Origin of the sequence: Pedobacter sp. GR22-6 (assembly GCF_037402555.1) — a bacterium.
In the GTDB taxonomy this organism is placed as follows: Bacteria; Bacteroidota; Bacteroidia; order Sphingobacteriales; family Sphingobacteriaceae; genus Pedobacter.
On record NZ_JBBEUC010000003.1, the window covers coordinates 922741 to 980411 of the forward strand.

Below are 57671 nucleotides of genomic sequence, written 5' to 3' on the forward strand. Positions count from 1 at the left end.
TTTTAATTTAACTAAGGATGAAACCACATATTTTAAAACTGCTTGTACTTGGCATATTCATTTCTTTAAATGCCTGCAAGAAAGCAGAACAAAGCTTAGTCCCTTCTGATACCTCTGATACGTACACTGTACCCCAGGGGAGCAATGCATTTGATCAGACTATTGTCGATTACTATCAAAAATACAATACCTATTTGCTATACAAATTCAGCGATAAGGATGTGTACTGGACACCTACGGGATGGAGAAAACCGGTTCAGGCAACATCCGGTGGTTCATGGAGCACCGGGGCAGAAGTTGAGGCATCAGATGAGGCATTTATTCCTGCACAACTGGCGCTGATCCAGAGCAAATGGTTTGGGTTTTATTCAGAAAAGTTCCTGAAGAAATTCCTCCCGACGAAAGTGATGCTGTGCAAAAAAGTTGATTCTGTGGGGAACAGCTTTGTCTTCACACCGGTATTTGCTACGGTTAAATCAACCAAGAAAGTGGCCGCCTTCTACAATTACGACAATATACAGATCAATTATGGTGATGCTACGGTGAACAGCATGACGGCAGCAGAGCTCAGAGGTTTTATCTACAAGGTCAACCTCATCTTTATCCAAAGTATCATCGCCAGAGGTCTAAGCACACCAACACCTGAATTCAACAGCAGTGCCGACTATATCACCGCGATGACTACTTCAGCGCAGTCTTATGGAAAAGGAATCATCGTGGCTTATAATGCAGCTTCTGCTCAGGCAGACTGGACTGCCTATATTACTGCTATGGTCAGTTATTCTACTGTACAATTGAACACCTCTACAGCGATAACGGACACTACGCCGATGGGGATTCTCCATGCGACCAAAGACACCAGTGGACAAATCAAAAAGCGCTATAACCTGGTCAGGAACTATTTCATCAATGAATATGGGGTGGATTTGCAACTCATAGGCAATGCCACAAGAGCTATTTAAATGTAACAACAGCTAATTATAAATGAGATCTATTAAAACAGTGTTCCTCGGCCTCGGGCTGATGGTTACAGGAATCTTATGCGCCAGGGCGCAGACAGCTATGAAAGTGCCGGCCATCGGCACTTTCATCAAACCTGCTTCCAAAACTTACAAAGGCATGTTCAATGTCTATGTACAGGAGGATAAATATTACCTCGAAATTCCGGATCGGCTCCTTGGACGGGACATCCTCACCAGCATCAGCATCATCCGCGGATCTGCACAGCGCAATAGAAATCCTGCTATGCGCTTCGGTTTTGCCGGAGATGCGGTAAATGACCGTGTGATCCGCTTTAATAAGGGCGACAATGGGAAGTTGAACCTTGTCGTTCCGGAATTTGCGCAAGCTGCAGATAGCCTGGGTATGTATTTCAATGTAGTGAAATCCAGACTGGTGCCTAGCCTCATTGCATTCGATATCTTAGCTTTTGGAGATTCCAGCTCACTGATCGACATTACCAGCCTGTTTGCGGGTGACAGTGATTTCTTTTCTTTGAAAGGTGCGGCTATAGAGCTGAAACTGGGGGCATTTGAACCTCAAAAATCAAAGATACTTGGCCTGAGTGCTTTCGAAAACAATATTGTCTTCCGTTCCATTAAGAGTTATGCCGAAGCTCCCGCAGCATCGGGGCCGCCAGCTGCGCCGGGAGCTGCACCTGCCAAAAAGCAGGAAACAAATCCGACGATGTGGGAAGTTGGGGCTTCCTGGTTTTTATTGCCCGAGAAACCTCTGGCACACCGCTACGGGGACAAGAGAATTGGGTATTTTTTAACGGGCTTAAGAAATTATGATTTCAATCCCGAAGGAAATGAATACATTACCCTGGCCAACAGGTGGCGGATTGAACCTAAACCAGAGGAACTTCAAAAATTTAAAAATGGGGAGCTGGTGGAGCCCGCCAAACCCATTGTATTTTACATTGACCGCAATACCCCTGCCTATCTGGTTCCTTACTTTATAGAGGGTGTGAATGCCTGGCGCAAGAGTTTTGAAAAAATTGGCTTCAAAAATGCCATCACGGGTAAGCTGGCACCAACTGCTGCAGAAGATCCGGATTACAGTATGGAGGACGCCAGGTATTCCTGCATCTCCTATAAGCCATCTGAAATGGCCAATGCATATGGACCTCAGGTGGTAGATCCGCGTTCGGGTGAGATATTGAGTTCCCATGTGGCCGTATTTCATAACATACAAGAATTATTGCAGCGCTGGTATTTCTCCATGTGCGCTGCTACAGACCCAGCTGCACGTAAAATACCTATGAATAGAGAACTGATGGGCACCCTGATGAAAAATGTGATCACCCATGAAGTTGGACATACGCTGGGCCTGAGACACAATTTTGCAGGCAGCTCTTCCTACCCGGTCGATAGCATCCGCAACAGGGATTACATCAGGCGACACGGTTTTGGTCCTTCTGTAATGGATTATATGCGCTTCAACTATGCTGCGCAGCCTGAAGATCAAATGAGTCCTGCCGAATTACTTCCGGTAATCGGTGCATACGATGATTACGCCATAGAGTGGGGCTATAAGTATATGCCAGAGAAAAGTCCGGCCGAAGCGGCAGCATACCTCAGCTCCTGGGTGTCGGAAAAAAGGAAAGATCCGCGTTTTTTTTACTTTGAGGAAGGTGACTTTTTTGATCCAAGGGTTCAAAGTGAAGATATCGGCGATAACAATATGAAAGCCAATGCTCTTGGTGTAGAGAATTTGAAAAAGATCATGGCCAGGCTCACTAAATGGGGAGCAGGTGACAATAATGATTATCAGACCCTGAGGTCCATGTACCGGGCCGTTCAGGGCAGATACTACCAATACCTGCAGCATGTGGTAAAAAATATTGCCGGTGTGCATCTGGATAATTCCCTCCGCGCGGAGCAAAAAAGCAATTTCGAACCTGTAAGTCGCGCCCGGCAAAAGGAAGCGATGGACTACCTGAGCACCTATATGCTTACAGAGCCCAAATGGTTATATCCTGAAGACATCATGTCCAAAACTAACTTCAATTTCGATACCGATGTAGAAGCTACTTACAGTGACTTGCTGGGAAGACTACTCTCAAAATATTCTGCATTCATGAGGGTCGAAAACATAGCCGGTGATGCGGACTATAAGGCAACAGAGTTTTTATCTGATTTACAGCAGTTCATCTTCAAAGATATGGAGCTCAATAAGCCGATATCACGTTATGACCGAATGCTGCAGCGTGCATTTCTGAATACCATGCTGAGGCACATAGACAACCCTGGAACTTTCGCGAATAATGTGGATTTCAAAATGAAATCCCTGATGGAGCTGATCCAAAAGCAGGCCAGTGCTGCTGCTGTGTTACAAACAGATTTTATATCCAAAAGCCACCTCACGGCAGTCTCCAACATGATCAAGGTATGGAGCACCGGGCAGAATGATGCTTACTTAAACCCAAAAACTACAAAATAAGATGAAATACCTATATCGTCTAATATTGATTATGATGCTATCAATCCCTGCGTTTGATGTCCATGCACAGGAAAAATCAAAAGCAGTTGCAGCAGCGGATGTGCCATCAGGAATGCTGATGTCTTTCGAGAAGTTTTTTAAGAATACGATGAAAGTTAGTCAAGGTGATTTTACGGTCTACCAGGACGGCTCGAAGTATTTTCTGGAATTTCCCGCCAGCGCCCTGAATACCGATCTTTTAGTGATCGGTGATGTCGCCCGGGGCTATGTCAATAACATTGCCCAATCCTCAGGTGTAATCCGACTGAGTAAGGGAACCGGCAACAACCTGAATGTTACTAAAGAAGTATATAAAGAAGCAACCTCACCCGACTATAACCAGGGGATAGAAGCCTTGGTGCAACAATCTAACATGATTCCCGTTAGCTTTGTAATACCGATAGAGGCTTCCGGAAAAGCCAAAGGAAGTTTTATTGTGAATATTACCCGCCATCTAATGGAAGGAGGCGAGCTGTTCTCCTTTAAAGATGTGAGTAGTCTGAATAATTCTGATGCGGCCCGCTCTGGTGTTCAGCAGGTGAAGGCAGCCCCGGGCGCTGTAGTTTTCAGGGTTTTGAGAACCCAAACTACCCCTGGCCAAAGTTACAATGGTAGCAAGGCGATTGATAAGGCTGTGGCTCATGTGGTTGATCTGTTGATCCAGCGATTGCCAGCCAGTCAAATGAAAGTTCGGGAAGCGGATGTGAGGCTGGGTTTTGGTACAGTCAATTACAATGATTTCGGGAAAAGCCCTTATGGCGTGAAAAATGTAAAGGTGATGACCAAATGGAACCTTGCTGTAAAGCCGGCCGATTGGAAGAGGTATCTGTCCGGGGAACTTGTAGAGCCCGAAAAGGCGATCAGGGTATTCATTGACGTAGCAACTCCCGCTCTTTTTGTGCCTTACATTAAAAAAGCTGTCCAGCAATGGAACGTGGCTTTCCAGGAAGCAGGATTCAAAAATGCATTACGTGTGGTTACTGATGAACAGGACAACTGGTTATCATCAGGTAAACTTCTGATCAAATGGGGTAATGCTTCAAAGGCATTTGTGACCAATACGGTCATCGACCCCCGTACGGGTGAGATCATTGCCGCAAAAATGAATATTGATGTAAATGTCATCGACGATTTGTTGCCTTCGTATTTTGCCAAATGTGGCTTTAAAGATTCAAGGATCATGCAAGACTTATACCATCCGGAGGTCAGGGCGGAAATGATGGAATGGAAAGTGGCCCAGGCACTGGGAGAGATGTTGGGTATGACGCCCAACCTTCATGGCAGCGCGGCATACAGTACGGCGCAGCTCAGGTCCGGTGCATGGCTTAGGACACATAGTTTTTCCTCATCGGTAACAGACGACACCCAGTTCAATTTTGTCGTACAGCCAGAGGACCAGGTGGCGGTGGCAGACCTGATGCCTCGAGTGGCCGCCTATGACAAGATGGCGATTGGATGGGCATACCGTATTTTTACCAATGCGGCTGCGGAGAAGGCCGCACTGGCTGCTCTTAAGATTTCTGATGCTGAGCTATTGTTTTTAGAAGAGAACAAAAGCGATCCTTTTACCCGCAGAGGTGACCTGTCTTCCGATCAGCTTAAGGCAGCTGAACTTGGGATGAAAAATGTGCAACGCTATTATCCGCAGTTGGAAAAACTGACAGCGGTAATGAAAGATCAGGACGAAGACTGGTCTAAGTTCAAGCTGTTGTCTAAGGCTTTTCAAATCAGCTACCAATTGTATACAGACAATGTAGTCAGTTATATCGGGGGTGTTTCTTTACGTCCGGTGCTCAAAAATTACAATGATGTAGCTGTGGTATATACTTCAAAAAAGGATCAGCAAAAAGCCATGTCTTTACTAAATGAATGGTTCTTCAAGGGTGCGCCGTCCTGGATGCAGAGCAAACGGCTGAACTTGTTGAACTCAGAGTCTGAATCATTGAAAATGGGCAATAGCACTCAGGATGCCCTGAGGAAATTCATCAGTTCAGATGTGCTGAATAACCTGATCAAAGCGGAATACGCATTAGGAAAGGAGGCCTATACCGTAAGTGACCTGTTTACAGCTATAGACCATTATGTATTTAATGATTTTAATACCACAGCACCAATAGACCCATACCGGATGCTGATGCAGCTGAATTTTGTGAATGATCTTACAGCTACAGTTGCTAAGAATAACATTACAGGAGGCTTAACGGATGCCAATGAGGTGTTGCACCTTTATTTTCTACGCATTATAGCACATCTGGAAGAACTAAGTGTAAAACATGAAGATGCTGCAATGCGTGAGCGCTATCGTTTAATGAGAGAGAAGATCGGAAGAGATATGAACCAAAAACCAAGTTAAAGAAATGAAAAGAATATTAGTAATAGCTGTACTCTTAGTGAGTACTGTTGCCTGTGCACAAAACAGGGCAATCAATTTTACCACAGCCTCCTTAAAAGAAGCTTTTAAATTGGCTAAAGAACAGCATAAGATGATTTTTACTGATTGCTATACGGAATGGTGCGGACCATGTAAGGGGATGGATAAACTGGTATTTACACAGGACAGTGTGGCCGACTTCTTCAACAGCAATTTCATCAATGTGAAAATGGATATGGAAAAGGGAGAAGGACCGGAAGCCATTAAAGCCTATAGTGTGGGCGCATTTCCTACGTATCTATTGTTTGACCAGGATGGAAAGCAGATTTATAAGTTCGTAGGCGGCATGACTGCAGCGGAGTTTATGGCGAAGATCAGGAATGGGATGAATCCTAAAAACGAAATTGCCAGCAGAGAAGCGCGTTACGCTGCGGGCGACCGCGACCATGCTTTGATGACTGAGCTGATCAAGCAAAAATTCAAACAGAAAGAAGCAGTTGCGGGAACGGCTATCGCCAATGAATACTTTAAAATGCTTACTGCGGCAGATAAGTTGAAACCTGAGAACTGGTTCTTGTTTGCAGAGGGTTATGATTCCCGGTACATGTCAGATATCGGAAGTGTAAATTTCAACTACCTGATGGCAAATTACAAAGATTTTGTCGCCTCGAATGGAAAAGAAATGGTCGATGACAAAATTAACTCGGTCTATAAAAAGCTTGCGGGAAACTGTATGGTAGGGTATTATTTTAAGGGACATCCCTATGTGAAAGCAGAATTTGAAGGCTATAAAAAACTAATTAAGTCCAGTCAGTATCCAGACAAAAAACAATTGCTGGCTCTGGTCGACATTGCCATGGCAGCCGGGGAAAAGAATGTGCCTGCCGCAGGTAAGCTGCTTGCAGAAAATGTGGCCCGGTTCACCCAGAAAAACAAAGATGTGGTCTTTGATTACACCAATTTCTGCGCTACGACAGACCGTACCTATCCCTATATTAAAGAGATTACGGAACAAGTAGCCAAGACCTCAAAAAATCCTTATCTGATCAACCACTGCGAGGGCTATGTAAAAAGACTTGCAAAGGAGAAAACTGGTAAAAATGATTAGGTTAGTACTGTCTATGGGCTTGCTGCTGCCCATTTCGCTATCAGCCCAAAGTCCAAATTTTGCCGCTGCAGAACGCTTTGATGCACCAAATTTGCAAAAGCAATTGGGCAGCCAGCAAATTGTACCCTTCTTTATGAAAAGGAGCAATAAGTTTTGGTTTGTGGCAAATAAACCAGGAGAAGCTGGCAATACACATTACCTGGTGGATCCTGATCAAAAACAAAAAACCATTTTGTTTGATAAAGAGCTGATCGTTAGTTGTCTGGCTAAATTGACGCAAAGTAGTCCGGATGAAACCGCTATCAGCTACCGGCCACAATTTTCCAAAGACGAGCAAAGTGTGGAGGTAGGTTACAAGGGACAGAATTACGATTACAATTACATCCGGAAAACACTGGCTAAACGAACGGGACAGGAGCTGAAGTCTTACCCCATTTATCATACAGGGACAATGTCCGCAGATGGGAAATGGTTGCTGTACGCCCGTCAACATAACCTATATCTGAAGCACATGGCAGATTCTGTCGAGCGCGCCTTATCCAGCGATGGGGCAGAGCACTTTTCATTTTCCATCAACGATGAAGATGCTTATGCAAAAGTCAATTCTCCAACGGATGCAATCTGGACACCTGATTCAAAGTCGTTTTATGTGCTGCGCAAGGATAACAGAAAAGTAAAGACGATGACGGTGATTAATTCCATCAGTAGTTTTAGCAGGCCCTATGTGAAAAGTTACAAGTACGAACTCCCGGGCGATAAAGAAGTCGTTCAGTATGATTTTTATGTGGGGAGCCCTGAGGCGGGAAGTCTGGTAAAGGTGAATCTCGATCGCTGGCCGGACCAGGAAGTAGAGCTGCTGCGCAATCAGCGCAGCAATGAAGAAGTTTTTCTATTGCGCAGCAAAAGAAGCCGGGACGAAATGGAACTCTGTGCCGTAAATGTGCATACCGGTATTTTGCGGGTGGTGATCCATGAAATAAGTAAGCCATTCATCAACAAGGATCTTTTTCAGGTATCCATTGTCAATGGAGGGAAGGACATTCTATGGTGGAGCGACCGCAGTGGTTGGGGTCAGTATTACCATTACGACCGAAATGGACGTCTCCTCAATCCAATTGCCGATGGCAGCTGGACGGCGGGTAAAATCGCTGCAATTGATACTGCCAAACGTATTTTCTATTTCTATGGATATGGAAAAGAAAAAGAACGTAATCCCAATTACGCATTTTTATACCGAGCTGGATTTGATGGGGGAAAACTACAATTGCTCACTCCCGAAGATGCCAATCATGCGGTGTTCATTTCCCCCTCTAAACAGTATTTTCTGGATCAGTACTCCAGGATCGACCTGGAGCCACGGAGCGTGTTGAGGACTACAGGTGGAAAGTTCGTTCAGGAAGTATACCGGCCCGATTTTAGTAAATTGTATGCTTACGGTTGGAAACGGCCGGAAATGTTTACCGTCAAGGCAAAAGATGGAACGACCGATCTCTATGGACTCATGTGGAAGCCATTTGATTTTGATCCGAATAAAAAATACCCCGTCATCTCCCAGGTGTACCCAGGCCCTTTCACTGAAACGGTATGGAATGACTTTACAGTAATAGACCGCTACAACAATACATCACTGGCACAAGCAGGATTCATTGTTGTGGTGATGGGACACCGCGGCGGTTCGCCCTACCGTAATGCCGCTTACTACAAGTACGGTCATGGAAATTTGCGTGATTACGCCCTGGAAGATGATAAATTTGGCTTGGAACAACTAGGGGCGAAATATCCTTTCATGGATATGGATGAGATCGGTATTTTCGGTCATTCGGGCGGAGGTATGATGGCCCTGGCGGCATTAGGCACCTATCCTGATTTTTATAAAGCGGCCGTTTCTTCCTCGGGTAATCATGACAATACCATCTATAACCGTACCTGGGGGGAAAGCTACCAGGGTTTTGAAAAACCTTATGCTTTGAACCAAAGTTTAGCGAAGAACATTAAGGGACCGTTGTTGCTGGTTGCAGGGGAGTCGGACGAAAATGTGAATCCGGCAGCGACAATGCGAATGGTCAATGCGTTGATTCTGGCAGATAAAGATTTCGAACTGCTGCTGCTCCCTGGTCAGCACCATACCTACGAAGGACCTTACAAGACTTATTACGAAAAGCGTAAGCGTGAGTTTTTTGCTAAATATTTAATGCGCCATTGATTCGCGGGAATAGCAGCTGTTACATCAGCGCATAAAAGGCAGGTAGGCCAGTAACAGCCCATAAGAAATGCCTGAATTTTTGAAATGATGGCGCAGGTTTTTGAGGGCCTCGACCAGGTGATTGTTGACTGTGCTTTTGGAGAGATTGAGCTTTTCCGCAATCTCTTCATGGCTCAGGCCTTCGTAGCGGCTGAGCTTAAATACAAGCTGTTGCTGCTTGGGTAGTTTGGCAACCGCCTGTTCTGCAAATTCCATGAGGTCTGCGAGCAGGATGGCTTCTTCTGTTTCATTGTGTGCTTCCTGCAGGTCTTTCCAGAGTTTTTCACGGGCTGAACCAGCAGTGGCTGCATTGCGGAGCGCATTTAAGGTGAGCCTCCTGGCTATGGTGTATAAATATGGTCCAAGTGGATAGTTGAGGTCGAGCTGATGACGGTTGGTCCAGAGGTTGATCAGGGTTTCCTGCACAATTTCTTCACAAAGTTCCCTGTTTTTCAGGAAACGCCAGCTAAAACTGTACAGTTTTCCTTTATAAGTATGGAAAACGCGTTCGAATGCCTGCGCCTCGTCGTTACGGAGCCCCGTAATCAGTTCAGTTTCGCTATGATTTGAATTAATTTTCAATTTTACTAGTTATACTTTCCCTCTGCCGTGTATTACCTCATATATCCCAGTGTAAATATATGACTAATAAAACAATGGATACGGCATACCTCAACAATTTATTCCTTGCATATGCCACGAACAGCATCAGTAAAACCGATTTTTCGGAGCTGATGGGGCTGATTGCTGAGGCGAAAGAGGATGCTGAACTTGCCGCCTTTATGGAAAAGGTCTGGAACAGTCATGAGCTTTCGCAGTCTTTTACTGAACTGCAATCGGCATTACTCTACGAGCGGATCATTAACGACAGACGTTTTGGACCTTCTGCTCCAAAAATACCTGCACTGCAAGTGGCGGAGCCAAAAAGAAAAGTCATCTTTTTCAATGGCTGGTACCTACAAGCCATTGCAGCCAGTGTGATCATCCTGCTTTCGGCAGGATTGCTGTTTTACATCCTCGACCAGGGTGAGCAGAGCGTGGACGAGATTGCCTACACAAAGGATGACATTGTAGCCGGTGGTGATAAAGCGGTACTGATCATGGCCAATGGCCAGAAAGTACAGTTGAATGATGCGATATACCAGGTAGCGGAGCAAAAAGAAAAGATCAATGGAGCGCCGGTTTATAACTCGATAGTGACGCCACCGGGAGGGCAATACCAGGTTCTATTGCCCGATGGCACCAGGGTTTGGTTGAATGCGGCCTCCTCTCTTCAGTTCCCCCTTTCCTTCTCGGAAAAGACCAGGACAGTGAAATTGGAAGGAGAGGCGTATTTCGAGGTGGCCCACAATAAAGAACAACCTTTCCTGGTAGAGGCAGCAGATCAGCAATTGAAGGTGTTGGGGACTCATTTTAATGTGGAAGCTTATACCAATGAACCGGCAGTGAAGACTACCCTGCTTGAGGGTTCGGTGCTGATCAGAAATACCAGGGCAGTTCAGTTGGGGACCGCGAGTTTGGAGCCCGGGCAGCAAGCTACACTGGACGGCAAGAAAATTAGTGTATATGAGGCCGATCTGGAGACTGCGATGGCCTGGAAAAATGGCTATTTCATCTTTAAGGATGAGGATATGCCTTCAATCATGAGAAAAATAGAACGCTGGTATAATGTAGAAGTGGTATACCCGGAGGAATTGAAGCACGTACATTTCGAGGGAACCATTTCCCGTTTTAGAAATGTATCTGAGCTATTGAGAAAGTTTGAATTAACAGGACGTGTTCACTTTAAAATAGAAGGAAGGAGAATCACCGCTATGCCATAATGTTACACCAGCCAACAGGGTAACAAAAAAATGCCGGCAGTGATTGGACCCACTCCCGGCGTTGTAAGGGTTACCCTTTAAAATTGCAATCACACAACCGTATCAACTAACCCAAACAAATCAAATGTATGAAAATTTACATTCAATTGAGGCGTAAGCTATTTGCTTGCGCATTTGTCAGACTTGCTTTCTCCAAACAGACCCTTATGCGAGTTAACTTCACCTGTATTCTATTATTACTGACATTGCTCCAGGTAAGTGCGGCAGGTTTTGCCCAAAAAATAAGCTTATCGAAGAAGAACATCAGCCTTCAACAACTATTCAAAGAAATTAAATCTCAGAGCGGTTATGATTTCCTTTATGAACCACAGGAAATCAAAAATGCGAAACGAATAACCATTAACGTAAATAATGCAGACCTGAAAGCGGTGCTGGATCAGGTATTTGCGGTGCAGACCCTGGATTACACGATAGATCAGAAGACGATTGTGGTGCGCAGTAGACCTACTTCCATTTTTGAAAGTATAGACCGGTTTTTTAACCTTATTGACATCAGGGGGAAGGTACTCGATGAAAAAGGAAATCCACTGCCCGGTGCTACAGTACAAGTGAAAGGAGAGGTTCGGGGAACGATCACCAATACCGAAGGGGAGTTCCGGCTTGGAAATGTGGACAAAGGAACTGTACTTGTAGTCTCTTTCGTTGGGTACAAGAGTAAAGAAGTTGTAGTGACTAATGAAAACCTGCTTTCGGTGACGCTTGAGATCAATTCCGCGGAGCTGCAATCGGTAAGCGTAGTAAGCACGGGTTACCAGACGCTCAGCAAAGAGCGCGCTACGGGGGCTTTCAATGTGATCACTGGTGATCAGTTGGATAGGCCAACGACCAATATTGCACAGCGCCTGATCGGGACTACCGCAGGTATGCAGGCTACGCTGGATGCGGATGGGAATCCAAGATTTGAAGTGCGCGGACAAACTACCCTGAATGTTTATAACGCTAATGGCTCACGGAATCAGAATGGAGCTCCTTTAGTGGTCGTCGATGGTTTTGCTATCCAGGGTGAGTTCAATACCATTAATCCTAATGATGTAGAGAGCATCACTATACTAAAAGACGCTGCTGCTGCATCAATTTGGGGAGCAAGGTCTGCCAATGGAGTAATCGTGATAGTCACTAAAAAAGGACTAAAGGGCGTTCCGTTGAAGATAGATTTTTCTGCATTTACCAGGATTTCAAATAAGCTGGACCTGGATTATGTGAACCCGCTGGCTTCCTCCGCAGAAACTATTGACTACGAAATGAAATCGTTCGGGAACTGGAGTGCGCAGCTAAATTCGGGGATTTTGGCAACGGACTACGGGAAGGCTTGGTCTTTAGGTACGGTTGCCATGAGTGAACATGCGCTGGGGTACCTGAGTTTGACTGAGCGCGATGCGTTGCTGGCTACATATAAAACTTTAGACAACAAAGAGCAAATCCGCAAAGAACTGTTAACAAACCCCTTGGTTCAGCAATATAACCTCGACATCTCTGGTGCTTCAGACAAGCTGCGCAACCATTTGTCGCTATTATTTGAAGAATCAAAGTCGAACTTTAAGGGCACAGATAATAAGAAGTATACGGCCAATTATCGAGCTGATGCTAATGTTTTTAAATGGTTGGAGTTCAATTTCTCCGGCATGGTCAACTATAACAAGGTGAATAATAATGGTGTAACACTTGGTGATATTCAGAACTTATCGCCTTATGAGATGCTGAGGAATGAGGATGGTTCCCTAACCAATGTGGCAAAGTACTATACACCTATCATCGACCGCTTTGTACCTAAGGCGTTGTTTCCTTATGCCGATTGGAGCTATAACCCGATCCAGGAGATTGCCAACCGTGAAGTCGTTTCTGAACAGCTAAATACGAGATTGCAGGCTGGGTTGAAGCTGAAGGTGCTGAAGGGTTTGTCTTTTGATTCCAAGATTCAATACGAATTGTTTAGTACAAATAACAAACGCTTCCGTAATGAACAAACTTTCTCCGTGAGGGATTCTGTAAACCGTTTTGCCAGTTGGGACCAGGCGACAAACAAAGTAACACTGAATGTCCCTAAAGGAGGGATGCTGGATCAAAGCAGGCGAAGGACGGAAGCTTACACGTTGCGTAATCAATTGAATTTTGACCGTAAGTTTGCTGAGGACCATGAACTGAGCTTTGTTGGTGGTTCTGAGATCAATAACATTGTAACAGAAACTTTCGGATATGCTACCACTTATGGTTTTAATAAAGAGACCCTAAGTGTTGGAACTTTTCCGAATGGTCCGGGTGGAACTTTTTTCCCGATCAGGAATTGGCTTGGAAGTAATCAAACTATTGGTTATTCAAATAGTTTTACGTCATTGACTGATCGCTACTTTTCCTTATTTGGTAACGCTGCCTACACTTTTAAAAGTAAATATACCCTTTCTGGAAGTGTAAGGACTGATGCATCTAACCTGATTACTGATGATCCTTCGTATCGCTATGCCCCTTTCTGGTCCATTGGTTCCAGTTGGCAAGTAAGCGAAGAAAGCTTTCTTAAGCGTGTTTCCTGGATAGATCGCCTCAGCCTCAGAGCTACCTATGGTTATAATGGCAATGTGGACAGGACCACATCGTTCAGACCTTTAATTGCGATGGGTGCGATACCCAATGTATATACTGGAGATGTAACTGCTACGGTATCCAGTTTTGGAAATCCGACTTTGAGATGGGAAAAAACAGGTACATGGAACGTGGGGGTAGATTATACCTTGTTTAAAGGCCAGATTTATGGTAAAGTAGATATGTATCATAAATCCGGAAAGGATCTGATTGCAACTTTGTCCATTCCGGCAGCAAACGGAACGACCAGTCAGCGACTGAATAATGCAGAAATGACCAATAAGGGAATCGAACTCGAACTGGGAACCATGCAGAAAATCAGCGGTAATGACATCGTGTGGCGCGGAAACCTGAATTTTTCTTATAATAAGAACGAGATCACCAAATTGTTTGTGGCAAATTATGCAGCATCTACCCTGGTAGGGGGAGGATCTGGTGCTTATGTGGAAGGAGAAGATGCCAATGCATTATGGAGGTTTAAGTATGCAGGTATGCAAAATACACAGCCTATGGTTTATGGTGCGAATGGAGCCTTGTACGATTTCGGTGCTTTTACACCCGGAGATGGTAGGGATTACCTGCTGAATACGGGAACTGCAGTGGCGCCCTACACGCTGGGTTTCATCAACTCATTCCAGGTCTATGATTTTAACCTCTCCTTCATTGTGACCGGTAAATTTGGGCATAAATTTCAGAGAAAAGGATTCAACTATCCGCCGACCTGGACCGGCAGGGTGCTGCCGAACAGCAAACTCTCTGAGGTACTGAACGGCGATCCGAGCCAGATTGTGCCGCTTCCGCAAAACCTGATAGAGCCAAGGTATTATTTCTGGGACCGTTTCCATCAGAGCCTGAGCTACCTGATCGAAAGTGCTTCGCACATCAGAATGCAGGAAGTAAACCTGAACTACAATGTTCCATCGAAACTGACATCGAAAATCGGCATGCGCAGGGTACAGGCCTTTGCTCAGGGGAATGACCTCTTTACGCTGGTGGCCAATGATGCAGGGGAGGATCCTGAATATCCCCTGGGCACCTTGAAGCCTCAGCCGAGAATCTCTTTGGGCATTAAATGTGAATTTTAAAAGCTACGATTATGAATATAAGATATAGTAAGATTTCGGGCACAATTTCTTTGATGGCCCTTAGTACTTTGTTTTTTTCCTGCGAAAAGTTTCTGGAAGAAGCACCTTCTAAAACCACTTCACTGGTAGTGAAAACCACGGCTCAGATTGATGCCCTGATGAATAATACGGCAACTTTTTATGTAGAAGAAAATCGCACGCAAACCTATGGTACCGACGATTGCGGGCTTACAGTTGATGTATATAATGGTGGCAGGGGTGTTTTTTCGGTAATGGCTGCCTTTCAGTTTGCCACCTGGGATACCCAATACCTGCCAGATGATACCCGCGAAAACGTCTGGAGCAATGAATTTAAAAAGATCTTTACAGCGAACCTGGCACTGAACAATGTGGATAAGGTAACGGGTACGGATGCAGAAAAAGCGGTCATCAAAGCAGATGCGCATTTTGCACGTGCCTATAGTTACTGGATTTTGGCCAATACCTATTGCCTGCCTTATACAGAGCAAAATAAAAACGAACCCGGATTGCCGATCAAGACCAGTACCAGCTTTGAGGAACCACTGCAGCGCCAGCCACTCGAGAAGGTCTATGCCCTGATTGAAGCCGACCTGGCAGAGGCTTTGAAAACGCCTGTATCACTGACACAAAGTGGTCGCCCCCGTCACTGGCGGGCGAGCAAAGCGGGTGTGAATGCTTTTGCTGCACGCTATTACCTGAACCGGAACAACAATGTCAAAGCCCTGGAACATGCCAATGCAGCCCTGGCGGATTACAGCACACTGGTGAACTATAACACAGAGATGCGCTATGGCCGTGACGGCTCTGTAGTGATCAATTCCGGCACGCCGCAGGCCCAGACAGTCGTTTTGAAATATCCATACACGCATGATAACCAAACCGATCTGACCGATATGGTGGGCTGGAAAGAATTCCTGTATTTCAGGATGCTGAACCATGGCTCATGGTGGTATATCCCAAGTTCGGAGTTGCTGAACCTTTATGACAAAAGTAATGACCTGAGGTACCAGTACCATATGGTAGAGGGGTATTCCTACGACCGTGGGATGACTAAGCCTTCATTCGATTATCCAGGCTATATCTTTTTCTTCAAAGACCGTATCCCCTCCGGACCAACGGTAGCGGAAGTGTTGCTGACCAAAGCAGAAGCGCAGGCAAGATCTAACGAACCTGTAGCCGCCATGGCCACGCTCAATACCTTAAGGGCAAAACGCATGAAGCCGGGGCCCTGGGTAGACCTGGTCGCAACAGGAAAAGACGATGCGATTAAGAAAGTCATTGAAGAACGCAGAAGAGAAATGCCGTTTGTACAGCGCTGGTATGACCTGCGGAGGTACAACAACAATGACGATCCGAATGATGATGTGGTGCTGACGAGGACATTTTATCCTTACAATGCATCTAATGTATTGTTTAACGAACCGGTGAAAACCTATACCCTGCCTAAAAATTCAAGGCGGTATGCGACCCCGCTTCCAAAAACAGAGATCATATCCAGCAATGGCGTCATTCAGCAAAATACCTATTAATCACCTTTTATACTAGAAATATGTCAACAACCATTAAGTTTACACGCAATGTAGCGATTACCATATTGCTGACTGCCAGCACAGGCCTGGCATTTGCCCAGAGAACCATTAAAAACGACATCACCAGCGATCCTGCTGCACTTGCCAAACTGAAAAAGGCAGTGGAGCTGAGCCCTGACAGTCCGAAAGTACATGAAGCCTATATCAAAGCCATAGGAATGGAAAGTCCGGTTTTGGAAAAACAATATGCTGCATGGATGAAGCAGTTTCCGAAATCTTCTGCTGTCCCTTATGCCCTGGGCAAGGCCTATGAAGATCAGGAAAGTCCTAAAGCCAAGCCTTATCTGTTGAAGGCTGTGGAACTGAATCCGAAATTTACAGAAGCCTGGGGAGGTCTCTGGATAGATGCCGAGCGATGGGGAGATTTTGCCGGGGGGCGTGCATACCTGGCCAAAGCTGTAGCTTCAAATCCTTCCAACCCGAATTATAGTTTCTACTATGCTTCCTCTTTTAGGGAGATTGACAAGCGCAAATATCAGGAATTGAGCCTTGCGGTAGCGCAAAAATTCCCGAACCATGAAAGAGGGGCACAGGCCCTTTACTGGTTGGGAGAACGCTCTTCAGCGGTAGCGGACAAATTGAAATACTTTGAACTGCTGTATAAAAGCTATGATCCGGCAAAGTTCAACTGGTCGTCCAGCGGCATGTCATCTTATTTCAACCTACTGCTCTCCATAGATCCTAAAAAGGCGGTGGTGCTGGCGGAAGAAATGGCCAAGAATGAAAAGAATGCAAAAGAATGGGGCAACCTGAAAATACAGGCCCAATATATAGCAGATGCGAATGCGCTGATGGACCAGAAGAAAAGTGCAGAAGCACAGCAGTTGCTGAGCCAGATTAAGCTGCCCCGTTATTATCGTTTTAATAAAGACATCCCATTGCTTAAAGCAAAGGCCAATGACCTGGCCGGACAGACCTCGGCAGCATATGACAGTTTGGTGCTGGCATTTGCTAAAGCACCGGACTTACGATTAAAAGCAGCTATTTCAAGCTATGGCGCCAAACAAGGCAAGGGAGAGGAGGTGATACTGGCAGATATCTGGAGCCGTCTGAATGCAGCAGCAAAAGTTGCTACGCCCTTTACCCTGAAGCAATACCTTGTAAAAGGCGACCGCGCACTAACCGATTACAAAGGCAAAGTCGTACTGCTAACTTATTGGTTCCCTGGTTGTGGTCCATGCAGGGGAGAGTTCCCGCATTTTGAAAATGTGGTAAAGAAATTTAAAGGACAGGACCTCGCCTACGTAGGTATCAATATTGTTTCAGATCAGAACGATTATGTGATTCCTTTTATGAAAAGCAGTGGTTATAGTTTTACCCCGCTCGAAGATGTAAAAGATAGGGCAAAAGGAAATCTGGATAACCGTGGTGCTGCACCGATGAATTTCCTGATCGATAAGGACGGAAGGCTGATCTTCTCTGATTTCAGAACCGATGGCGACAATGAAGGGGATCTCGAAATGATGATTAATTTATTGTTGGATAGAAAAGCCTCATAAGGGAGCGGCGATTTTATATGCAGGACAGGTGGTTATCAAAATAACTTATCTTTGCATATGGATTTAAAACTGCCAGTGTTTTTATTATTGCTGTTTACCGGCATTTCGGCTCTTGGTCAGGATACCCTCAATTGTGAGCGTGTGCTTGACCAGGAGCCTTATTTTGTACGGCACAAATCGGGAGAAAAGGATTCAGCGCTCAAAAGAGACATTGAGATTCTGAAGCGATGTGGCAATTTCAACAGTGTGGACAGTACGCTTTTGAAAGGGCCGATCCTGGGTGTGCTCATGCTGGAGCAGGTGAATGCGGGTAAACCGGCTACTTACCGCACGATCATCAATTTTTTTAAAGAATTCAGGGATACGCCGAAGTACAGGGATTTCGCCTATGGACTGGAGCTCTATAAGAAGGTAGGCCAAAAAAAGGTAAACCCGGAATCATGGGAAACCGATAAAGAGCTATTCGTAAGAATGGGATTCACTGTAAATGACCTCGACGACTTTAAAATCTTTATGGCTAAGCCCGAGAATGCCGGTCTGACCTATCTTGCTGTACTCTCAAGGTATATGTCTGAGCTTGAAGACATGAGGGTGGATAAATAAAAAGCTGTATCTTTGCCGAAAAGAAGACGAACATTGGGAACTCTACTGGATCAAGGAATAAAAGGATATAACAATTACGGGACGCACCTGAAGGAGAAATACAAGGGGCAACGCGTGTTCAAGGTTATTGTGGACGGAGGCTTTACTTGTCCAAACCGGGATGGCAGCAAAGGCTATGGAGGTTGTACCTATTGTAATGTAGATTCTTTTACCCCTGAACTTTCCCGAAAGCTACCTACTATCCGCGAACAGCTGGAGCAGGGTATGGAGCGTGGAAAAGGCTTCTATAAGGCCGATAAATTCATCGTTTATTTTCAACCCAATACCAATACTTATGCGCCAGTACATTATTTAAAGATGATGTATGATGAGGCTTTATCCATTAATCCACAGGATGTGGTAGGGTTTTCTGTTGGTACGCGCCCTGACTGTATTGATGCAGAAAAGGTGGCGCTGCTGGAGAGTTATGCCGACCGCTATGATGTAGATTTGGAAATGGGGATGGAGTCGATTTACGATGAGACGCTGGATCAGATCAATCGGGGTTGCAGTCATGGGGAATTCGTTGAAGCTGTAAAGTTGCTGGAAAATTCAAAACTAGACTTGTGTGTCCACACCATCTTTGGTTTTCCCTGGGAGACTGAGGAAATGATGCTGGGTTATATTCATGAAATCAACCGTTTTCCGCAGATCAAATTCGTGAAATTTCACCACCTTCATATTGTGGAGGGCTCCATTATGGGTGTGAAATATAAAAAAGCGCCTTTCAAACTTTTCTCTTTGGAAGAATATACGGATTTATTGTGCAAATTGATCCCATTATTGAGGCCAGATATCGTGATCCAACGTTTATTTGGCATTTCCGATTGGGATTTGCTGATCGCACCCAACTGGGGCCTGAATAAGTCGGCGATACAGACCTATATAGATAAGGAGATCGAACGCCGGGGTGTAGTGCAAGGCTCCGCTTATATAGTGGTAGGGGAGTAATTCCCAAATAGCTCAATTACTTTTTCTTTTCTGAATTTAAAGATCTGTTGGAGTTTTGCTGCAACAAACACTTCATTGGCCACTCTTCCGAATATGCCCATGGGCAGCCCATAGGTAAGGATATCTCTCATTTCTGTCCCACCTTCGATTGCTTTGAAGTGATGTTGATGGTGCCAGAACTTGTAGGGGCCAAATCTTTGCTCGTCTATAAAGTAGTTTTCCTGCTCTACCTGGGTGATCTCTGTCATCCAATCCAGTTTTATTCCTAATGCAGGTGATACTTTATAGGTAATGATCATGCCTTTGTACATCTTTTTGATGTGTTCTGGCTTAGAAGTTACCTCAAATGCCATGTCAGTCGGTGTTATTTTGGCTAAATTGAGTGGAGAAGAGAAAAATTCCCAGGAATCTGCTACAGAAAGGGGGAGGTTTTGCCGGAATTCTAATTGATATGATTTCATATTTAGTTTTAAATATACAAAAATAGGGGCAAAATGTTTTTTTATGATTTTTCAAGGCCTCACAGAATTAAATTTTATGATTTTTAATTTTTAGCATGAATTTTAGTGATTTTTACTTTTTTATCAAAAAATAGGTGTTTTTGAATCCTTAATCTTGTAAATATTGAAATATCGGAGTTAAATTTTGTCAATATTTCATGTTTTGGCTAAAAAAATGGCGAGATATACAAGGATTTTGTTGAATTGTTTTGATAAAAATATCTTTTAATCGATTTTTTTACTAGTTTTATCAAAAAAATCAAACAAATCACAATTATAACCAGTAAAAATCTAACATTTATGGCAAAAGTTTTATTCAAACAGTGGGGACCATTTGCAGTTTTAATGATAATTGCAATTCTTGCCCTATTTATTCCCTTGGCACCAAATTTTGACGAGGGTAAATACAGCGGACCAGACATCGCTTTTGTATTAATCGCAGCAGCGCTGGTATTTTTAATGACGCCAGGACTTGCGTTTTTCTACGGAGGTATGGTACACCGCAAGAACGTATTGTCTACGATGATCAAAAGTGTAGTTGCAGCAGGTGTAATCTCTGTGCTTTGGGTAGTCGTAAGTTTCAGTCTAGCTTTCGGTGATTCGATAGGCGGATTCATTGGTAATCCTAAAACATTCTTCTTTTTCCAGGGTGTAAATTCCAGTCCGTCATGGAGTCTGGCAGCAACTATTCCACTTTCTTTGTTCGCGGTATTCCAGTTGATGTTCGCTATCATTACACCAGGATTGGTAGTAGGTGCTGTTGCTGAGCGTATCCGCTTCACCTCTTACATCTTATTTATTGTATTGTTCTCTTTATTGGTATATTCTCCTTTAGCGCACTGGACATGGCATCCTGACGGCCTGCTCTTTAAAATGGGTGTGCTTGACTTTGCTGGTGGTACGGTAGTACACATTTCAGCTGGTATGGCTGCTCTGGCAGGTGCTTTGGTGTTGAAAAGAAGAAAAAGTCACCAGGATCATCAGGAAGTTCCACCTGCAAACATCCCTTACGTATTGATCGGTACAGGATTGCTTTGGTTCGGTTGGTTTGGCTTTAATGCGGGTTCTGCACTTGGTGCAAACAGCCTGGCGGTTTCAGCGTTCATCACTACTAACATTGCGGCCGGTGCAGCTGGATTGTCATGGATGTTCTTTGACGTATCCAGAGGTAAAAAACCTTCCGTATTGGGCTTCTGTATCGGTGCTGTAGTTGGTCTTGTTGCCATCACACCGGGTGCGGGTTTTGTAAGTATCCCTTCTGCGATCTTTATAGGTGCCATTGCCGCGGTAATTTCTAATCTTGCTGTTTCATGGAAACAAAAAACCAGCCTTGATGATACATTGGATGTATTCCCTTGTCATGGTGTAGGTGGTATCGTAGGTATGTTGCTGACAGGTATTTTTGCTACTAAAACTGTAAACAGTGCTGGTGTAGATGGTTTGCTGTATGGCAACCCTGAATTCTTCATTACACAATTGAAAGGTGTAGTGATCACTGTTGTGTTCAGTTTTGTAATGTCATTCATCGTATTCAAACTCATCAACCTGGTACAGCCAATCCGTGTATCTGAAGAAGAAGAGGCTGAAGGATTAGATGCTTCACAACACAATGAAAAATATTTCCAGGGTACCTTGATTGTTGCTTCAACTGGTCAGGAACTGGAGAACGAACCAACTTTGTAGGCACCACGATCAACCAAAACCAAACCAAACCACAACCAACCACAATCAACTAAACCAAAACGTCTAAATTTTGACCTCAAACCTAAACTAGATTATGAAATTAAAATCATTATTGACTCTAGCAACTTTATCAATCGCATCAGCTACTTACGCACAGGAAGCATCACCACTGCAACTTTCGGGATCTGTTGATACATACTTTAAATATGATTTCGCTAAGCAGCCAAACATCAAGACCTATTTTGCAAATGAGCAAAATTCTGTTTCGATCGGTATGATAGACCTGGCATTGAAAAAAACTACCGGAAAAGCATCTTTCGTTGGAGAACTGTCTTTTGGACCACGCGGACAGGCGCAATCCATCGTGCCTAGTGCTGACGGTGAGTCTTTTCATATTCAGAATTTGTATGTAAACTATGCATTTACAGATAAGTTCTCAATGGCTGCAGGTTACATGGGCACATTCGTAGGATATGAAGTGATCTCTCCTGCTGCCAATTTCAACTACTCTACCTCTTACTTGTTTGGTGCAGGACCTTTCCAGAATGCCGGTATCAAGGGAACTTATGCTTTCTCTGATAAAGTGAGCCTGATGGTTGGACTGTTCAATGACTGGAATGCTTATCAGGATCTGAATGGTGTGTCATCAGTAGGCGGCCAGTTGATGGTAGCCCCAGTTGAAGGCTGGACTGCTTATATTAATGTATTGAATGGTTTCCACTCAGGTGGTGGCTACGGTTCAGGAACCATTGTTGACCTGACCACTGCTTACCAGATCACAGAGAAATTCAAACTGGGCTTGAATGCCGCTGATTATTCTGCTTCTGATGATGCAGGTGGTTATACTGGTGCTGCTTTGTATCCTCAATACGCATTTACTCCTTCTGTTGCTTTGGGTCTTAGAGGTGAGTATTTCAACATCAAGGGTGCTTCAGGCGCTGCAGATGCAGCAGTAACTTCGGTGACACTGTCTGGAAACCTGAAAGCTGGTGGCCTGACTTTTATTCCTGAAGTTCGTTTTGACAACGATAAAGATTTATCACAATCATTTATGAAAAGCAGTGGTGCATTTACCAAATCTGCTTCTCAATTCTCATTGGCAGCTGTATACGCCTTTTAGTCTCAATTACGTTAACTTAAGCCGCCGGACAATTTATCCGGCGGCTTTTTTTTATACCTTTAGCTTATGAAGTTTTTATTTGGATTGAGTTTTTTAGTTTTCGCAGTCAACCTTTGCTTTGGGCAGGACCAGCCGCTTGCCTACGACGAAAGGGGTAAGCTGATCCATTATGAGGTAGTGGAAATGGAAGGTATTACAAAAGCCCAGCTGGATGCCAGGGCTGAAAAATTCTTTAAGAAATCGGCTAAAATGCTGAAACTTAAATCTGCTGCCGGAGATTCACTGATGCAGGCAGCTGGCAAGATTGTCATTACTAAAACAGCACTGGTGCTGAGTCATCCTTCTGGCGAAGTGCAATATAATTTCTATGCAGAAGCTAAAGATGCCAAATATCGTTTCTGGCTTACAGATTATGAATTTATTCCTTATCAACGCGACCGGTATGGCAATTTTGTACCCAGCACGGTAATTGGTGTTCCGCTGGAACGTAAACCAGGGAAATTAAATGCGGGAGAATGGGAAGCTTATTTAAAATATGCGACCAGCCAGTCCAGGGTAATTGCAGGCCAATTTAAGGATGCGATGAATGCAAAGCAAGAGCAAGCTCCGAAAACCAAGTCGCCTGAAACAATTTCTACAAAGGAGTGGTAGCTTAATGCACCATTTTATCTGCACAGGTGGAGCTGGCAAATGCTTCAGGTTTTGCTTTGAAAATGAAACCCATGCTTAAGATGTAGCCCATTGCTTCGTTCAGTGCTTTATTTGACTTGAATGAGGGGTTGGTGTTGATGTCGGCATGTACTTCCAGGTCCACATCATAAAGGTCCAGCAGGTCGCAAATAGAATAGGCTGTTTCAATGGATTTTTGAACTTCTACCAGCATCCTTTCCTTGATGCTCATTTTCTGTGGCGTTTTATCCTGATGGATGTACATAAAACCGCCATGGTGTTCTCTTAGGAGCACGATGACAGTTGCAAAATCTGTAAGGGCGCCTTTTACCTGGGAATCTGTTCCGATGCATACCTTGAGGTGGTAACCGAGCGCTGTTTCTCTGATAATGGCATTTTCGATTTCTTCTAAGATGGACGAGTGGATCACTTCGCCGCTAAATTTCTTCCAGGTCATACGTTAATTGGTGTTTGATGAACAACCCGTATTCAGGTTTCCTAAAAATAGCATTATTAAATTAAAAAGGCGTTAAGTTTCTGTGGTTTAATTGCTAACAATCAATGTGTTGTCAACAGAGTTTAAAATATTCAAACCCTTCTTGCAGCCGTTTTGTTGTATTATTGACGGGAGAAGTTCTTTTGAATTTCCAAATAATTGGTTAAATTGTATGAACCGTTTTTTAATTGACTAAACAAAATCATTATGAAAACAGAACTGATCAACGAGTTTTATTTGATGCAGCAAAGCAGGGTTGCCAATAAGTATACTGAAGTGCTGGAAGAGGAAGTGTATGTCCCATTGAAGAATGCAAATCATAAAATGACCACCTGGATCTCTGAAAGAGGGCATATGCTCATGACCCTGGATGTCAAACTTTATAATTCCATGAAGCACTTGCGCAAGAAATACCTGAAGTTCTAATATATCCGCCTATCTTTGGTGCCATGATGGTAGACAAAGTACTGGAGAAGCTAAAGATTACTTCCTTAAATGACATGCAAATCGCTGCAGTGGCCGCGGCCGCTAAAGGCAGTGATGTGGTATTGCTGGCACCTACTGGGTCTGGCAAGACACTTGCATTCTTGCTGCCTGTGCTCAGCAAGTTGAGCACAGAAGCAAAAGGTGTACAGGCGCTTGTACTCGTACCTTCACGTGAACTGGCTTTACAGATCGAGCAGGTTTTCCGACAGATGGGGACAGGTTTTAAGGTGAACTGCTGTTATGGCGGACATCCGGTAAAGACGGAGCGGAATAATTTTGAACAGCCGCCAGCCTTGCTGATCGGGACACCGGGAAGGATCGCTTATCACCTGAGGCATGAGAATTTTGATGAATCGGGTATTACAACGCTCGTACTGGATGAATTTGATAAAGCACTGGAATTTGGGTTTCAGGAAGATATGTCTTACATCATAGGGAAGTTGCTTTCTTTGAATCAAAGAATGCTTACCTCGGCCACCGCAATGGAAGAGATTCCTGATTTTACCGGAATCCAAGGAGCTGCGGAGATCGATTTTCTGAAAGACAGAAAGGTAGCCCCTGACCTCTTACTGAGGAAGGTGGAAACCACTGCGGCAGATAAACTAGATACCCTCTTTCAACTGATCTGCAAGATCGGTAACCAGCGCACACTTATTTTCTGTAACCACCGGGAAACGGTAGATAGGATCAGTGACCTGCTGATAGATAAAGACCTTGCCCATGATATTTTTCACGGAGGGATGGAGCAGGATGAACGGGAACGGGCCTTATTGAAATTCAGGAATGGGAGCATTAAGATTTTAATCACTACGGACCTCGCAGCGCGCGGTCTGGATATTCCCGAGGTGGATGCCATTGTCCACTATCAATTGCCTTATACTGAAGATGCTTTCCTACATCGGAATGGACGTACGGCAAGAATGAATGCTAAAGGTACAGCATATCTCGTGATCGCTGAAGATGAAAAGTACCCCTTTCTGAAAACGGACATTGCTATAGAAAGCCTGAAAGGTAAATTTGAACTACCTAAAGATAGCGAATGGCAAACCCTCTATATCGCCGCAGGTAAGAAAGATAAGGTGAATAAGATTGATATTGTAGGTTTGCTGATCAAAAAGGGCGGACTGCAGAAAGAGGATGTGGGACTCATTGAGGTAAAGGACCAGACCTCATATGTGGCTATCAAACGAAAAATGGTAGGCAAAGTACTGAAGGCACTGGTTAATGAGCGCATCAAGAATAAAAAAGTAAAGATAGAAATCGCAATGTAACATGAGTAATAACGAAATTTTCAAGAAGCTGCGCGTTGCGCTGGAACTGACCAATGATGACATCATCAAGATTATGGCCCTGGTTAATTTTAAGGTGAGCAAGAGTGAGCTGGGTGACATTTTCAGGAAAGACGATCACCCTAATTTTAAAAAGTGCGGAGATCAAATTCTACGTAATTTTTTGAACGGACTGGTGATTTATAAGCGCGGGCCACGCGAACCTAAGCCAGAATCCAAATAATTTTGGCTAAAACACTGCTGTTGGAAAAAAAATACAAATAAAATTTTGCTAAAACGGTTTAAATGACTTTATTTGGTTAATGGAATTTAACATTCTATTCTAGTTTAACCAATACAGACCTCAAAAATGAACATTAAACCAGCTGAACTTCCTTTTATAGGAGTCGATATAGGTGGGTCCCACATCACAGCAGCCCATGTAGATTGCAAATCATATAAAGTTATTGATGATAGCCTCATGCGTGTACGTGTGGCTTCTATGGATACTGCAGAAGTGATATTCGATTCCTGGGTGGATGCTTTATCTTCCCTGATCATGAAGGATGATGACCAGCATATCCGTATTGGCATCGCGATGCCCGGACCATTTGATTACGTGGAAGGAATTTCCCTGATGAAGAACCAGGAAAAATACGATGCCTTATATGGTTTGAATGTACGTGATGTGCTTTCTGAGCGGTTGGAAATTCCCAGAGATCACATCGTATTTATTAACGATGCGGAAGCATTTTTGAGGGGAGAGCTGGCCTCAGGTGCGGCATCTGATTTTGAAAAGGCAATCGGAGTAACCCTGGGAACTGGTTTAGGCTCTACCAGTAGTTGTAAAGGTGAAGTTGTGGATGTCAACCGTGCCTTCGTTCCTTTTCAGGACAGTATTGCTGAAGAATACATCTCTACCCGCTGGTTCCTTCGCAGATACAAAGAACTGACCGGATTGGAAGCTAAAAATGTTGAAGAATTGCTCACCGTGGCGGATCCGGAAATCCGGGATCAGCTTTTCGATGAGTTTTCTACAAATCTGGCTACTTTTCTTAACGATTTCATCGCTGACGAAAAACCTGAAGTATTGGTCATTGGCGGAAACATTGCCAGGACCTGGGATTATTTTATTAACTTGCTGCAAGATAAAATAGAAGATAAATCTGTGGTGATCAGGCAAAGTCAGATGTGGGAAGACGCAGCTTTGGTAGGGGCAGCCTGTACCTGGATCAACAAGTAATCCGCATGAAAAAAAGCTTTTTCTTTATTGGGCTGTTCGCCCTTTTGAGTTCCTATGCAGGTTTTGCAGCTCAGGTAGATACGGTAATTACCTATAGTGCTGCCATGAAAAAGAACATTAAGGCCGTGGTGATCATCCCTCAAGGCTATTCCGAAAGCAAATCCTATCCTTCTGTATACCTTTTGCATGGTGCAGGCGATTCTTATGCCGGCTGGGTTAATAAGGTGCCGTCGCTGAAGAAATATGCTGATGATTTTCAGCAAATCATCGTTTGTCCTGATGGGAATGTCACCAGCTGGTATTTCGATAGTCCTGAAGACCCTAGCTGGAAATATGAAACTTATGTCTCCACTGAACTGGTCACTTTTGTAGATCAAAAATACAAGACTATAAAAGATAGAAAAGGTCGGGCCATTACAGGATTGAGTATGGGTGGACACGGTGCCTTATACCTCGCCTTTAAGCACCAGGATATATTTGGAGCAGCGGGAAGTATGAGTGGTGGTGTAGACATCAAGCCATTTCCTTTGAACTGGAACATCGCTAAAAGGCTTGGCCCTCAGGATAAATACCCCGAAAGATGGAAGGCCAATTCAGTGATTGACCTTCTTTATCTCCTGGTTCCGAACAAGCTGGCCATCAATATCGACTGTGGCCGGGAAGATTTCTTTTATGAGGTAAACATGAAACTCCATGAACAATTGCAATATCAGAACATTCCTCACGATTTTACCATCCGGCCCGGAGCGCACAATTGGGAATACTGGACCAATGCGATAGGTTTTCAATTGCTGTATTTCAATAACTTTTTCAGCAGGAAATAGTTAGACGTTCTAAAACATAGATTTTTATTATCTTAGGTTCGATGAAAACACAGAACCGCAGAGATTTTATTAAAGATATGGGGCTCATGGTAGCCTCGGCAGGCATGGCCTCACTATTGCCATTGGATACACTAGCATCAGGAAAAAAGGAGTTCTTTCGCATTTCACTGGCGCAGTGGTCATTTCATAAAGCCTTGTTTGCTGGAAAGATGACCAATCTGGAATTTCCTGTAAAAGCGAAAAAGGATTTTGGAATTGATATTGTAGAATATGTCAGTCCATTCTTTAATAAGAAAGAAAGCGATCCTGCTTATCTGAAAGAGCTACTGAACATCACGAAAAATGAAGGGATACAGAACCACCTGATTATGATTGATGGAGAGGGCGATTTGGGTAACCTTGATGACAAACAAAGGATCAAAGCGGTGGAGAACCACTATAAATGGGTAGACGCAGCAAAGGTGCTGGGTTGCCAGACGATACGCGTGAATGCTTCAGGACAGGGCTCGGAAAATGAGGTAAAGACTGCTGTCATTGATGGATTGGGACGCCTGACAGAGTATGGAAAGAAAAACAAAATCAATATCATCGTAGAAAACCACGGTGGCTATTCTTCCGATGGCAAATGGTTATCTGACGTGATGAAAGGGGTAAATAGTCCTTACTGTGGCACCTTACCTGATTTTGGCAATTTCAGAATTAGTGATACTAAAAAATACGACATGTATCAGGGGGTAAAAGAGCTAATGCCCTTTGCGAAAGGTATTAGTGCGAAGACATTTAAATTTGATGAACAAGGCAATGAACCTGATATCGATTATACGCGGATGTTCAAGATCATTCACGAGGCAAAATTCAGAGGTATTGTAGGAATTGAATGGGAGGGAGATGGTTTTTCTGAAGAAGAAGGAATCAGAAAGACCAAGGCCTTACTGGAAAAAGTGCTGCAGCAGTATCGATCATAAAAAAGGCGGGAATTAATTCCCGCCTTTTTTATTTAGGCCAATTTTTTATACCGGATGCGGTGTGGTGTTACATCGCCCAGTCTTTTCTTACGGTTTTCTTCATAATCACTATAGTTTCCTTCGAAGAAGTACACTTGTGAATTGCCTTCAAAAGCGAGTATGTGCGTGCAGATGCGGTCTAAGAACCATCGGTCGTGACTGATCACTACCGCACATCCGCCAAAGTTCTCAAGTGCTTCTTCCAGCGCCCTCAGAGTATTTACGTCGATATCATTGGTCGGCTCATCCAGTAAAAGTACATTGGCACCTTTTTTCAGCGTAATGGCCAGGTGTACCCTGTTGCGCTCCCCACCAGACAGTATGCCTACTTTTTTCTGCTGATCACCACCGTTGAAATTAAATTTGGATACATAAGCCCTGCCGTTAACTGCCTTATTACCCAGTTGGATGTTGTCGAGCCCGTCCGTAATGTTTTCATAAACGGTTTTGTCAGCATCCAGGTCATTGTGCATTTGGTCTACATAACCCAGTTCAACAGTTTCGCCAACCCGGAAAGTACCGGTATCCGGAGTTTCCTGTCCTGTAATTAAACGGAAGAGCGTTGTTTTACCAGCACCATTTGGCCCGATAATCCCTACAATACCTGCGGGTGGAAGGGAGAAGCTAAGGTCTTCAAATAAGAGTTTGTCACCATATGCTTTGGTTACATTGTTTGCTTCGATGACCACATTGCCCAATCTTGGTCCTGCCGGTATGAAAAGCTCCAGTTTGTCTTCGCGCTCTTTGGTATCTTCGGAAGCCAGTTTGTCGTAATTTGATAAACGGGCTTTCGATTTGGCATGTCGTGCTTTTGGCGCCATGCGTACCCATTCCAGCTCTCTTTCCAGTGTCTTCTGACGTTTACTTTCGGTTTTTTCTTCCTGTGCCAGGCGTTTAGCTTTTTGATCCAGCCATGAAGAGTAATTTCCTTTCCATGGAATTCCTTCGCCACGGTCGAGTTCCAGAATCCAACCCGCTACATTATCCAGGAAGTACCTGTCATGGGTAACAGCGATAACTGTTCCCTTATAATTCTGCAGGAACTGTTCCAGCCAGTCGATGCTTTCTGCATCAAGGTGATTGGTTGGCTCGTCCAGGAGCAGCACATCTGGTTCCTGAAGCAGTAGGCGGCACATGGCTACACGACGGCGTTCACCACCGGACAGTATGCCGATTTTGGTTTCAGGATCAGGGCAACGCAGGGCATCCATAGCCCGTTCGAGCTTAGTATCCAGTTCCCAGGCATTCACTGCATCGATTTTATCCTGCAACTCGCCCTGGCGTGCCATTAATTTATCCATCTTATCGGCATCAGAGTAGTTCTCCTCCAGTCCGAAAGCTTCATTTACTTCTTCATATTCTTTGAGGATCGCTGTGATTTCTGCCACACCTTCTTCGACGATCTCGCGAACGGTCTTAGTTTCATCGAGGATCGGCTCCTGTGCAAGATAACCTACACTATATCCTGGTGAAAATACCACTTCACCCTGATAAGATTTGTCAAGTCCGGCAATGATTTTTAACAATGATGATTTTCCGGAGCCATTGAGCCCGATGACACCAATTTTAGCACCGTAAAAAAAGGAAAGGTATATGTTCTTTAAAACTTGTTTCTGAGGGGGATAAATCTTATTTACCCCCGCCATAGAAAAGATTATTTTTTCGTCTGACATTTTTATATATGAAAAGTGTTTTTATGATATGCTCAACAAAAATGGGGATAATTTAGCTATTACTAAAATATCCGTTCGACTCATTTCTCACAAGCTCTTCTCAAGCCCTCCTCAAGGGTTGGTCAAGCCTTGCATGGGTCATGCGCTTATGCAAGGCTTTTATACGACACGAGGAAAGCTTACTTGATTTTAATCGTGATCATAGCGGGTGTTAGCCAGGGAGCGCGGCAGCGTACCGTCACTTCATCAGTAACTTTTCCTGTAGCCTGAACATAGATGATCATTTTGCCATGGTAAGCCCGTTGTTTATTGTCTGTGTAGTTTCCGATATCTGAGTTGTCTCCTGCCTCCATTCCAAGTAGTCTTGCATTGCCAGCGATATCGCATGTAATTTCATCATCAGCTAGTAAAACCGGTATGCCATTTTCATCTACGAGCTGGAGTTCAATCTGGGCAATGCCATTTATGGGAACAGTCAGTTGCTCATTATGCAGTACTTTGATCCGCTCAGGGCGGCTACTGGATTGCAGTTGTGCACGGACAATTTCATTTTCCTTTGAATCCATACCAACTACCTCCAACTTACCAACAGCGTAGGGAATATCCCAATAAATAATTCCTGTTTTTTGATCATAGTCTTTGCTTCGGCCAACGACTTGCCCATTCAACTCTAGTCTGGCTTTTGCGGTATTGGTATAGGTGACCACACGGATCAACTGCCCGTCCTGATAGTTCCATATCGGCCAGGCATCCATTGAGGGTGCCCTATTCTCTTGTTGACCTTGTTCTGCTTCAAGTGCAGACCATACATCGGATGCAGCACCACCGCCTCTAAGCGGATAGCTGCCCAAATAGGCCATCGGCTTATCGGACCATAGCGACTGGCGAAAGTATCCTCTTGGCTTGATGAAGCCTGCAAAATCTAAAAGACCGGAATAAAACCCTCGTGAAGGCCATCGGCCGGATTCACCAAGATAATCGATGCCTGTCCATAGGAACTGACCAAAAATGTGCTCGTGGTCTACTACAGCTTTCCAGGCGCTGAAATCATGGCGGTTTTCACTGCCGTAGATCACGCGCTTTGGATATCGTTTATGATCGTCGATGTACCGGCTCTCCGTATAATTGTAGCCAGCAATATCCAATTGTCCCGGATAGGCAGTTTCGTTGGACATCGCCACACCAGCCAAACCGGCAGTCACTGGTCTGCTGCTATCATATTTTCTAACTACTGCGGCGAGTTTTTTAGCAATATCGCCTAACTGCATCGCATCAGGTGCATCTTTTTTATAACCCCCAAAGATCGGTTGTGTAAAACCGCCTTCGCGCGCTCCCGCCAATATCGGATGAGAATAAGGATCATTTGGATAATCGACCTCATTGCCAATGCTCCAGGCAAAAATAGAAATGTGGTTTCTGTCGCGCTTAACCATGTCTGCAAGGTCCCTTTCTCCCCATTCCTTAAAGAAATCAAATGCTCCCTGGAAACCAGGAGTGCCTACGTTCCAGCCCTGTAGCCATTTGCGTTTCGGAAATTCCCATTCGTCAAATGCTTCGTTCATGACCAATAGCCCCAGTTCATCGCAGAGTTCATACAATGAAGGCGCCTGTGGATTGTGACTGGTACGGACTGCATTTACGCCAAGTGATTTTAGCGTCGATAGCCTGCGGCGCCATACCTCCGGATACACTTCTGCACCGAGTACCCCTACATCGTGATGCAGGCATACACCCTTCACTTTCATTTGTACACCATTCAAAGCAAAACCCTTATTGGCGTCGAACGTAAAGGTCCGGAAGCCGGTAACGATGGTGTTGCTGTCGATCAGCTGACCGCCTTGCATCACACTGGTACGAAGTTGATAAAGGCTCGGTTTCTCCAGGCTCCATAATTTGGGATTATTTACGTTCAGGTCCACCTTAAGCTCCTGACTGCTGCCCGCGGCAAGCGTCATCCTGCTGGTTTTTTTTGCCACTACACGGCCAGCATTGTCAAGCAATTCATGGAGGATAGACAATGGGGCGCTCGACGTGGATTCGTTCTTAAGGCTCGTCTGCACCTTTAATGCGCCTTTTTTACCTTTCACTTCCGGAACTGCATATACTCCCCATTGCTCAAGGTGGATAGGGTTTGCACGAATAAGCCATACATCACGATAAATCCCAGATCCGGTATACCACCGTGAGTCGGCATCCTGGCTATGGTCTACACGGACACTGATCAGATTGTCTCTACCATACTCAACATAAGGGGTAATGTCGTAACTAAAAGAAATATAGCCATTCGGACGTTTACCCAGGGATTTACCATTCAGGAAAACCTCACTGCGGTTGTATACTCCTTCAAAGTAAAGAAACAGCTTTTTGCCCTGATCGTCCTTAGGAATCACCAGCTTTTTCTGGTACCAGCCTATGCCTCCGGGGAGGTACCCTGTAGCACTGGCGTATGAAGAACTGTAAGCTTGTTTAACGCTCCAATCATGTGGTAGCTGAACTCGTCGCCAGGACTTGTCCGATGCTTCCACTTCCTTTTTTAAATCAGTTTCTCCTAAGTGGAACCGCCAGTCAGTATTGATTTTTTCAGATGCTCCGAATCCAGCCTGGGCAAATAGATCTGCTGAGGTCAATAAAGTCAGGACAAGGGCTAAAATATTTTTTTTCATATGCTTTTCCTATGAACGTGATTTCTGCATCAAATTCATATGATTGATTTGACCAGATAATTGCAAAAGGTAGGGATTATTTTTTAAATGTCAATAATACGTTTAAAAATCCTTAAAGCTGCTTTAATTTGACCAGGACGGCCTTTACTGAACTGTCAAGGTTTAAATACAGATGGGTTTTTCGAACAAGGACATGTCTTAAAGTCTGCGATCGCATGGCTTTTCAGAAGCTATTCTTATCTTCGCAGTATCATTCGCTAACAACTGACCAAATGCAACTATTCCGGCTTTTTATGCTTGTTGCGCTCTTCATCATTTCCTTTAGGACAAGTGCGCAGTCAAATCCCGAAGCCAAAGGAAAATCTCTATATGGGAATTACGCATTGCAGACTTATACGACTGCAGATGGCCTGCCTTCGAAAAATACCACAGCAACAATCAAAGACAGAAGAGGTTTCATTTGGGTAGGAACAGAAAATGGACTTTGCAGGTTTGATGGATATACCTTTAAAATATTTTACCACAAGGCTGGCGACAGTACCTCGATCAGTAACAATTTCATCAGTACTATAGTCGAGGACCGTCGGGGTCGGTTATGGATAGGCACCATGGACGGCTTAAATGTCTTAGATCCATTGACGGAGCAGTTTCAGTCTTTTTATCATGACGAAAAGCGTCCATCATCGCTCAGTAATAATAAAATCTGGGCCTTGCTTTGCGACAAACAGGGGGTAATCTGGGTAGGTACAGATGACGGATTCAACCGCTATGAGGAAAAAACCGGATCGTTTACGGTATATCAGCCCAAAGCAAAATCTCCAGATGCCATGGTGGGCAAGTCGGTCAACTCTATTGTGGAAGACCGGTTTGGGAAACTTTGGTTAGGCAATTGGAGTGGGGGATTGAATCAATTCGATAAAAGCACAAAGCGTTTCCGCAATTTTCAACAAAAACAACTACCGGGGTTAAAAAATCCCAATGACGTTTGGACATTAGCTTATGATCAGCAAGGGATAATCTGGGTAGGGACCTACTGGAGCGGTCTGTTTCGCTTCGATCCTGTGAGCAGGACTTTCAGGGCTGTCCCCACATCAGGAGCGAAGATTTTAGGTGTGTATAGCATCTTGCCCTTATCCTCCGGACTAATGCTTGTAGGAGCGAACAATGGATTTTACTGGCTGGATACAAAGCACAATAAATGGGAGCGCCTGCAGAATTTATCCAATAATGCTTTTGGGGAAGCCTATCGGGATCGGGATGGGATCATTTGGATCAATGCTAAAGATGGCTTTCTCAAGATCGACAATAAACAATACAAGTTCGATCTGAATAACATGCGCCTGGGCGATTTGGAGGTCAGGAGTTTGGCCAATCGTGGAGATCAGCTCTGGATAGGCACCAACAGGGGCTTATTCTGCTATGATTACGGCTTGGGTAAGCTCAGTCAGATCCCAAGAAAGGATAAGGCCAATAGCCCTGAACGAAATGATATCAGCAAATTGTATTTTGACCAGGAAGGTAAGCTCTGGATCCTAAGTGAAGACGGCTTTGATAGTTACGATATCCAAAAGCAGGCTTTTCTTCACTATTCCCATCACTCGGCCCTGGGCGATTTATTCAATGAAGATGTGTTCAGGGACATCCTGGAGGTAGAGCCGGGTATTTACTATTTGGCAACTGATGCCGGCTTAAAAATATACAACAGGCATACCAATACTTTCAAACATTATTACAGCAATAAAAATGATCCATATTCTTTAAGCAATAATCACCTCTATTCTTTGCTAAAAGATGAGCAGGGCCAAATCTGGATCGGTACTTATGGCGGTGGACTGAACCGTTTCAATCCGCGTACGGGACGTTTCAAGGCATACCGAACCGCCGAAGACTCAGGGATCAGCAGCAACATCATCCGTGGTCTTTTTAGAGACTCGAAAAACAACATCTGGGTATCCACTCCGGATGGGCTTAACCGGTTTGACTTCAAAACTTCGCGGTTTAAAGTTTACTCCAATGCAGATGGCTTTCCGAGTAATGTATTCAGGCAGATAACGGAGGACCCAAATGGCAATTTGTGGATCACTACCGAAAATGGACTGTCCAAATTCGATCCGAAGCGTATGGTCATCAATAATTTCGATGAGACAGACGGCTTATATGTCAATGCAGTATTGCATGATAGCGGGAGGTATATGTATCTGGCTGGTATTGGTGGAGTCATTCGTTTTGATCCATTGAGTGTCCCCTTTAACAGGACTATTCCCGCAGTTTACTTTACAGATTTTCAGTTGTTCAACAAGTCTGTACTACCAAATCCCAGGGGGCCATTGCGGGAGAACCTGAATATTACGCAGGAGCTGACGCTGGATTACGAACAAAGTGTCATGTCTTTTGAATTTGTGGGACTCAACTACCGTTATCCGGACAAGAATCATTACGCGTATATGCTGGAAGGTTTTGATAAGAAGTGGAATATGGTGGGAACGCAGCGGAAAGCTACCTATACCAATTTGAACCCCGGAACTTATACCCTTTGGATCAGGGCTTCAAATAACGATGGGGTTTGGAACAAGGAAGGCAGGAAGTTGATCATCAATATCAGGCCGCCCTGGTATTGGACCTGGTGGGCTTATATTGGTTATGCTTTTGCCATTGCGGCAGCGATTTATGTTTATATACGCTACAGAAACAAACAACAGAACCTTAAATATAAAATTAAGGTTGCCAGTATAGAAAATGAAAAAGAGAAGGAATTGCATGAGAAGAAGTTGTCCTTCTTTACCAACATTTCTCATGAGTTCAGGACTCCCCTCACGCTGATCATCAACCCGATCAAAGAGCTCTTATACCATGATGATAAAAATGTAGACACCAGCAACCTCAATATCGTTTACAGAAACGCCAAGCGGCTGTTGAGTCTCGTCGATCAACTATTGCTGTTCCGGAAAGCGGATGCAAATGCTGATAAGTTAAGGATTGCAGAGCTGGATATTGTGAACCTTTCCAAAGAAGTTTATTTGTGTTTTTCTCACCAGACGAGTTCTAGAAAGATCACTTATGATTTCGTGTCTGCCTCAGATCATATTGCGATCTATGCAGATCGCGAGAAGCTGGAAATTGCGTTGTTCAATCTTCTTTCAAATGCCATTAAATTTACACCGGATGGAGGACATGTGAAGCTGGAGATTGTGGAGCGGCCCGACCGCCTCAGCATACAAGTAAGTGATACCGGCTGTGGAATACCTGAAGGAACAGGTGACAAAATTTACAACCGCTTCTACCAGGAGCAGGATGCTTCGCTCAGGGCAGGATTTGGAATTGGGTTATATCTGGTCCGGAGCTTTATAGAGAGCCATGGCGGATCTGTCAGCTACCGGAGTCAGGCCAATGAAGGAACTACCTTTTTTGTGGAGCTGCTTAAGGGGAGCCAGCATATTGATCCTGATCAGATTTTACCCATTGCAGGAAGCGGTTCGGTATTGTTGATGGAGCTGGCAGCAGACAGCGGAAATGTAAATTCCAGCGAAGAAAAGACAGCGGTTGAAAAGATTACTGAAGAGATCACTACAGAAAAGAAATCGATATTGATCATAGATGACAATAAGTCGATCAGAGATTACCTCGTTGATATCTTCAATCCATTTTACCAGCTATATGTTGCCTCCAGTGGAGAAGAGGGCATGCAGATGATTAGGGAATTACTTCCTGATTTTATCATTAGCGATGTCATGATGCAGGGCATAAGCGGTATCGAAATATGTAGTCTGGTAAAAGAAGATGCGGATTTATGCCATATTCCGGTTGTATTGCTTACTGCGAGTTCATCTCCGGAGATCAAATTGAAAGGCTTGGAAATTGGTGCAGATGACTACATCAGTAAGCCTTTCGATAAAGATTTGCTCGTTGCCAGGGTTGCCGGGATATTGAAGAGTAAGAACAGTCTTCAGAAGTACTTCTACAATGAAATTACGCTAAATTCCAGCAACACAAAGATTTCCTCAGAATATCGCGATTTCCTGCAGGAATGCATCAGGATAGTTGAACATCACATTACGGATCCCAATTTTAGTATACAGGTTCTGGCGGATGAGATCGGCATGTCCAGGTCCAATTTGTTCAATAAGATCAAGTCAATTTCTGGAAGGTCCTCCAACAGTTTCATCCGGTTTATCCGCCTGAGGAAGGCTGCGGAGATCTTCATCAATACGGACAACACCATCTCGGAAACGATGTTTATGGTGGGCATGAACGACATCAAATACTTCCGGGAACAGTTCAATAAATTGTTCAATATGAACCCCTCGGAGTACATCAGAAAATACCGCAAGCATTTTTCGAATAACCTCAGTTTAGGCAAGGAGCTTAAGAAAAGGTAAGAAAACTGGTATTTTACCCCTCTAATATTGTCTGTTTACCCCCCTGTAATCTGTACCAATCAGTCGAATTTAGCCTTTGTCAATACTTCCGCTTTTTGTGGTGGATTGATGAGCTAATTCATAAACCCAAATATAAATCGATATGAGAAAAACTATACGTAAAGTATATTCTCCGCTTTGGCCGATGACAAAAAAGGTGTTTGTTGTGACAGCAATAAATGCAGCACTGCTCTCGGCGCAGTCGACAACAGCCTCGGTGCTGGTGGACAATCCTTCAACCTTCAATTTACGCCAAACTGTGATCACGGGTATTGTCCGCGATGAGGCCGGCAATCCTTTGCCAGGCGTAAGTGTAATGGTCAAAGGTACCACTACAGGTGCCATGACCGATGCGCAAGGAAAGTATAGCATCAGGGTTCCTGAGAATGCGACATTGGTATTTACTTATATTGGTTACGCCAGTATAGAAATGCCGACTGCCGGAAAAACTGTGGTAAATGCCCAATTGAATCCAGACCAGACTTCGCTGACTGAACTCGTGGTCGTTGGTTATGGTACGCAAAAGAAAGAAACAGTAACAGGATCTATTTCCCAGGTAAAAGGTACTGAGCTGGTAAAAAGTCCACAACCAAACTTATCCAACTCCCTCGCAGGAAGGTTCTCAGGTGTGATCATCAACAACCGTGGTGGTGAGCCGGGTTATGATGGTTCAAATATCACCATTCGTGGTAACGCTACTACGGGAAGTAATTCCGTATTGGTCGTTGTAGATGGTATACCAGGACAAGTGGGTGGTTTAGAGCGTTTGGATCCGAACGATATCGAAAGTGTATCGGTATTGAAAGATGCATCTGCGGCAATCTATGGTAACCGTGCAGCGAACGGGGTTATCTTAGTAACCACGAAACGTGGTAAATTGGGTAAGCCTTCCATTTCTTATGGATTCAATCAAGGTTTTAGTTCGCCAACACGTCTGCCAGATTTAGCAGATGCGGCAACATATGCGCAGATTAGGAACGAGATAGAATTTGACCGAAATGCATCCGGTGGTTTGAATCAAGCTTTCTCAGAAGCACAAATCCAGAAATTCAGAGACGGTTCTGATCCCTTGTTGTTTCCAAATACAGACTGGGCAGATGTAATGCTGAAAAAGGTTGCTATGCAAAGTCAACATAGCTTATCTGTGACTGGAGGTACTGAGGATGTGAAATATTACATGTCGTTAGGTATGATCGATCAAGATGCTTTATTCAAAAATGGCGTAACCAGCTATAAGCAATACAATTTCCGCTCAAATCTGGATGCACAGATTAGCAAAAGGCTGAAAGTAGGCTTATCCCTTTCAGGAAGAGAAGAGGCACGTAAATTTCCGATCACTGGTGCAGGTGACCTATTTAGATCTATTTATAGGTCTTACCCGACGATAGCCCCTTACTATCCAAACGGCTTACCTACAAGAGGTATAGAAGGTTCTAATCCAGCGGTATTAGTTACTGATATCGGCGGTACAAATAATAATCCGACTCAAGTGCTGAATGCAATATTGAAAGGCAGTTACCAGATTCCCGGGGTAGAAGGTCTTTCTGCGGATGGATTTTTCTCAGTCGACAGGTCAAATGCCTTTTCAAAAGCTTTTAACAAGCCTTATGTTTTATATGATTACCAAGTAGCTAGTGGCATCTATGTGCCAGGGACCTATGGTGGTAATAATAATAAGGCAATGCTTACTGAATCACAAAGACGTGAGTCTCTAATTACATCAAACATCAAATTGAATTATGAGAAAAGAATTGGTGTGCATAACATAAGTGCATTTGTAGGCTATGAGCAGAGTAAAAATAATATCGAGTTCTTTGATGCCATAAGATATAATTTTTTATCTACGCAACTCCCTGAACTATCACAGGGTGGAGTAGCAGCTACGGATTTCCGTAATTCCGGTTACAGCACTAATTATAATCGTAGAAGTATTATCAGCCGTGTAGCATATACCTTTGATGACAAATATTTATTCGAAGGTCAATTACGTAGAGATGGTTCTTCGATCTTTCCAGAAGGGAAGCAGTGGGGAACTTTTCCTTCAGTGTCTGCTGGATGGCGCATCAACAAGGAGAGCTGGTTCAGTGAAAAAATTAAATTCTTTGATGAACTGAAGTTGAGGGCATCTTATGGCGCATTGGGTAATGATGCTGTAGATCCTTTCCAATATTATGATAATTATTCATTAGTTACTAATGGGTTCGTTGGTCAACCAAATCCAGAGACATCATTTCTGATCCAACCGGGAGTAGGCCTTACGAAATTGGCCAATCCAAATATTACTTGGGAAGTATCGAAGAAATTAGATATTGGTATCAATGCGTCTTTCTTAAAAGGATTTAATTTTGAAGTGATTTATTTCCAACAGAAACGTACTGATATTTTAGCCACACGTAATGCGTCGTTACCAGGCAGTTCAGGTATTGTGAACCCAAATGGTTCTCCAGCACTTGTCCCTTCTGAAAATATCGGTAGGGTTAATAGTGAAGGCTTTGAGACGACGCTCAGCTATACTCATCAAAATGGAGACTTCAAATGGGGCGTGTCAGGTAATATGACCTACGCTAAAAGTCAAATCATCTTTATTGATGAGGCTTCAGGAACGTTAGATTATCAAAAGCAAACAGGAAGGCCTTTAGGTACTTATTTATTATATAATGCTATAGGTATGTTTCGCACTCAGAGTGACATAGATAGCTATCCACATGTTCCAGGGACCAAAATTGGAGATCTGATGTACCAAGATTTTAACGGTGATGGGGTAATAAATGCCGATGATCAGATTCGTTCTAACTATGGCAACATTCCTCAGATTACCTATGGTTTTAATCTGAATGCCTCATATAAAAACTTCGATTTCTCAGCACTACTTGCTGGTCAAACTAGGGTAAGCCAATATGTGTTGCCAGAATCTGGCAGTGTAGGTAACTTTTATAGCAGCTGGGCTGACAATCGTTTCAGTTCTTCAAATCCTAACGGCAGCTATCCTAGAGTTACTGAGCGTGCAAGTAATGCAATTAGTGGAGGTAACTACAGAAACAACTTTTGGTTAGATAACTCATCTTTCCTCCGCCTGAAAAATGTAGAAATTGCTTACAACTTAAAATCTGACTATCTTTCAAAATTGAAAGTGTCTGGTGTAAGGGTCTTTGCAAGCGCTTTTAACCTGTTTACAATCTCCAAAGTTAAAGATTATGATCCTGAAGGAACCAGTGAAAGTGGTCAGTTTTATCCTCAGCAGAGGATTATCAACTTAGGAGCGAACGTTAAATTTTAATCTCGAAAAAATGAACTATAAATATAAAATACCAGTTTTTCTAATGCTGTGCGGCGTACTGGCATTGAGCTCATGTAAAAAAGACCTATTGAATGTTACTGCGACAGATAGGATTCCTACTAATACACTTGAATCTGATACAGCAGTATTTGAAGCCTTTGTGACCAATGCATACATCGGAACAAAACTTCAAGGAGCTGAGGGAGATGGGACAAACCCGGGTTTTGGAAGGGGGTTTGAGTACGCGATGATGGGCTCCATGACCGACGAATCGATTTATAATAATGATGATAATACTTGGCTGATTCAAAGAGGACAATTGGCACCAGAAAATTTAGGTTCTTTAGGGGTTCTATGGGGACGAAGCTATCGCAGCATTCGCGAAGTTAATTACGCCTTAGGCGTGTTGACTAAAATTGAAATGAGTTCGGCTCGTAAAACTAGGCTGGAAGGCGAGCTTAAATTCATAAGAGCTTTTCGTTACTTGGATTTGATCAGAAATTATGGCAAAATGGTCTTGATGGGAGATAGGGTATTGGGCTTGACAGACAATTTACAGGACCCTACGCTTTTTAAACGTGCTACGATTAAAGAGGGAATTGATTATGCTGTCGCACAGTTCGATGAGGCAGCGGCAAAACTGCCTGCAAATAACGATGGAGGATGGATACTTGGGCGTGCGACTAAAGGAGCCGCTTTAGCGCTAAAATCAAGATTGCTTCTTTATGCAGCAAGTCCGTTATATGCCGCGGGAACCTGGGAATCAGCTGTCACTGCCGCTCAAGCAGTCATATCTTTAAATAAGTACAGCTTATACAGTGGTGGATATAGAAATTTGTTCTTAACTAACAACAATAACGAATCAATTTTCGCGCGCTATTATACTAGGGATGCAGGCCATGTTCATCTAGAAATAGCTAATAGCCCAAATGGTTATAGCGGGTGGGCTGGAAATACACCCATGCAAAATCTTGTTGACGCTTATTTATTAACCAATGGACTGCCAGCCAACATTAGTAATCCACTATATAACGCTGCGGAACCTTATGCAAACCGTGATCCTAGATTTTACGCAAGCATCTTATATAATGGAGCTAGCTACCGTGAGCGCAATATAGAGACATTTGTACCTGGCGGACGGGACAGTAGAGATGGTAAAGACAACTGGAATACTACTAAAACCGGTTACTACATGAAAAAGTTTCTTAATGATGCCTATCCGATTGAAAATCCTTGGGGAAATGCAGGTTTCCAACCTTGGAACTACATCAGGTATGCAGAGATATTATTGAATTTTGCAGAAGCAGCAAATGAGGCCTACGGTGCCGATGTCGTCCCTGCTGGTTCTACGTTAAGTGCGCGTACAGCCGTCAATCTGGTACGTTCAAGACCGAGTGTAGAGATGCCAGGATTGGTGGCAGGTATGAACAAGGATGACATGCGCCTAGCCATCAGACGCGAGCGTCAGGTTGAACTTGCCTTTGAAGAGCATAGATTCTATGATGTGCGCAGGTGGATGATCGCCAATGTGACGGAAAATGTTCCTGCTGGCGGTGTTACCATCACTAAAAATGCCAATGGTACATTTACTTATACGCCATCAGTAGCCCTTGACGGCCGTAAATTCGAAACGAAACATTATTGGTTGCCGATTCCGAGAGCTGAAATTTTAGCCTCTGGTAATCAGTTAGACCAAAATCCATTTTATTAATAGGCAAAGGCTTAGCTGACAATAGCTAAGCCTTTTTTATAAAACCTATTGCTAATTAACTATACCCACACACAAATGAAATTATTAAATAATATAATCCTGGTCAGCACAATGGTTTTAGTGTTGCTTGGAAAAGCAGAGGAGACGAAAGCTCAAAAACATACTTTTGCCTTGGGCGATAGCACCTTCCTGCTGGATAACAAACCTTTCCAGATCATCTCTGGCGAAATTCACTACCCCCGGGTACCCAGGGAAGCCTGGAGGCAACGCATGCAAATGGCCAAAGCGATGGGGCTCAATACTATCGGAACCTATGTATTCTGGAATTTACATGAACCAGAAAAAAACAAATTTGATTTTAGTGGCAATAATGACATTGCTGAATTCGTCAGGATCGCCAAAGAAGAAGGACTTTGGGTGATTCTTAGACCGAGCCCTTACGTTTGTGCGGAATGGGAATTTGGCGGTTATCCTTACTGGCTGCAAAATGAAAAAGGATTGGTGGTGCGCAGCAAAGAAAGCCAGTACCTCAAAGAATATGAAACTTATATTAAGGCGGTCGGAAAGCAATTGGCGCCCTTGCAGATCAACCATGGTGGGAATATCCTCATGGTGCAGGTAGAAAACGAATATGGTTCCTATAGCAATGATAAAGAATACCTGGCCATCAATAAAAAAATGTTTATAGATGCGGGCTTTGATGGCTTGTTGTACACCTGCGATCCGGAAAAAGACCTCAGCGATGGTCATTTGCCGGGCTTGCTCCCAGCCATCAATGGACAAGATGATCCTGCCATCGTAAAAAGCAAAATAAAAGCATTGAATGCTGGAAAAGGGCCATTCTTTATTGCAGAATGGTATCCGGCATGGTTCGACTGGTGGGTGACTCCACACCATACCGTACCGGCCGATAAGTATACGGCTAAACTGGATGCGGTACTCAAGGCAGGTATGTCCATCAATATGTATATGTTCCATGGAGGTAGTACCCGTGATTTTATGAACGGAGCCAATGATAAAGACACCACACCTTATGAACCGCAGATCAGCAGTTACGACTATGACGCACCTTTGGATGAAGCCGGAAATGCTACTGATAAATTCATGCAGTTCAGAGCTGTAATCCAGCGCAATCTCGCTGCGGGACAAACGCTACCTGAAGTGCCCGCTGCTAAGCCTTCAATGGTCATTCCCGAGATACAGTTTCAAGCTGCGGTCAGGCTGGCAGATCTGCTGTCTGCTCCCACTAAGCATGAAAAACCCCTGACCTTTGAAGACCTAAACCAGGCTTATGGATTTGTCTGGTACCGCAGTACACTGCAAGGGGGTAAAACCGGTGTGCTGAAAATCAAAGCATTGAGGGATTACGCCATCATCATGGTCAATGGAAAGCGAGTGGGTACTTTAGACCGCCGAAATGCCCAGGACAGTCTTTCACTGACACTTCCGGCGGGAAAAGTAACACTTGACATCCTGGTAGAAAATTTAGGAAGGGTCAATTTTGGTCCTAATCTTTTAAAAAACAAAAAGGGCATTACGGAATATGTCAGCTTCGCGGGAACTGAAATTCAGAATTGGGACATGTTTAAATTTCCTTTTACTGAAGTGCAAAGCCTGAAATTTAAATCTGCCGCTCAGGCCGATGGTACCCCTGTACTAAAAAAAGGGAACTTTAACCTGAATCAGGTTGCAGATACCTATCTCGACATGCGCAAATGGGGCAAGGGGATGGTCTGGGTCAATGGAAAGAACCTCGGCAGGTACTGGGAGATTGGCCCGCAGCAAACGCTTTACCTGCCTGCAGAATGGCTGAAGAGAGGGAAAAATGAAATTGTGGTCCTGGAACTGAACAAGCCCGAACAAAAAACCTTAAGTAGCCTCGCGAAGCCCATATTAGACAGCATCAAAAACGAAGAAAAGTAATAAAGACAATTTGGTTAGATTACCATTGGCCTCAACATGATCGGACTGATCGCTGTTGGGGCTTTGGTTTTTATAGCCTGTCGTATCGCAGTACATACTGAAGGTATAGGGCCCGCAACCGGAAAACCTGTTCAAGCAGGTACATCAGGATCATCCATAGGATAACGAGTTCAATATGTCCAGCTTTCCAGAACATATAGGAAAACAAAATCAGCAGTCGACCATATTCGATATAATAAATCCATTTCCGCTGTTCCATCAATGCCCCGCAATTGATCAGTGTGAGCAGAATAAATCCTACCACAAAACATTTATCAGGCACCTGCAAGAATGCATAGGTTCCAGTAAAGAAAAACAGCAGGAGTACGCTGATCAGGATCTGTGCATTCAGGTAGGCTTTAAATTTGAAACGGTATGCAGGCGAGGCCCGTCGCTGAAGGAATCTCTTTTCCAGAGAAGGCCGGATGTCCTGGTCCATAGTGGCCGGATGTCCAAATACTACCCTGAGTTTTGCCAGCAGGCCTTGTTCTTTTTTACAGGCCGCAATAATTTCCAGGTAATAATGAAAGTGCTGCCATAAAAAACTATAGCTGTTTACTGGATGTGTCAGGCCATATTTTGGTGCTTCTTCTTCCTTTTGAAAAGTCCCGAAAAGCTTGTCCCAAAACACAAATACATCTCCGTAGTTCTTGTCCAGATATTTTTCATCACTGGCATGGTGAATGCCATGAATCGAGGGGCTCACCAGGATGTATTCCAGCCAACCCATGTTTTTGATCAATTGTGTATGGGTAAAGAAAGAATATGCGCCATGTACGACCAGTATGCTCATCACCATTACAGGATGAAAGCCCATCAGCGGGATCAGACACCAGAAAATATTTCTGATCAAAGCCTGGAAAACGGTGATCCTTGCCGAAACGGTAAAATTAAATTCTTCACTTTGGTGGTGAACGATATGTGCGGCCCATAAGATATTGACTTCATGCCCTAGCCGGTGGTACCAGTACCAAACCAGATCCGTGACCAGGATCAACAATACCCATACCCACCAGGTATTGGGTATCTTGAATAGGGCGTAATGCTCATAGACCCATACAAAAAGACTGTAGCAGCTTGCAGTGATAAAAAGGTTAAGCATGCGCTCCGCAATGCCAATGCTGAGGTTAGATATAGAACTTTCATACTTGAACAGATGTTGCTTTTTCAGCTTTAAGGCTATCCTGTATTCTAAAAACAGAAAGACAAAAAACGCAGGAATGGCAAATGCCAAATAGTTGAAATTTTCTATCATTTTCAATGGGGTTAGTGATGTTTAAACCTGTTAAATGTCCAGGGTTTGTGATCAAATATAAGTAAATACTATTAAAATGGTAGTCTTTATTCAGATTCCAGGTTACTCTTTGTTTCAGTCTATTGCTGCTTTTATATCTATTTTTTTAGCTTTTAAGTTGGTGTTGTACGCTTGAGGTAATTAATTATAAAATAATATATACTAAATTGGTAGTTATTATTATATTTGCATCATCATATGCAATGATGATTATCGTTCATTCACCTATTTACTTATCCAGAAAGACTGAGGGAAAGGCCCTGTGACGTCTTAGCAACCTGTATTTACAAGGTGCTAACTCCTTCCGCAATGCGGTAAGATAAGATTCATTCCTTCAGCAGGCTGGATGTGTAAGTAACAAAAATTTAGAATATGAAAATTTACTTAGACAATGCCGCTACCACTCAACTAGACAGTACAGTATTCCAGGAAATGGAACCTTATTTGTTTGAATCTTATGGTAATCCCTCATCTTCGCATGCTGCAGGCCGGGCAGCCAGAACGGCAATAGAGGCATCGCGCCGGACCATCGCAGATTTGCTGAATGCTGCACCGGAAAATATAGTGTTCACCTCTGGCGGTACTGAAGCCGACAATACAGCAATCATTTCCACCGTTCGTTCAAAAGGAATTAAACTCGTGATCAGTTCGAAATTTGAACACCACGCTGTACTCAATACGCTAAAGTATCTGGAGCAAAGAGGGGAGATCCGGGTTGTTTTCCTTAAACACGATGACAATGGTACTTTATCGCTTTCTCATCTTGAGCAATTGCTTGCTGCCAACGAAAAGGCTTTGGTGTCACTGATGCATGCCAACAATGAATTGGGTAATCTGATCGACATCCAACAAGTCGGAGCGTTGTGTAAAAGCGCCGGCGCAATTTTCCACAGCGATACTGTTCAGTCGATCTGTCAATATCAATACGATACACAAACGCTCCCCGCAGATTTTTTAGTAGCTTCTGCTCACAAGTTTCACGGGCCAAAGGGTGTAGGCTTTCTATATGCCAGAGATCCCAAAGCGCTGACTCCTTTTCTCCACGGCGGTGCACAGGAACGGGGACTTCGCAGCGGCACTGAAAATGTCAGCGGTATTGTCGGTATGGCCAAAGCACTCAGCCTGTCCTATGCCAACCAGGCAAACCATCAACAACACCTTTCTGAACTTAAAGAAAAAATGATCAATAACCTCATTAGCAAAATTCCCGGAATCAGGTTCAACGGCAATTCGGCAAGAAAAAAATTGAGCCTCAACAACGTTTTGAATGTGGCACTCCCGCTGGCTGATTCAGGACAGGATGTCCTCAGCTTTTTAGACCAACATGAAATTTATGCTTCAGGCGGCAGTGCCTGTTCTGCCAAATCCAATTCACACGTACTGTCTGCTTTAGGTGTATCGGCCGGGCTGACAAATATCAGGTTTTCTTTTAGTAGATATACCACCGAAGAAGAGCTGGAATATACAGTAGACCTGCTTTCCGGACTGTATGTGAATACGGCATTGAAAGAAATGAGTACGATATGCTAAGCTGGTGCGAACCATTAGCAGGCTACGAATTTCTGCGCAAGTCCTGCGCTTAATCAAAATCCTCAGGCGCTTAACAGAACCCGCTCCTTTTCAGAAACAGGAAGTTGAATTTTATGTTGTGAATTGAAACAAAGCATTAATTAACCCATTAATTTTCAACCCTACAACCATGAAAAAAGCAATGTTATTTTTAGCGCTGTCGCTGTCCAGCGCCGGTCTTTTCGCAAACTTAGTTCCTGCAAAGGCCGAAGGCAAATTTACCTGTACAGCAGTGTACTCACGTGTGTTTTTAAATTCAGACGGTTCTGTGGCTTTAAAGATCAGCCGCGTCGTTTATGGCCCTACCTGCCGTGAAGCAATTGCCGAGGCCCAGGCTCAAATCGAAGAAGTAACGCCGGATTATATCCGCTGGTTTACGCATTAGCATCATTTATTAAGGCCTGTTCTGCAATATCACCGCAGAACGGCCTTGTTTTTGCAAAGCCCATTCCGCAAAATTAAACGAACATCTACCTATGTCTTTACCTAACGCCACTATCCGGTTATTTTTCCTTTTCGCCTTATTTTGTCAGGCTTCAGCAATGCAGGCGCAAGTAAAAGGAACCCTAAACTACAGCCTCACTATTGACGACGGCATGCTCAGTCAGCCCCGCATCGTCAACTCCATCGTGTATTTTTCAGGCGGACAATCCCTGGAACTCAATTTGCCGAAGCAGGTTGCAAATACCAAGGTCGCCGATGGTGACAACAGCATTACGGAAACAATGGTGGTCAACCCCACAAAAAAGCGCTTTGTCTACAAAGACACCAAAACCAAAAAGCTCCTCCTTGGTGATGATATCGCTGTTAAGTTTTACCTGATCAGCGATACGCTGTCAAATTTCAAATGGAAGATCAGCAAAGAACAAAAAAAGATACTGAACTACAACTGTACCAAGGCAACTACCACCTTCAGGGGCAGGAATTACGAAGCCTGGTTCACCGATGACATTGCCATTTCCAACGGTCCCTGGAAATTCTGCGGTCTGCCGGGTCTTATCGTCGCCGTCAACGACCTCAATTCCGTATTCAGCTATAAGCTGACCGGTATCAACCTGAAAGCTAAATTTGATCCGGCCATCCTGGCGCTGCCAAAAAGCTATGCGAAGGATAAAGCCACGACACACAGTGCTTTTATGAAGGCCTATAAAGAACGACTGAGCAAAAACGAGGCCCTGGCAAGGGTGGTCGAAACCAGTGGAAACGGTGTAACCAGCAGTACCACCATCAAATTGCCGGAGAAACAAGAGAAATACTAGACGAAATTGAAATCATCCCTTTTTCTTTTCTGCTTACTCAGTATTACTGGTCTGGCCTTTGGCCAGCAAATCAAAATCAGCGGTAAGGTCAGGGATGCCTCTGGTCAGGTGATCCCATCTGCCTCAGTTCAGTTGAAAACTACCGATGGACAGGTGCTTTCCTTTACATCCGGCAATGAAGAGGGCAGTTATCAGCTGGAAGGGGAGTTCGGGGATCAGCAAAGCCTGTACCTCATTGCAGCTTATATTGGCCTGAAAAGAGATACCCTGAAACTCAATGTTACCAGTATCAGTACGGGTGTTCTGCAGCATGATTTCAAACTTCAGGATGATGCCATACAGCTGGAGACCATTCATATCAGATCCGAGCAGCCCATCGTCAGCTCTGCCAACGATACCACCAAATACAATGTGGCCAGGTTGACCACAGCCGACGACCGCAACATCGAGAGTGTCATCAAGAAAATGCCAGGTATGAAGGTAAGTAACGATGGTACGATCTATTTTAACCAGCAGCGGATCACTAAGGTCCTGCTGGAAGGAGACGACATGACCGGAGAGGGATACAAAACCATCACGCAGAACCTGAAGCCGCAACTGGTAGAAGAAGTACAGGCCATCGAAAATTATGTTGAGGATGACCTGCTGAATGGTGTCATCAGCTCAGAAGAAGTGGTGCTGAACCTTAAGATTAAAGACAAAAAGAGTATTTCCGGAAGTATTGATGCAGGTTATGGCAGCAACGACAGAAATGATCTGTCCGGCAATTTCATTTCCTTCTACAAAGGGATCAAAGCGTTTTCCTTTCTCAATAACAACAACATAGGTAAGTACCAGGCCGATCTGCTCAACCTGAGCAATAAAAGCGCGGCCCCTCAGTCTGGCAAGCTCATCAATCATGCAATAGAAGACACCAATCCTTTTGATAACAATTACTTCCGACTAAACAAAAGTTTGTCTGGCAGTCTATCTGCCATCGATCGTGTGAGCAAAAATCTGAAGCTCACCCTTGGGCTCTATGGAATAAGAAATAAACTCTACGACGAACGTAACCTCCTCCAGCGGTATTACCTGCAGGATACCATAGTGACAGAAGACCTTCAAAACAGGCGGAGCAACAGTAAGAATTATCAGCTGGAGTTCAGTGCCGACCAAAAGCTGGATGCTAAATCAAGGCTTTTCGCTTCTTTTACCTATACTACCCGGCCTGATGTTTATCATTCCAATGATCTATCGATGTTCAATGGCCTCCAGGCCAATGAAGTCCTGCAGCAGCAGTCAGGCGATGATAGAAACATCCGCAGCGAATTGCGTTATGTACTCAAATCCAGTGCAAATACAGCATTGATCGCTTCTGCCAGGTACAACTCAGCTGCTGTCAGGCAGAATTATACTTCTCAATCTGATCTGTACGGTAGTCTCCCCGATTTTTTTGGGGCACAAGCACTTATGCAATTGGCAGACACGCGATTGAACCAGTTTGGTCTGGATGTCCAGGCACTCAGAAAATCAACTAACCACTATTTTTACCTCAATGCCGGTGCATTCAGCTCCATCAGTAAGCTGGAAACCAGACTTTACAGTTTATCCGGTGGTGTCCAAAACTTACCGGGCGATGAATATGCCAATCAAAACCGGGTCAACAATTCAGAAATGTATTTGGGTGCCAAATACATTTTCGACAACAAGCGCATCAGGCTCCAATTGGCCTTGCGTGGTAATCTGAGGAATATCGAACTGTATGGCCGGGATAGCAGTTACTTTTACCTGCAGCCCAGCTTAAACCTGAAGGCAAGACTGGGGGAGGGACAGGAACTGATCCTTGGCTACCAAATGCAAAACACCAGTCCGGATAACCTCAGCTATTACCAGAACTATGTGCTGACCGATCTCAGGAACCTCAGTTCAGGCTTGTCACAGTTGTATTATTACAATACCCAGGATGTCAACATCGCCTACCAGAACAATACTTTCTCTGCGCATTACCTAAGCTTCCGGATTTCCGGTAATGCCAACTACAGCCCCTTTGGTTTCATTAATACCAATTTCTTCGACAATGCACTCTATTACACCCAACGGAGTTTATACAAAAGCATCCGGAGCATAGGGGGCAATACCGTATTCCAGAAATTCATCCCCGCATTGTCTATAGATGCTACAGTAGACTTCTCGCTAAGCAAGCGCCGCTACTATGCGAGTATCGGACAGGAGATCAATCCCTATTCAAATCTTACTCAAAACCTCTTGCTCAAGTTGGGTACAGGTTTCAAATTACCAGTCAACTTTACCTTGCAATTCAGCTACCTGAACGAATCTGTGCAGCAGCAAAATGCAGCAGTAGGTCGCAATGAAGCCTATAAATACTCCATTGCATCCAGGATCAAGCTGGGTAAATCCCTCAGTCATGTGACCGTTTACGATCTTTACCGCATCAACAGGAATGATTACCATATCTTAAATACTGAATTTCTGTATAACCCCGGCAACGGCAAGATCAGCTATGGCATTAGCGGAAAAAACCTGTTCAATGTAAATAGCCTGATCAATAGTAGTGTGAGCAACGTAGGTGAATCCCGGGGAACTGCCAGTTTGTTAGGCAGATATATCTTATTGAATGTGTCTGTTCCTATAGGCGGAGCAAATTAAAATCCATAGACAATAAAAAAGTCAGCAAATAAAAAGATGCATCTTTTTTTTACATAGATTTGTTTCCACAGTATTTAAACCAGATATTCTCCTTTATTAATTAGTTGGGCAAAAGGCGGTCATGGCAAACTATACCAAATATTCAGATAAACAGCTGACGGATCTGCTAAAGAACCGGGACCATTTGGCTTTTACTGAAATTTACAACCGGTATTGGAGGAAATTACTGATGATCGCCTGGAACCACAGTAAGGAAAATTCAGCCTCAAAGGACCTGGTACACGAGGTATTCATGTCACTTTGGGAAAGAGACCAAAAGATCGAGATCGAAAACCTGGCCGCTTTTCTGGCTACGGCAATGAGGTTGAGCTTATTCCAATATTACCAAAAAGAACAGCGTCGCGTTGAACTTGCCAAAGCAAATTATTTATTTTCTGAACTCAATGACGAGGAAGAAAAATTAGATGCACTGTTTTTGAAGGAGTACATCAACGGAATCGTTGAAGAAATGCCCGAGAAATGCAAACTGGTGTTCAGGTATAGCCGCGAGCTCGGGCTCAAAAATTCAGAAATTGCCGAAAAAATCAACATTTCAGAAAAAGGAGTAGAGGCTAGCCTGACCCGTGCGCTCAAGATCCTCAAATGGAAACTCAAAGGATATGGAACAGTGATCTTTGTGGCGGTAATTTATTATTTAAGCAGTTTCAAATAAAGCTGACCCGGCTTTTTTCCTCCTGTCTTAGCGTCATTAAAAAAAAATATTTTTTTGATGTAGGGTAAACCGCTCCTCATCGAACATACCTTTTGATAAGCCAAATATAAATTGAAGAAGAAGAAAGTTTACAGCTTAATTGATAAGTATAAAAGCGGTAATGTCACAGAAGATGAACGCAAGGAACTCTTCGACTGGTATCGTAGTGTAGCCAATCAGGACGCTGAATTTCCTGAAGATGAACATACTGTAGAGCAGTTTATGCGCAATAGGCTCATGGTCGATACCCAGGCTGTGGGGAAGACGCGTAATAAGCGTACCTGGCTCGCTGCAGCTTCCGTTGCGGTCATTCTTGGCATGGGATTACTCTATTTCATTAAAAAAGATCCACATTCTGCACAAAACCAACTTGTTCGCAAAACTGAAATCCAGCCTGGCAGAAATCAAGCCGTGCTAATTCTCGCAGATGGATCTGAAGTCAGCCTGAATGATGCCATTGCAGGAAACATTTCCAGTCAGTCCGGAATCAAAATATCCAGGGCCGCTGCTGGTCAAATCGTCTACACCGTATTGCCGCAGGCAATAACCTCGGATGGACAGGCCGATACCATCACGCGCTACAATACCATCAAAACTCCTGTGGGCGGACAATTTAAGGTCATCCTATCAGATGGTACTCAGGTATGGCTCAATGCTTTGTCTTCCCTGAAATTCCCTCTGAGCTTTGCCACTAAAAATGAACGTAGGGTAAGTCTCGTAGGAGAAGGGTATTTCGAAGTGAAAAAGAACGAACAGGCACCGTTTAAGGTGAGTACAGCTAAGCAGTTGATAGAAGTATTGGGTACGCATTTCAATGTAGACGCCTATCCAGAAAATGCTGCAACCAAGACCACACTGCTGGAGGGTGCTGTCCGTATCGCTTCGGGTGACCATACTGTAAGATTGCGCCCTGGTCAGGAAGCCATACTAAAAGAAAACTTTGAAGTGGCCGACGTGCAGGCAGAAAATGCGGTAGCATGGAAGAATGGGCTTTTCAGATTCGACGGGGAAAGCCTGGAGGCCATCATGACCATTGTGGCCAGGTGGTACAATGCGAAGGTGGTTTACGAAAGCGAGGGCATAAAGCGCGAAAGTTTTGGCGTGCTATCGGACCGCTTTGCCAATATATCGACCTTATTGAACAGTATGGAGCAGACCGGTGGTGTAAAATTCAGGGTTCAGGGCAGCACTGTGTATGTAAGCTCGAAATAGAAACTCCTCAAACCAACAATAACCAAATATCAAACCAAATTAAACCATGAGAATAAAAAACAGATCGAGCTAAATCCCATCGATACCGTTTGTAAAGCAAAAAACAGAGGCACTGGCATGCCCCCGTTTTTTATGAAGCTTTATTCAAATCGGAATCCACTGTAATTGCATTTCTAACTCAAAAAAAAGCTTTAACAAATGTATAAAATTTTTACTCCAAAAATTTGTATGCCTTCGGCGTACGTCAATAAATTCCTGCTAACCATGAAGATTGCCTTTTTCCTAGTCTTCCTCGGTCTGATGCAAACCAGCGCGTCGGTCCTTTCTCAGAGCATTACCTATAAGGACAAAAGCACCAGCCTTAAGGAAGTATTCAGTGAGATCAATAAGCAAACCGGATACAATGTTTTCTGGTCGGCCAAAAATATCACCAGCGCACCTAAACTGTCAGTAAACTTCAATAAGAGTTCCATTTCCGAAGTATTGAATATCTGCTTTGCAGGGCTTGATCTTACCTATACCATTCAGGGTAAATCTGTCATCGTCAAGCCGGCTCCAAAACCGGAGGTCGTCGCGCCGCTTAGGCTTACCATAACAGGTTCCGTAAAAGACGCCACAGGGCTACCCTTAGTTGGTGTTATCGTGGCCGATGTCAATAACCCTAAAATTGGTACCCAGACCGATAATAATGGTAAGTATGTACTTGACGTCACCGTAGGTACCTTATTGCGTTTCGCGTACATCGGTTACCAGGAACAAAGGGTCACTGTGGGGGAGGCTACCGTGATCAATATCGTATTGCAGGAAAGCAATATTCAGGCAGAAGAGGTGGTCATCACAGCGATGGGCCAGCGCCAGCGCAAAGAAGCCATCGTGGGTGCTGTCACTTCAGTACGCCCTGGCGATTTAAAAGTCCCCTCCAGTAACTTGACCAGCGCTATGGCAGGTAGGATTGCGGGGGTGATTGCTTTTCAACCCAGCGGACAACCTGGACAGGACAATGCCAATTTCTTCATTAGAGGCGTAACTACCTTTGGATATAAACGTGACCCGCTGATCCTGATCGACAATGTGGAGATGACCACTTCAGATCTTGCCCGTTTGCAGGTAGATGATATTGAGAGTTTCTCCATACTGAAAGATGCGAGTGCAACTGCGCTCTATGGCGCGCGCGGAGGCAACGGGGTAATTCTCGTGAAAACCAAGGAAGGAAAGAATGGAAAAGCGCAGATCAATGTACGTTTGGAGGGCTCTGCTTCTGAGTCGGTAAAGTCTTTGGAGTTCGCCGATCCCATTACGTATATGAAATTATTCAATGAGGCGACCTTAACCAGAGGTACCAACTCTGTTGTGCCTTACACGCCGAATAAGATCATGAATACACAGGCTACGCTGGACGGAGCGCCCGGAAGCAATAAATTTGTTTATCCGGCGGTGGATTGGATGGACATGCTGTTTAAAAAACGCACAAGTACCCAGAGGGCAAATCTAAATGTCTCTGGTGGTGGAGGTGTTGCACGTTATTACATTGCAGGCTCTTTTTCTGATGATAACGGAATTTTGAGGACTGATATCAGGAACAACAACAAAAACAACGTCAGTTTTAAAAATTACCAGTTGCGTTCCAACGTCAATATAGATTTGACCAGTAGCACAGAACTTGTTGTTCGTTTGTCGGGAACTTTCAATGAATACAGAGGGCCCATGACCAACGACCCCTCTTTTGCAACGGACCTTTACAACATTGCCACGCACACCAGTCCGGTAGATTTTCCCGCTTACTATGAGCCGGACGCGGCCAATTTGGGAGTGAACCATATTCTTTTTGGGAATAATGTAGATGCCAATTCAGGCAGCAGCTATGAGGTGAGGAATATCAATCCGTATGCGGCTTTATTACGCGGCAACAGAAGATACTCTGAGTCTAGAATGCTTGCTCAATTAGAAATTAATCAAAAATTGAATTTCCTCACAAAGGGCCTCAATTTCAAAGGAATCTTTAGTACAAACAGGTATGCCAGGTTCGAATCTGAACTGGCCTACGCCCCATATTTTTACAATGTGGCTTCGTATGACAGAGGAACTAACGAATATACCTTGAACTGGATCAATAGCCAGCCGAATCAGGCGCGTGAATATTTAAACTACTATGCTGGTGCAAGTACTTTAAATACCTTCCTTTATCTGCAGGGTGTGTTGGATTATTCTGCTGATTTTGGAGAAAATCACAATGTTAGCGCAGCATTAATCGGTACACAACAGCAGCTGGTGAATGCGAATGCCAACACTTTATACAATTCACTTCCTTTCAGAAATCTTGGCTTATCAGGACGCGCTACTTATGCTTATCAAAGCCGTTACTTCCTGGAATTCAACTTTGGGTATAACGGATCAGAGCGTTTTTCTGAAAATCACCGCTATGGATTCTTCCCGACAATTGGTGCTTCCTGGATTGTATCAGGTGAGAAATTCTACGGTAATTTAGCGAATGTGATCGACCGCATGAAGCTAAGGGCTAGTTATGGTTTAGTAGGAAATGATGCCATTAGCGACCGGAGATTCTTTTACCTTTCGGAAGTTAATTTGAATGGAGGCAGGCCTGCTTCTTTCGGAACCAATAACAGCTACGGTCACAATGGAGTTTCCATTACCAATTACGAAAACAGGGATGTGACCTGGGAAATTTCAAAGCAGTTGAACTTAGGTTTAGAGCTTACCTTCCTGAAAAATCTCCGATTAACTACAGAAGTCTTTAAAAACTTAAAATCTGATATTTTGCAGGATCGTGCTTCTTTACCTACCACAATGGGCCTGGAAGCGGGCGTCTCTGCCAATATCGGTAAGGTGGAGTCCCGGGGAATTGAGTTCTCCCTTGATGGAAAACAAAGCTTCAGCAAAGATTTTACCCTTTCCTCAATTGCCAATTTTACCTTCACCAGAAACAAGTTTATCCAATTTGAAGAACCCGACTATCCGGAGCAATACCGTCTGCATGATGGCATCAGCCTCAATAGGAACCGTGGCTATATAGCCGAACGTTTATTTGTAGATGATAACGAGGCACGCAACTCCCCTCGTCAGATTTTTAGCAACAATGGCCTTGCGCCAATGGGGGGAGATATCAAATATCGCGACTTGAATGGCGATGGTGTCATTGATGACAAAGACCAGACCTGGTTGGGAAATCCAACAGTGCCAGAAATTGTTTACGGTTTTGGTCTTTCTTCAACCTTTAAAAACTTTGACCTCAATGTATTTTTTCAAGGACAGGCTCGTGTCTCTTTCCTGATCGATCCTGCCAGAACCAGTCCCTTTATTAAGAGTCCAGACTCCTGGTTGCCTGGCGATACCCAAATTTTAAAGCAGTATGCTGATGACCACTGGTCAGAAGATAACCAGAATTTATATGCTTTGTATCCGAGATTGGGGGCTAATGGTGCAGTGATTGAAAACACAAGGCAGAACAGTTCCTGGTGGTTGCGCGACGGAAGTTTCATTCGGATGAAATCCCTGGAGTTTGGCTACACCTTTCCGAAAAAGTTAGTAAACAGGGCAAAGATTAAAAATATGAGGCTTTATTTCAGCGGCTTGAATTTGCTGACCTGGAGTCCATTCACCATGTGGGATCCGGAATTGGGTGGAAATGGTTTTGCCTATCCACTGCAGAAAGTTTACAACGTTGGTCTCAACGTCAGTTTATAATTAGTACTAGAGCACTAAGACATGAAATCATTATACTCAAAAATTTTATACATCGCGGTCATGGCCTTGTCCATGCTCTCCTGTAAAAAGTACCTCAACGTTACACCGGATAACGTAGGTACCATAGATTACGCTTTCAGAAACCGCAATGAAGCGGAAAATTATCTTTTTGGCTGTTACAACACCTTGCAGCAACTGCAAAATCCCTGGTTTGATGCTGCATTTACCACTTCAGGGGAGATTGTATTTCCAAATAACCTGAGAGACAACCAGGGCGTAAATCCTGTTGGTTTCAACATGCTGAGGGGGGTACAGACCACTGGGAATCCAGGCTTGAACTATTGGGATGGACTAGAAGGTGGTCAGGCGATGTTCCAGGCCATCAGGCGATGTAACATCATGCTGGAGAATATAGATAAGCCCATAGATCTCGGAGAAAGTGAAAAGAAAAGGTGGATTGCCGAAGCTAAATTCCTAAAAGCATATTACCATTTCTATTTGTTCAGAATGTACGGACCAATACCAATTACTGATAAAAACTTGCCCATCACCAGTTCACCTGAAGAAGTGAAGGTCAAAAGAGCACCGGTAGACTCAGTTGTCAATTTTATTGTTCGTTTGCTCGACGAGGCGGCTCCCGATCTGCCGATCCGGATTCAAAATCAGGCTCAGGAATTGGGTCGCATCACCTCGATTATTGCATTGTCTGTAAAGGCACAGGTGTTGATGACAGCGGCGAGTCCTTTGTTTAATGGAAATCGCGACTATGTCGGATTCAGCAACAAAGATGGAGAGC

38 protein-coding genes and 1 riboswitch (1 of these 39 running past the window's edge) are annotated in these 57671 nt (G+C 44.0%); of the genes, 32 read left to right on the top strand and 6 right to left on the bottom strand.

Features of this window, described 5'->3' with window-relative positions; translation table 11 throughout:
* Positions 1-17 precede the first annotated feature (17 nt).
* From WAE59_RS17850 to WAE59_RS17870, 5 genes are read left to right on the top strand one after another with little or no spacing between them, the layout of a single operon-like run.
* Entirely contained in the window at positions 18-962 is a 945-nt protein-coding gene (locus tag WAE59_RS17850) for a hypothetical protein (protein ID WP_337857325.1), read from the top strand.
* A gap of 22 nt (positions 963-984) precedes the next feature.
* Entirely contained in the window at positions 985-3444 is a 2460-nt protein-coding gene (locus WAE59_RS17855) for a zinc-dependent metalloprotease (RefSeq protein WP_337857326.1), read from the top strand.
* 31 nt (positions 3445-3475) lie between these two features.
* Positions 3476-5836, top strand: a complete 2361-nt coding sequence (locus WAE59_RS17860; protein ID WP_337857327.1) for a zinc-dependent metalloprotease — start codon at positions 3476-3478, stop codon at positions 5834-5836.
* Between the two features lie 4 nt (positions 5837-5840).
* On the top strand, positions 5841-6962 hold the full coding sequence (locus tag WAE59_RS17865; RefSeq protein WP_337857328.1) for a thioredoxin family protein: 1122 nt from the start codon (positions 5841-5843) through the stop codon (positions 6960-6962).
* Positions 6955-9165 carry a S9 family peptidase gene (locus WAE59_RS17870; protein ID WP_337857329.1) on the top strand — a complete coding sequence of 737 codons (2211 nt, stop codon included), beginning with the start codon at positions 6955-6957 and terminating at the stop codon, positions 9163-9165. Before WAE59_RS17865 ends, WAE59_RS17870 begins: the two co-directional genes overlap by 8 nt.
* A gap of 24 nt (positions 9166-9189) precedes the next feature.
* Here the strand turns inward: WAE59_RS17870 and WAE59_RS17875 are convergent, their stop codons facing one another.
* A complete protein-coding gene (locus tag WAE59_RS17875) occupies positions 9190-9786 on the bottom strand; it encodes an RNA polymerase sigma factor (protein ID WP_337857330.1) in 597 nt (198 codons plus the stop codon).
* Positions 9787-9845: 59 nt separating this feature from the next.
* Here WAE59_RS17875 and WAE59_RS17880 point away from each other — a divergent pair, with 59 nt between their 5' ends.
* From WAE59_RS17880 to WAE59_RS17905, 6 genes are all read left to right on the top strand, one after another.
* Positions 9846-11027: a FecR family protein gene (locus WAE59_RS17880; RefSeq protein ID WP_337857331.1), complete on the top strand. Its 1182-nt coding sequence runs from the start codon at positions 9846-9848 to the stop codon at positions 11025-11027.
* A gap of 128 nt (positions 11028-11155) precedes the next feature.
* A complete protein-coding gene (locus WAE59_RS17885) occupies positions 11156-14746 on the top strand; it encodes a SusC/RagA family TonB-linked outer membrane protein (protein ID WP_337857332.1) in 3591 nt (1196 codons plus the stop codon).
* 11 nt (positions 14747-14757) lie between these two features.
* Positions 14758-16296, top strand: coding sequence for a RagB/SusD family nutrient uptake outer membrane protein (locus tag WAE59_RS17890; protein WP_337857333.1), 1539 nt, complete (start codon positions 14758-14760; stop codon positions 16294-16296).
* A gap of 20 nt (positions 16297-16316) precedes the next feature.
* The gene (locus WAE59_RS17895; protein ID WP_337857334.1) at positions 16317-17855 is read left to right on the top strand and encodes a redoxin domain-containing protein; all 1539 of its coding nucleotides are present in this window, start codon (positions 16317-16319) and stop codon (positions 17853-17855) included.
* Positions 17856-17912: 57 nt separating this feature from the next.
* Positions 17913-18458: a hypothetical protein gene (locus tag WAE59_RS17900; RefSeq protein WP_337857335.1), complete on the top strand. Its 546-nt coding sequence runs from the start codon at positions 17913-17915 to the stop codon at positions 18456-18458.
* 33 nt (positions 18459-18491) lie between these two features.
* Complete coding sequence (locus WAE59_RS17905; RefSeq protein WP_337857430.1) at positions 18492-19448, top strand: TIGR01212 family radical SAM protein; 957 nt, start codon at positions 18492-18494, stop codon at positions 19446-19448.
* On the opposite strand, the gene WAE59_RS17910 is transcribed toward WAE59_RS17905, so the two are convergent.
* On the bottom strand, positions 19427-19909 hold the full coding sequence (locus WAE59_RS17910) for an SRPBCC family protein (RefSeq protein WP_337857336.1): 483 nt from the start codon (positions 19907-19909) through the stop codon (positions 19427-19429). The genes WAE59_RS17905 and WAE59_RS17910 overlap by 22 nt on opposite strands.
* A gap of 339 nt (positions 19910-20248) precedes the next feature.
* Between WAE59_RS17910 and WAE59_RS17915 the strand changes: the two genes are divergently transcribed.
* From WAE59_RS17915 to WAE59_RS17925, 3 genes are all read left to right on the top strand, one after another.
* Positions 20249-21631 (top strand): ammonium transporter, encoded by a 1383-nt coding sequence (locus WAE59_RS17915; RefSeq protein ID WP_337857337.1) that lies wholly within the window; start codon positions 20249-20251, stop codon positions 21629-21631.
* 94 nt (positions 21632-21725) lie between these two features.
* Positions 21726-22751, top strand: a complete 1026-nt coding sequence (locus tag WAE59_RS17920) for a porin (RefSeq protein WP_337857338.1) — start codon at positions 21726-21728, stop codon at positions 22749-22751.
* A gap of 66 nt (positions 22752-22817) precedes the next feature.
* Positions 22818-23402: a DUF4468 domain-containing protein gene (locus WAE59_RS17925; protein WP_337857339.1), complete on the top strand. Its 585-nt coding sequence runs from the start codon at positions 22818-22820 to the stop codon at positions 23400-23402.
* Position 23403: 1 nt separating this feature from the next.
* On the opposite strand, the gene WAE59_RS17930 is transcribed toward WAE59_RS17925, so the two are convergent.
* Positions 23404-23877: a ribonuclease H-like YkuK family protein gene (locus WAE59_RS17930; protein ID WP_337857340.1), complete on the bottom strand. Its 474-nt coding sequence runs from the start codon at positions 23875-23877 to the stop codon at positions 23404-23406.
* Positions 23878-24123: 246 nt separating this feature from the next.
* Here WAE59_RS17930 and WAE59_RS17935 point away from each other — a divergent pair, with 246 nt between their 5' ends.
* The 6 genes from WAE59_RS17935 to WAE59_RS17960 all read left to right on the top strand — a co-directional run bounded on the left by WAE59_RS17935 (position 24124) and on the right by WAE59_RS17960 (position 28702).
* On the top strand, positions 24124-24342 hold the full coding sequence (locus WAE59_RS17935; protein WP_337857341.1) for a hypothetical protein: 219 nt from the start codon (positions 24124-24126) through the stop codon (positions 24340-24342).
* Between the two features lie 23 nt (positions 24343-24365).
* Positions 24366-25673 carry a DEAD/DEAH box helicase gene (locus WAE59_RS17940; protein WP_337857342.1) on the top strand — a complete coding sequence of 436 codons (1308 nt, stop codon included), beginning with the start codon at positions 24366-24368 and terminating at the stop codon, positions 25671-25673.
* Position 25674: 1 nt separating this feature from the next.
* Entirely contained in the window at positions 25675-25914 is a 240-nt protein-coding gene (locus tag WAE59_RS17945) for a DUF1456 family protein (protein ID WP_337857343.1), read from the top strand.
* A gap of 126 nt (positions 25915-26040) precedes the next feature.
* The gene (locus WAE59_RS17950; RefSeq protein WP_337857344.1) at positions 26041-26913 is read left to right on the top strand and encodes an ROK family protein; all 873 of its coding nucleotides are present in this window, start codon (positions 26041-26043) and stop codon (positions 26911-26913) included.
* A 5-nt stretch (positions 26914-26918) separates the two neighbouring features.
* Complete coding sequence (locus tag WAE59_RS17955) at positions 26919-27737, top strand: alpha/beta hydrolase (protein ID WP_337857345.1); 819 nt, start codon at positions 26919-26921, stop codon at positions 27735-27737.
* A 41-nt stretch (positions 27738-27778) separates the two neighbouring features.
* A complete protein-coding gene (locus tag WAE59_RS17960; RefSeq protein WP_337857346.1) occupies positions 27779-28702 on the top strand; it encodes a sugar phosphate isomerase/epimerase family protein in 924 nt (307 codons plus the stop codon).
* A 32-nt stretch (positions 28703-28734) separates the two neighbouring features.
* On the opposite strand, the gene ettA is transcribed toward WAE59_RS17960, so the two are convergent.
* Both ettA and WAE59_RS17970 read right to left on the bottom strand, forming a co-directional pair.
* Positions 28735-30414, bottom strand: coding sequence for an energy-dependent translational throttle protein EttA (gene ettA, locus WAE59_RS17965; RefSeq protein WP_337857347.1), 1680 nt, complete (start codon positions 30412-30414; stop codon positions 28735-28737).
* Between the two features lie 179 nt (positions 30415-30593).
* Positions 30594-33077, bottom strand: a complete 2484-nt coding sequence (locus WAE59_RS17970) for a sugar-binding domain-containing protein (RefSeq protein WP_337857348.1) — start codon at positions 33075-33077, stop codon at positions 30594-30596.
* A gap of 272 nt (positions 33078-33349) precedes the next feature.
* On the opposite strand from WAE59_RS17970, the gene WAE59_RS17975 reads away from it, so the two are divergent.
* The 4 genes from WAE59_RS17975 to WAE59_RS17990 all read left to right on the top strand — a co-directional run bounded on the left by WAE59_RS17975 (position 33350) and on the right by WAE59_RS17990 (position 44403).
* Positions 33350-37453: a hybrid sensor histidine kinase/response regulator transcription factor gene (locus WAE59_RS17975; RefSeq protein WP_337857349.1), complete on the top strand. Its 4104-nt coding sequence runs from the start codon at positions 33350-33352 to the stop codon at positions 37451-37453.
* A gap of 142 nt (positions 37454-37595) precedes the next feature.
* Positions 37596-40769, top strand: a complete 3174-nt coding sequence (locus WAE59_RS17980; protein WP_337857350.1) for a SusC/RagA family TonB-linked outer membrane protein — start codon at positions 37596-37598, stop codon at positions 40767-40769.
* A 10-nt stretch (positions 40770-40779) separates the two neighbouring features.
* Positions 40780-42480, top strand: a complete 1701-nt coding sequence (locus WAE59_RS17985) for a RagB/SusD family nutrient uptake outer membrane protein (protein WP_337857351.1) — start codon at positions 40780-40782, stop codon at positions 42478-42480.
* Between the two features lie 75 nt (positions 42481-42555).
* Positions 42556-44403 carry a glycoside hydrolase family 35 protein gene (locus tag WAE59_RS17990; protein ID WP_337857352.1) on the top strand — a complete coding sequence of 616 codons (1848 nt, stop codon included), beginning with the start codon at positions 42556-42558 and terminating at the stop codon, positions 44401-44403.
* Between the two features lie 70 nt (positions 44404-44473).
* Here the strand turns inward: WAE59_RS17990 and WAE59_RS17995 are convergent, their stop codons facing one another.
* Complete coding sequence (locus tag WAE59_RS17995; protein WP_337857353.1) at positions 44474-45697, bottom strand: sterol desaturase family protein; 1224 nt, start codon at positions 45695-45697, stop codon at positions 44474-44476.
* Between the two features lie 269 nt (positions 45698-45966).
* A riboswitch (SAM riboswitch) is annotated at positions 45967-46062 on the top strand.
* Between the two features lie 46 nt (positions 46063-46108).
* On the opposite strand from WAE59_RS17995, the gene WAE59_RS18000 reads away from it, so the two are divergent.
* The 8 genes from WAE59_RS18000 to WAE59_RS18035 all read left to right on the top strand — a co-directional run.
* On the top strand, positions 46109-47266 hold the full coding sequence (locus tag WAE59_RS18000) for a cysteine desulfurase family protein (RefSeq protein WP_337857354.1): 1158 nt from the start codon (positions 46109-46111) through the stop codon (positions 47264-47266).
* Between the two features lie 169 nt (positions 47267-47435).
* A complete protein-coding gene (locus WAE59_RS18005; RefSeq protein WP_337857355.1) occupies positions 47436-47690 on the top strand; it encodes a hypothetical protein in 255 nt (84 codons plus the stop codon).
* A gap of 91 nt (positions 47691-47781) precedes the next feature.
* Entirely contained in the window at positions 47782-48564 is a 783-nt protein-coding gene (locus WAE59_RS18010; RefSeq protein WP_337857356.1) for a GLPGLI family protein, read from the top strand.
* A 6-nt stretch (positions 48565-48570) separates the two neighbouring features.
* Positions 48571-51210, top strand: coding sequence for a TonB-dependent receptor (locus tag WAE59_RS18015; protein ID WP_337857357.1), 2640 nt, complete (start codon positions 48571-48573; stop codon positions 51208-51210).
* Between the two features lie 121 nt (positions 51211-51331).
* Positions 51332-51922, top strand: a complete 591-nt coding sequence (locus tag WAE59_RS18020) for a sigma-70 family RNA polymerase sigma factor (RefSeq protein ID WP_337857358.1) — start codon at positions 51332-51334, stop codon at positions 51920-51922.
* 111 nt (positions 51923-52033) lie between these two features.
* The gene (locus WAE59_RS18025; RefSeq protein WP_337857359.1) at positions 52034-53173 is read left to right on the top strand and encodes a FecR family protein; all 1140 of its coding nucleotides are present in this window, start codon (positions 52034-52036) and stop codon (positions 53171-53173) included.
* A gap of 264 nt (positions 53174-53437) precedes the next feature.
* Entirely contained in the window at positions 53438-56875 is a 3438-nt protein-coding gene (locus tag WAE59_RS18030) for a TonB-dependent receptor (protein ID WP_337857360.1), read from the top strand.
* A 21-nt stretch (positions 56876-56896) separates the two neighbouring features.
* Positions 56897-57671, top strand: partial view of a RagB/SusD family nutrient uptake outer membrane protein gene (locus WAE59_RS18035; protein WP_337857361.1) — the 5' portion only. 1160 nt of this gene lie beyond the right edge of the window; the window shows 775 of its 1935 coding nt (coding positions 1-775); it begins with the start codon at positions 56897-56899; the stop codon falls past the right edge of the window.

What these genes read in the sequence shown, in the direction of transcription:
- WAE59_RS17935 (WP_337857341.1), top strand. Translation starts at nt 24,124, where the DNA reads ATGAAAACAGAACTGATCAACGAGTTTTATTTGATGCAGCAAAGCAGG.
- WAE59_RS17940 (WP_337857342.1), top strand. Translation starts at nt 24,366, where the DNA reads ATGATGGTAGACAAAGTACTGGAGAAGCTAAAGATTACTTCCTTAAAT.
- WAE59_RS17960 (WP_337857346.1), top strand. Translation starts at nt 27,779, where the DNA reads ATGAAAACACAGAACCGCAGAGATTTTATTAAAGATATGGGGCTCATG.
- WAE59_RS17860 (WP_337857327.1), top strand. Translation starts at nt 3,476, where the DNA reads ATGATGCTATCAATCCCTGCGTTTGATGTCCATGCACAGGAAAAATCA.
- WAE59_RS17970 (WP_337857348.1), bottom strand. Translation starts at nt 33,077, where the DNA reads ATGAAAAAAAATATTTTAGCCCTTGTCCTGACTTTATTGACCTCAGCA.
- WAE59_RS18005 (WP_337857355.1), top strand. Translation starts at nt 47,436, where the DNA reads ATGAAAAAAGCAATGTTATTTTTAGCGCTGTCGCTGTCCAGCGCCGGT.
- WAE59_RS17975 (WP_337857349.1), top strand. Translation starts at nt 33,350, where the DNA reads ATGCAACTATTCCGGCTTTTTATGCTTGTTGCGCTCTTCATCATTTCC.
- WAE59_RS17945 (WP_337857343.1), top strand. Translation starts at nt 25,675, where the DNA reads ATGAGTAATAACGAAATTTTCAAGAAGCTGCGCGTTGCGCTGGAACTG.
- WAE59_RS17870 (WP_337857329.1), top strand. Translation starts at nt 6,955, where the DNA reads ATGATTAGGTTAGTACTGTCTATGGGCTTGCTGCTGCCCATTTCGCTA.
- WAE59_RS17885 (WP_337857332.1), top strand. Translation starts at nt 11,156, where the DNA reads ATGAAAATTTACATTCAATTGAGGCGTAAGCTATTTGCTTGCGCATTT.
- WAE59_RS17920 (WP_337857338.1), top strand. Translation starts at nt 21,726, where the DNA reads ATGAAATTAAAATCATTATTGACTCTAGCAACTTTATCAATCGCATCA.
- WAE59_RS17955 (WP_337857345.1), top strand. Translation starts at nt 26,919, where the DNA reads ATGAAAAAAAGCTTTTTCTTTATTGGGCTGTTCGCCCTTTTGAGTTCC.
- WAE59_RS17895 (WP_337857334.1), top strand. Translation starts at nt 16,317, where the DNA reads ATGTCAACAACCATTAAGTTTACACGCAATGTAGCGATTACCATATTG.
- WAE59_RS18030 (WP_337857360.1), top strand. Translation starts at nt 53,438, where the DNA reads ATGAAGATTGCCTTTTTCCTAGTCTTCCTCGGTCTGATGCAAACCAGC.
- WAE59_RS17910 (WP_337857336.1), bottom strand. Translation starts at nt 19,909, where the DNA reads ATGAAATCATATCAATTAGAATTCCGGCAAAACCTCCCCCTTTCTGTA.
- WAE59_RS17995 (WP_337857353.1), bottom strand. Translation starts at nt 45,697, where the DNA reads ATGATAGAAAATTTCAACTATTTGGCATTTGCCATTCCTGCGTTTTTT.
- WAE59_RS17890 (WP_337857333.1), top strand. Translation starts at nt 14,758, where the DNA reads ATGAATATAAGATATAGTAAGATTTCGGGCACAATTTCTTTGATGGCC.
- WAE59_RS17900 (WP_337857335.1), top strand. Translation starts at nt 17,913, where the DNA reads ATGGATTTAAAACTGCCAGTGTTTTTATTATTGCTGTTTACCGGCATT.
- WAE59_RS17855 (WP_337857326.1), top strand. Translation starts at nt 985, where the DNA reads ATGAGATCTATTAAAACAGTGTTCCTCGGCCTCGGGCTGATGGTTACA.
- WAE59_RS17930 (WP_337857340.1), bottom strand. Translation starts at nt 23,877, where the DNA reads ATGACCTGGAAGAAATTTAGCGGCGAAGTGATCCACTCGTCCATCTTA.
- WAE59_RS17865 (WP_337857328.1), top strand. Translation starts at nt 5,841, where the DNA reads ATGAAAAGAATATTAGTAATAGCTGTACTCTTAGTGAGTACTGTTGCC.
- WAE59_RS17880 (WP_337857331.1), top strand. Translation starts at nt 9,846, where the DNA reads ATGACTAATAAAACAATGGATACGGCATACCTCAACAATTTATTCCTT.
- WAE59_RS17980 (WP_337857350.1), top strand. Translation starts at nt 37,596, where the DNA reads ATGAGAAAAACTATACGTAAAGTATATTCTCCGCTTTGGCCGATGACA.
- WAE59_RS18020 (WP_337857358.1), top strand. Translation starts at nt 51,332, where the DNA reads ATGGCAAACTATACCAAATATTCAGATAAACAGCTGACGGATCTGCTA.
- WAE59_RS17850 (WP_337857325.1), top strand. Translation starts at nt 18, where the DNA reads ATGAAACCACATATTTTAAAACTGCTTGTACTTGGCATATTCATTTCT.
- WAE59_RS18000 (WP_337857354.1), top strand. Translation starts at nt 46,109, where the DNA reads ATGAAAATTTACTTAGACAATGCCGCTACCACTCAACTAGACAGTACA.
- WAE59_RS17925 (WP_337857339.1), top strand. Translation starts at nt 22,818, where the DNA reads ATGAAGTTTTTATTTGGATTGAGTTTTTTAGTTTTCGCAGTCAACCTT.
- WAE59_RS18010 (WP_337857356.1), top strand. Translation starts at nt 47,782, where the DNA reads ATGTCTTTACCTAACGCCACTATCCGGTTATTTTTCCTTTTCGCCTTA.
- WAE59_RS17950 (WP_337857344.1), top strand. Translation starts at nt 26,041, where the DNA reads ATGAACATTAAACCAGCTGAACTTCCTTTTATAGGAGTCGATATAGGT.
- ettA (WP_337857347.1), bottom strand. Translation starts at nt 30,414, where the DNA reads ATGTCAGACGAAAAAATAATCTTTTCTATGGCGGGGGTAAATAAGATT.
- WAE59_RS17985 (WP_337857351.1), top strand. Translation starts at nt 40,780, where the DNA reads ATGAACTATAAATATAAAATACCAGTTTTTCTAATGCTGTGCGGCGTA.
- WAE59_RS17990 (WP_337857352.1), top strand. Translation starts at nt 42,556, where the DNA reads ATGAAATTATTAAATAATATAATCCTGGTCAGCACAATGGTTTTAGTG.
- WAE59_RS17915 (WP_337857337.1), top strand. Translation starts at nt 20,249, where the DNA reads ATGGCAAAAGTTTTATTCAAACAGTGGGGACCATTTGCAGTTTTAATG.